The sequence below is a fragment of the Haloferax litoreum genome (assembly GCF_009674605.1).
In the GTDB taxonomy this organism is placed as follows: domain Archaea; phylum Halobacteriota; class Halobacteria; order Halobacteriales; family Haloferacaceae; genus Haloferax; species Haloferax litoreum.
In genome coordinates, this window is the sequence record NZ_WKJO01000001.1 from 2224397 (window position 1) to 2279825 (window position 55429).

General features: G+C 61.8%; 57 protein-coding genes, 3 tRNA genes and 3 rRNA genes (1 of these 63 only partly in view). 38 read left to right on the top strand and 25 right to left on the bottom strand.

All coding sequences use genetic code 11. The annotated features are described in order from the left end of the window. From GJR96_RS11490 to gatE, 4 genes are all read left to right on the top strand, one after another. Positions 1-80, top strand: partial view of a BolA family protein gene (locus GJR96_RS11490; RefSeq protein ID WP_058572233.1) — the final stretch only. The gene continues 184 nt to the left of window position 1, outside the view; 80 of the gene's 264 nt are visible here — the last part of the coding sequence; its start codon lies off the left edge, out of view; it ends in the stop codon at positions 78-80. 133 nt (positions 81-213) lie between these two features. Then, entirely contained in the window at positions 214-1623 is a 1410-nt protein-coding gene (locus GJR96_RS11495) for a class II fumarate hydratase (protein WP_151163050.1), read from the top strand. Between the two features lie 236 nt (positions 1624-1859). Then, the gene (locus tag GJR96_RS18145) at positions 1860-2024 is read left to right on the top strand and encodes an HVO_2901 family zinc finger protein (RefSeq protein ID WP_191965854.1); all 165 of its coding nucleotides are present in this window, start codon (positions 1860-1862) and stop codon (positions 2022-2024) included. A 47-nt stretch (positions 2025-2071) separates the two neighbouring features. Then, a complete protein-coding gene (gene gatE, locus GJR96_RS11500; RefSeq protein ID WP_151163051.1) occupies positions 2072-3940 on the top strand; it encodes a Glu-tRNA(Gln) amidotransferase subunit GatE in 1869 nt (622 codons plus the stop codon). Between the two features lie 38 nt (positions 3941-3978). On the opposite strand, the gene GJR96_RS11505 is transcribed toward gatE, so the two are convergent. Both GJR96_RS11505 and GJR96_RS11510 read right to left on the bottom strand, forming a co-directional pair. Beyond that, a complete protein-coding gene (locus tag GJR96_RS11505; protein WP_151163052.1) occupies positions 3979-4506 on the bottom strand; it encodes a hypothetical protein in 528 nt (175 codons plus the stop codon). Between the two features lies 1 nt (position 4507). Further along, on the bottom strand, positions 4508-5428 hold the full coding sequence (locus tag GJR96_RS11510; RefSeq protein ID WP_151164017.1) for a M48 family metallopeptidase: 921 nt from the start codon (positions 5426-5428) through the stop codon (positions 4508-4510). A gap of 131 nt (positions 5429-5559) precedes the next feature. On the opposite strand from GJR96_RS11510, the gene GJR96_RS11515 reads away from it, so the two are divergent. Further along, positions 5560-6015, top strand: a complete 456-nt coding sequence (locus GJR96_RS11515; protein WP_151163053.1) for a MaoC family dehydratase — start codon at positions 5560-5562, stop codon at positions 6013-6015. Between the two features lie 19 nt (positions 6016-6034). Here the strand turns inward: GJR96_RS11515 and GJR96_RS11520 are convergent, their stop codons facing one another. Together GJR96_RS11520 and GJR96_RS11525 are read right to left on the bottom strand one after the other, a co-directional pair. Further along, positions 6035-6835, bottom strand: coding sequence for an RNA methyltransferase (locus GJR96_RS11520; RefSeq protein ID WP_151163054.1), 801 nt, complete (start codon positions 6833-6835; stop codon positions 6035-6037). Continuing rightward, entirely contained in the window at positions 6832-7407 is a 576-nt protein-coding gene (locus tag GJR96_RS11525) for a hypothetical protein (RefSeq protein WP_151163055.1), read from the bottom strand. The genes GJR96_RS11520 and GJR96_RS11525 overlap by 4 nt, the downstream gene beginning before the upstream one ends. A gap of 257 nt (positions 7408-7664) precedes the next feature. On the opposite strand from GJR96_RS11525, the gene folP reads away from it, so the two are divergent. Continuing rightward, the gene (folP, locus tag GJR96_RS11530; protein ID WP_151163056.1) at positions 7665-8804 is read left to right on the top strand and encodes a dihydropteroate synthase; all 1140 of its coding nucleotides are present in this window, start codon (positions 7665-7667) and stop codon (positions 8802-8804) included. Positions 8805-9047: 243 nt separating this feature from the next. Next, entirely contained in the window at positions 9048-9725 is a 678-nt protein-coding gene (locus GJR96_RS11535) for a 6-hydroxymethylpterin diphosphokinase MptE-like protein (RefSeq protein ID WP_151163057.1), read from the top strand. 156 nt (positions 9726-9881) lie between these two features. On the opposite strand, the gene GJR96_RS11540 is transcribed toward GJR96_RS11535, so the two are convergent. Then, complete coding sequence (locus GJR96_RS11540; protein WP_191965898.1) at positions 9882-10694, bottom strand: hypothetical protein; 813 nt, start codon at positions 10692-10694, stop codon at positions 9882-9884. A gap of 315 nt (positions 10695-11009) precedes the next feature. Here GJR96_RS11540 and GJR96_RS11545 point away from each other — a divergent pair, with 315 nt between their 5' ends. The 3 genes from GJR96_RS11545 (at position 11010) to sod (ending at position 13835) form a co-directional block, all read left to right on the top strand. Continuing rightward, positions 11010-12446, top strand: coding sequence for a cryptochrome/photolyase family protein (locus GJR96_RS11545; RefSeq protein ID WP_151163059.1), 1437 nt, complete (start codon positions 11010-11012; stop codon positions 12444-12446). A 47-nt stretch (positions 12447-12493) separates the two neighbouring features. Beyond that, positions 12494-13099 (top strand): DJ-1/PfpI family protein, encoded by a 606-nt coding sequence (locus tag GJR96_RS11550; protein WP_151163060.1) that lies wholly within the window; start codon positions 12494-12496, stop codon positions 13097-13099. Between the two features lie 136 nt (positions 13100-13235). Next, positions 13236-13835 (top strand): superoxide dismutase, encoded by a 600-nt coding sequence (gene sod, locus GJR96_RS11555; RefSeq protein ID WP_151163061.1) that lies wholly within the window; start codon positions 13236-13238, stop codon positions 13833-13835. Positions 13836-13926: 91 nt separating this feature from the next. Here the strand turns inward: sod and GJR96_RS11560 are convergent, their stop codons facing one another. After that, positions 13927-14343 carry a DUF7522 family protein gene (locus tag GJR96_RS11560; RefSeq protein ID WP_151163062.1) on the bottom strand — a complete coding sequence of 139 codons (417 nt, stop codon included), beginning with the start codon at positions 14341-14343 and terminating at the stop codon, positions 13927-13929. Between the two features lie 103 nt (positions 14344-14446). On the opposite strand from GJR96_RS11560, the gene GJR96_RS11565 reads away from it, so the two are divergent. After that, positions 14447-14737 carry a DUF5827 family protein gene (locus GJR96_RS11565; RefSeq protein WP_151163063.1) on the top strand — a complete coding sequence of 97 codons (291 nt, stop codon included), beginning with the start codon at positions 14447-14449 and terminating at the stop codon, positions 14735-14737. A 21-nt stretch (positions 14738-14758) separates the two neighbouring features. Here GJR96_RS11565 and GJR96_RS11570 read toward each other — a convergent pair whose 3' ends face one another. Next, the gene (locus GJR96_RS11570) at positions 14759-15340 is read right to left on the bottom strand and encodes an MBL fold metallo-hydrolase (protein ID WP_151163064.1); all 582 of its coding nucleotides are present in this window, start codon (positions 15338-15340) and stop codon (positions 14759-14761) included. Between the two features lie 151 nt (positions 15341-15491). Here GJR96_RS11570 and thyA point away from each other — a divergent pair, with 151 nt between their 5' ends. Genes thyA through GJR96_RS11585 form a run of 3 tightly spaced genes read left to right on the top strand, consistent with a single transcriptional unit; the run spans position 15492 to position 17223 of the window. Then, positions 15492-16490 (top strand): thymidylate synthase, encoded by a 999-nt coding sequence (thyA, locus tag GJR96_RS11575; protein WP_151163065.1) that lies wholly within the window; start codon positions 15492-15494, stop codon positions 16488-16490. Continuing rightward, positions 16487-17026: a dihydrofolate reductase gene (locus tag GJR96_RS11580; RefSeq protein ID WP_151163066.1), complete on the top strand. Its 540-nt coding sequence runs from the start codon at positions 16487-16489 to the stop codon at positions 17024-17026. Before thyA ends, GJR96_RS11580 begins: the two co-directional genes overlap by 4 nt. Then, the gene (locus tag GJR96_RS11585; protein WP_151163067.1) at positions 17023-17223 is read left to right on the top strand and encodes a DUF4177 domain-containing protein; all 201 of its coding nucleotides are present in this window, start codon (positions 17023-17025) and stop codon (positions 17221-17223) included. The genes GJR96_RS11580 and GJR96_RS11585 overlap by 4 nt, the downstream gene beginning before the upstream one ends. 36 nt (positions 17224-17259) lie before the next feature. On the opposite strand, the gene GJR96_RS11590 is transcribed toward GJR96_RS11585, so the two are convergent. Both GJR96_RS11590 and sufB read right to left on the bottom strand, forming a co-directional pair. Continuing rightward, positions 17260-17742 carry a hypothetical protein gene (locus GJR96_RS11590; RefSeq protein WP_151163068.1) on the bottom strand — a complete coding sequence of 161 codons (483 nt, stop codon included), beginning with the start codon at positions 17740-17742 and terminating at the stop codon, positions 17260-17262. Positions 17743-17799: 57 nt separating this feature from the next. Continuing rightward, positions 17800-19233 carry a Fe-S cluster assembly protein SufB gene (gene sufB / locus GJR96_RS11595; RefSeq protein WP_151163069.1) on the bottom strand — a complete coding sequence of 478 codons (1434 nt, stop codon included), beginning with the start codon at positions 19231-19233 and terminating at the stop codon, positions 17800-17802. A gap of 183 nt (positions 19234-19416) precedes the next feature. On the opposite strand from sufB, the gene GJR96_RS11600 reads away from it, so the two are divergent. The 4 genes from GJR96_RS11600 (at position 19417) to GJR96_RS11615 (ending at position 22217) form a co-directional block, all read left to right on the top strand. After that, complete coding sequence (locus GJR96_RS11600) at positions 19417-20268, top strand: hypothetical protein (protein ID WP_151163070.1); 852 nt, start codon at positions 19417-19419, stop codon at positions 20266-20268. Between the two features lie 48 nt (positions 20269-20316). Next, the gene (locus tag GJR96_RS11605) at positions 20317-20499 is read left to right on the top strand and encodes an HVO_2922 family protein (protein WP_151163071.1); all 183 of its coding nucleotides are present in this window, start codon (positions 20317-20319) and stop codon (positions 20497-20499) included. Positions 20500-20645: 146 nt separating this feature from the next. Beyond that, entirely contained in the window at positions 20646-21374 is a 729-nt protein-coding gene (locus GJR96_RS11610) for an archaeal proteasome endopeptidase complex subunit alpha (RefSeq protein ID WP_151163072.1), read from the top strand. Beyond that, a complete protein-coding gene (locus GJR96_RS11615; protein WP_151163073.1) occupies positions 21375-22217 on the top strand; it encodes an MOSC domain-containing protein in 843 nt (280 codons plus the stop codon). 12 nt (positions 22218-22229) lie between these two features. On the opposite strand, the gene GJR96_RS11620 is transcribed toward GJR96_RS11615, so the two are convergent. Both GJR96_RS11620 and GJR96_RS11625 read right to left on the bottom strand, forming a co-directional pair. Next, a complete protein-coding gene (locus GJR96_RS11620) occupies positions 22230-22967 on the bottom strand; it encodes an SDR family oxidoreductase (protein WP_151163074.1) in 738 nt (245 codons plus the stop codon). A gap of 47 nt (positions 22968-23014) precedes the next feature. Then, a complete protein-coding gene (locus tag GJR96_RS11625) occupies positions 23015-23155 on the bottom strand; it encodes a hypothetical protein (RefSeq protein WP_154326226.1) in 141 nt (46 codons plus the stop codon). A 154-nt stretch (positions 23156-23309) separates the two neighbouring features. On the opposite strand from GJR96_RS11625, the gene GJR96_RS11630 reads away from it, so the two are divergent. Continuing rightward, positions 23310-24467: a metal-dependent hydrolase family protein gene (locus tag GJR96_RS11630; protein ID WP_151163075.1), complete on the top strand. Its 1158-nt coding sequence runs from the start codon at positions 23310-23312 to the stop codon at positions 24465-24467. An 84-nt stretch (positions 24468-24551) separates the two neighbouring features. Next, positions 24552-24626: transfer RNA gene (locus GJR96_RS11635), tRNA-Glu, on the top strand. A gap of 154 nt (positions 24627-24780) precedes the next feature. On the opposite strand, the gene GJR96_RS11640 is transcribed toward GJR96_RS11635, so the two are convergent. The 3 genes from GJR96_RS11640 to GJR96_RS11650 form a co-directional block, all read right to left on the bottom strand. Then, positions 24781-25281, bottom strand: a complete 501-nt coding sequence (locus GJR96_RS11640) for a hypothetical protein (RefSeq protein ID WP_151163076.1) — start codon at positions 25279-25281, stop codon at positions 24781-24783. 69 nt (positions 25282-25350) lie between these two features. Beyond that, the gene (locus GJR96_RS11645; RefSeq protein WP_151163077.1) at positions 25351-25752 is read right to left on the bottom strand and encodes a universal stress protein; all 402 of its coding nucleotides are present in this window, start codon (positions 25750-25752) and stop codon (positions 25351-25353) included. 89 nt (positions 25753-25841) lie between these two features. After that, entirely contained in the window at positions 25842-26093 is a 252-nt protein-coding gene (locus GJR96_RS11650) for a hypothetical protein (RefSeq protein WP_151163078.1), read from the bottom strand. Positions 26094-26242: 149 nt separating this feature from the next. On the opposite strand from GJR96_RS11650, the gene GJR96_RS11655 reads away from it, so the two are divergent. Both GJR96_RS11655 and GJR96_RS11660 read left to right on the top strand, forming a co-directional pair. Further along, positions 26243-27556, top strand: a complete 1314-nt coding sequence (locus GJR96_RS11655; RefSeq protein WP_151163079.1) for a 5'-deoxyadenosine deaminase — start codon at positions 26243-26245, stop codon at positions 27554-27556. 89 nt (positions 27557-27645) lie between these two features. Further along, the gene (locus GJR96_RS11660) at positions 27646-28251 is read left to right on the top strand and encodes a GNAT family N-acetyltransferase (RefSeq protein ID WP_151163080.1); all 606 of its coding nucleotides are present in this window, start codon (positions 27646-27648) and stop codon (positions 28249-28251) included. A gap of 27 nt (positions 28252-28278) precedes the next feature. Here the strand turns inward: GJR96_RS11660 and GJR96_RS11665 are convergent, their stop codons facing one another. Both GJR96_RS11665 and GJR96_RS11670 read right to left on the bottom strand, forming a co-directional pair. Further along, the gene (locus GJR96_RS11665) at positions 28279-28644 is read right to left on the bottom strand and encodes a hypothetical protein (RefSeq protein WP_151163081.1); all 366 of its coding nucleotides are present in this window, start codon (positions 28642-28644) and stop codon (positions 28279-28281) included. Between the two features lie 54 nt (positions 28645-28698). Next, positions 28699-29889 (bottom strand): redox-regulated ATPase YchF, encoded by a 1191-nt coding sequence (locus tag GJR96_RS11670; protein WP_151163082.1) that lies wholly within the window; start codon positions 29887-29889, stop codon positions 28699-28701. A gap of 204 nt (positions 29890-30093) precedes the next feature. On the opposite strand from GJR96_RS11670, the gene GJR96_RS11675 reads away from it, so the two are divergent. Both GJR96_RS11675 and GJR96_RS11680 read left to right on the top strand, forming a co-directional pair. Next, positions 30094-30432 carry a hypothetical protein gene (locus GJR96_RS11675; protein WP_151163083.1) on the top strand — a complete coding sequence of 113 codons (339 nt, stop codon included), beginning with the start codon at positions 30094-30096 and terminating at the stop codon, positions 30430-30432. Positions 30433-30465: 33 nt separating this feature from the next. Continuing rightward, on the top strand, positions 30466-30879 hold the full coding sequence (locus GJR96_RS11680; RefSeq protein WP_151163084.1) for a hypothetical protein: 414 nt from the start codon (positions 30466-30468) through the stop codon (positions 30877-30879). 84 nt (positions 30880-30963) lie between these two features. Here GJR96_RS11680 and GJR96_RS11685 read toward each other — a convergent pair whose 3' ends face one another. From GJR96_RS11685 to GJR96_RS11705, 5 genes are all read right to left on the bottom strand, one after another. Beyond that, positions 30964-32199 carry a hypothetical protein gene (locus GJR96_RS11685; RefSeq protein WP_151163085.1) on the bottom strand — a complete coding sequence of 412 codons (1236 nt, stop codon included), beginning with the start codon at positions 32197-32199 and terminating at the stop codon, positions 30964-30966. Positions 32200-32550: 351 nt separating this feature from the next. Next, positions 32551-32672 (bottom strand): 5S ribosomal RNA (gene rrf, locus GJR96_RS11690). Positions 32673-32780: 108 nt separating this feature from the next. Beyond that, positions 32781-35692: ribosomal RNA gene (locus GJR96_RS11695) — 23S ribosomal RNA — on the bottom strand. 213 nt (positions 35693-35905) lie between these two features. Then, positions 35906-35977, bottom strand: a tRNA-Ala gene (locus GJR96_RS11700). A gap of 96 nt (positions 35978-36073) precedes the next feature. Further along, positions 36074-37546 (bottom strand): 16S ribosomal RNA (locus GJR96_RS11705). Together the 16S, 23S and 5S rRNA genes with 1 tRNA gene alongside form the textbook arrangement of a ribosomal RNA operon. A 674-nt stretch (positions 37547-38220) precedes the next feature. On the opposite strand from GJR96_RS11705, the gene GJR96_RS11710 reads away from it, so the two are divergent. Together GJR96_RS11710 and GJR96_RS11715 are read left to right on the top strand one after the other, a co-directional pair. Further along, positions 38221-38781, top strand: a complete 561-nt coding sequence (locus GJR96_RS11710) for a TATA-box-binding protein (protein ID WP_151163086.1) — start codon at positions 38221-38223, stop codon at positions 38779-38781. 87 nt (positions 38782-38868) lie between these two features. Next, positions 38869-39657: a helix-turn-helix transcriptional regulator gene (locus GJR96_RS11715; protein WP_191965855.1), complete on the top strand. Its 789-nt coding sequence runs from the start codon at positions 38869-38871 to the stop codon at positions 39655-39657. A 203-nt stretch (positions 39658-39860) separates the two neighbouring features. Here GJR96_RS11715 and GJR96_RS11720 read toward each other — a convergent pair whose 3' ends face one another. Beyond that, entirely contained in the window at positions 39861-41060 is a 1200-nt protein-coding gene (locus GJR96_RS11720) for a Cdc6/Cdc18 family protein (protein ID WP_058572294.1), read from the bottom strand. 1292 nt (positions 41061-42352) lie between these two features. On the opposite strand from GJR96_RS11720, the gene GJR96_RS11725 reads away from it, so the two are divergent. From GJR96_RS11725 to GJR96_RS11735, 3 genes are all read left to right on the top strand, one after another. Then, positions 42353-42835 carry a hypothetical protein gene (locus GJR96_RS11725; RefSeq protein ID WP_151163087.1) on the top strand — a complete coding sequence of 161 codons (483 nt, stop codon included), beginning with the start codon at positions 42353-42355 and terminating at the stop codon, positions 42833-42835. A gap of 139 nt (positions 42836-42974) precedes the next feature. Continuing rightward, positions 42975-45008, top strand: a complete 2034-nt coding sequence (locus GJR96_RS11730; protein WP_151164021.1) for a DEAD/DEAH box helicase — start codon at positions 42975-42977, stop codon at positions 45006-45008. A gap of 97 nt (positions 45009-45105) precedes the next feature. Continuing rightward, positions 45106-45179: transfer RNA gene (locus GJR96_RS11735), tRNA-Tyr, on the top strand. A 185-nt stretch (positions 45180-45364) separates the two neighbouring features. Here GJR96_RS11735 and GJR96_RS11740 read toward each other — a convergent pair. Continuing rightward, complete coding sequence (locus GJR96_RS11740) at positions 45365-45787, bottom strand: 2Fe-2S iron-sulfur cluster-binding protein (RefSeq protein ID WP_151164023.1); 423 nt, start codon at positions 45785-45787, stop codon at positions 45365-45367. Positions 45788-45964: 177 nt separating this feature from the next. Between GJR96_RS11740 and GJR96_RS11745 the strand changes: the two genes are divergently transcribed. The 7 genes from GJR96_RS11745 (at position 45965) to GJR96_RS11775 (ending at position 50443) form a co-directional block, all read left to right on the top strand. Then, a complete protein-coding gene (locus GJR96_RS11745) occupies positions 45965-46243 on the top strand; it encodes a hypothetical protein (RefSeq protein WP_151163088.1) in 279 nt (92 codons plus the stop codon). Between the two features lie 140 nt (positions 46244-46383). Beyond that, a complete protein-coding gene (locus GJR96_RS11750; protein ID WP_058570764.1) occupies positions 46384-46770 on the top strand; it encodes an acyl-CoA thioesterase in 387 nt (128 codons plus the stop codon). 138 nt (positions 46771-46908) lie between these two features. Then, positions 46909-47385: a 6-pyruvoyl trahydropterin synthase family protein gene (locus GJR96_RS11755; protein WP_151163089.1), complete on the top strand. Its 477-nt coding sequence runs from the start codon at positions 46909-46911 to the stop codon at positions 47383-47385. Further along, on the top strand, positions 47385-48158 hold the full coding sequence (locus tag GJR96_RS11760; protein ID WP_151163090.1) for a 7-carboxy-7-deazaguanine synthase QueE: 774 nt from the start codon (positions 47385-47387) through the stop codon (positions 48156-48158). The genes GJR96_RS11755 and GJR96_RS11760 overlap by 1 nt, the downstream gene beginning before the upstream one ends. A gap of 32 nt (positions 48159-48190) precedes the next feature. Beyond that, positions 48191-48937 carry a 7-cyano-7-deazaguanine synthase QueC gene (queC, locus tag GJR96_RS11765; protein WP_151163091.1) on the top strand — a complete coding sequence of 249 codons (747 nt, stop codon included), beginning with the start codon at positions 48191-48193 and terminating at the stop codon, positions 48935-48937. Positions 48938-49016: 79 nt separating this feature from the next. Further along, positions 49017-49805: a class I SAM-dependent methyltransferase gene (locus GJR96_RS11770; RefSeq protein ID WP_151163092.1), complete on the top strand. Its 789-nt coding sequence runs from the start codon at positions 49017-49019 to the stop codon at positions 49803-49805. 83 nt (positions 49806-49888) lie between these two features. Next, positions 49889-50443, top strand: coding sequence for an FAD-dependent oxidoreductase (locus tag GJR96_RS11775; protein WP_151163093.1), 555 nt, complete (start codon positions 49889-49891; stop codon positions 50441-50443). A gap of 52 nt (positions 50444-50495) precedes the next feature. On the opposite strand, the gene GJR96_RS11780 is transcribed toward GJR96_RS11775, so the two are convergent. Then, positions 50496-51386: a DMT family transporter gene (locus GJR96_RS11780; RefSeq protein ID WP_151163094.1), complete on the bottom strand. Its 891-nt coding sequence runs from the start codon at positions 51384-51386 to the stop codon at positions 50496-50498. Between the two features lie 72 nt (positions 51387-51458). Between GJR96_RS11780 and GJR96_RS11785 the strand changes: the two genes are divergently transcribed. Together GJR96_RS11785 and GJR96_RS11790 are read left to right on the top strand one after the other, a co-directional pair. Then, positions 51459-52340 (top strand): DMT family transporter, encoded by an 882-nt coding sequence (locus tag GJR96_RS11785; RefSeq protein WP_151163095.1) that lies wholly within the window; start codon positions 51459-51461, stop codon positions 52338-52340. 203 nt (positions 52341-52543) lie between these two features. Then, entirely contained in the window at positions 52544-54664 is a 2121-nt protein-coding gene (locus GJR96_RS11790) for a response regulator (protein WP_151163096.1), read from the top strand. Positions 54665-54670: 6 nt separating this feature from the next. Here the strand turns inward: GJR96_RS11790 and GJR96_RS11795 are convergent, their stop codons facing one another. Beyond that, complete coding sequence (locus GJR96_RS11795; RefSeq protein ID WP_151163097.1) at positions 54671-55150, bottom strand: SRPBCC family protein; 480 nt, start codon at positions 55148-55150, stop codon at positions 54671-54673. Positions 55151-55429 lie beyond the last annotated feature (279 nt).

A 55429-nucleotide genomic window follows, 5' to 3' on the forward strand; every position in this document is an offset into this window, starting at 1 on the left:
GCGACCACATGACGACGGACATCCACGCGATGGAACTCAAGACCTACACCCCCGAGGAGTACGCGGCGCTGGACGAGTAACCGCCACCACCGCAGTTCCGTTACCGAAGCACGCGAAGAGAACTATCCGTCTCCGAGTGAATTCCACTGAGTCGGTGCCAAAATCAGGCATGTACCAATGGATTTTACCTCATACCACGACGACGCCCAGATTATGGGAGACGATGATTACCGAATCGAGCAGGACAGTCTCGGAGAGATGGAGGTACCGGTCGACGCGTACTGGGGTGCACAGACCCAGCGAGCGGTCGAAAACTTCCCCATCTCTGGCATCACGTTTGGGCGGCGCTTCGTCCGCGCTCTCGGCGTAGTCAAGAAGGCGGCGGCACAGGCCAACCGTGACCTCGGCATGATAGACGACGACGTGGCCGAGGCCATCGTCGAGGCCGCCGACGAGGTCATCGCCGGCGAACTCGACGACCAGTTCCCCGTCGACGTCTTCCAGACCGGGTCCGGTACCTCGTCGAACATGAACGCGAACGAGGTCATCGCCAACCGCGCCGCCGAACTCATGGGTGAGGGCATCGGTGACCGCGTCGTCCACCCGAACGACCACGTCAACTTCGGGCAGTCTTCGAACGACGTCATCCCGACCGCGATGCACGTCTCCGCGCTCGAAGCAGTCGAGAAAGACCTCCTCCCCGCGCTGGAGACACTCGCTGAAGCGCTCGGTGACAAGGAAGACGAGTTCGACAGCGTCGTCAAGACCGGCCGCACGCACCTGCAGGACGCCACGCCCGTCCGTCTCGGCCAGGAGTTCGGTGGCTACCGGACGCAGGTCGAAAAGGGCATCCGCCGCGTCGAGAACGTCCGCGAGCACCTCGGCGAACTCGCCCTTGGCGGCACCGCTGTCGGGACGGGCCTCAACACGCACCCCGAGTTCCCCGCGAAGGCAGCCGAGTACATGAGCGAAGAGACTGGTGTCGACTTCCGCGAGGCCGACGACCACTTCGAAGCGCAGGCAGCCCACGACGCGATGGCCGAGGCACACGGCGCACTCCGCACCGTCGCCGGGTCGCTCAACAAGATTGCGAACGACCTTCGCCTGCTCGCCTCCGGTCCGCGCAACGGTCTCGGCGAACTCGAACAACCCGAGAACCAGCCCGGGTCGTCCATCATGCCCGGCAAAATCAACCCCGTCGTCGCCGAGGCGGTCAATCAGGTCCACAAGCAAGTCGTCGGCAACGACGCCGCCGTCGCCGCGGGTGCCGCCGAGGGGCAAATCGACCTCAACCTCTACAAGCCCGTCCTCGCGCACAACTTCCTCGAATCGGCGAAACTCCTCTCGAACTCGTCTGAAGTGTTCGCCGAGCGCTTCGTCGCCAAACTCGAAGCCAACGAGGACCACTGCGCCGAACAGGTCGAACAGTCGATGGCGCTGGCGACGGCGCTCAACCCGGCAATCGGCTACGACAAGGCGTCGAAGGTCGCGAAGAAGGCGCTCGCAGACGGCAAGACGGTCCGTCAGGTCGCCGTCGACGAAGGCTACCTCACCGAAGCAGAAGCAGACGAGGTCCTCGACCCCGAGAAGATGACCCACCGCGGTATCCTCGGCGACGACTGAACAGATAACGTCGATAGTATCTTCTTTTGATAGTTCTACACCGCGAGCGGTGCGGCTGTGCAGTGTCGGTTCCGAGACTGGTTTCTGCTTGTTTAGGCCGGCGAATCGTTGTATTTACTCGGTGTGCGGTAGCAATCACCACCCCGCGTCGCTATGGCACAACTGACCAGGGTATGAACTCTCACGAAATCTCGAAAATCGGTATTTTGAAGCCTGATTTTGACGATTATACGGATATGGCCGGACTGCAAGAGCAGCGGGCCCGCGGGCGAGACATGTTGGAATGTCGAGGTTGTGGGGCCGTATTCCCGGAGGGACGAGCGACGAACGATGGGTGGACGTACGTCTGTCCCGAGTGTGAACAGGTCGAAGGCATCGGCGAAGGTCTCCGCAGACTCTGACGGCAGACTGAATCCTTTTTTACTCCCCCCGAACGGAAGGGGTACCAATGAGCGAGTACGACTACGAGGACCTCGGTCTCGTCGCGGGACTCGAGATTCACCAGCAACTCGACACCGCGACGAAACTGTTCTGTGGGTGTCCCACGGAACTCCGGGAACCTGACGACGCCGCGCGGACGTTCACGCGCTTCCTGCACCCGACGAAGAGCGAACTGGGCGAACTCGACGACGCCGCCCTCGAAGAGAGCCGCGTCGAACGCGAGTTCGAGTACCTCGCCTACGACACGACCTGTCTGGTCGAAGAGGACGACGAACCGCCGCACGGCCTCGACGAAGAGGCGCGGACCGTCGTGATGCAAATCGCGTCGCTCCTCGACATGAACGTCGTCGACCAGGCGCACGTGATGCGCAAACTCGTCATCGACGGGTCGAACACCTCTGGCTTCCAGCGAACCACGCTCATCGCACAGGAAGGAGAGATTCAGACGAGCGACGGACCCGTCTCTATCGTCGACCTCATGCTCGAAGAGGAGTCCGCACAGCGTGTCGAAGAACGCGGTGACGACGTGCTCTTCAGCCTCGACCGCCTCGGCATCCCGCTGGTCGAAATTGGAACTGGACCGGACATCTCCTCGCCCGAGCAGGCGCGCGAGGCGGCCCAGACTATCGGCATGCTCCTGCGCTCCACCGGGAAGGTCAAGCGCGGCCTCGGTACCATCCGACAGGACGTGAACGTCTCCATCGCGGACGGTGCGCGCGTCGAAATCAAGGGCGTGCAGGCGCTCGACCAAATCGACGAAATCGTCCGTTTCGAGGTCGGTCGGCAGGCCGAACTCGTCGAGATTCGCGACGAACTCCAGTCGCGCGGCGCGTCCGTCGGCGACGTGACCGACGTGACCGACGTGTTCGCCGACTCCGACTCGGGCGTCATCCGCGGCGCACTCGACGACGGTGGAAAGGTCATGGGTGTCCGCCTCGCCGGATTCGATGGTCTCGTCGGCCGCGAACTCCAACCCGACCGCCGCCTCGGAACCGAATTCTCCGACCACGCCAAGCGCCACGGCGCGGGCGGCATCTTCCACACCGACGAACTCCCGGCTTACGGCGTCACCGAAGACGAAGTCGACGCACTCCGAGAGGCAGTCGATGCCGGTCCAGAGGACGCCGTCGCCATCGTCGCCGACGACCCCGAGACTGCTGACCTCGCTATCGACGCCGTCGCAGAGCGCGCGGAAGTCGCCATCGAGGAAGTCCCCGAAGAGACGCGCGGCGCCAACGACGACGGCACGACGCGCTACCTCCGTCCGCTTCCCGGCGCGGCACGGATGTACCCTGAGACGGACGTGCTTCCCGTCGACCTCGACCCGAGCGACGTGGAGACGCCCGAACTCCTCACCGAGAAGGAAGACCGCTATCAGGACGAGTTCGGCCTCGACGCCGGCCTCGCCGAACAGGTCGCCTACGGCCGCAAGATGCCCCTGTTCGAACAGGCTGTCGACGAGGGCATCGACGCGACGTTCGCCGCGGGCCTCCTCGAATCGACGTTGACCGAACTCCGCCGCGACGACGTTGCCGTCGAGAGTCTCTCCGACGACCACCTCCTCGCCGTCATGCACCTCGTCGAAGACGGTGACCTCGCCAAAGAGGGCGTCAACGACGTACTCTCGACTATCGCCGAGAACCCCGACCTCACGGCCGAGGAAGCGGTCGAAGAAGCGGGCCTCTCCGGCGTCTCCGACGACGAAGTCCGCGAGGCCATCGCGGAAGTCGTCGAGCGAAACGCCGAACAGGTCGAAGAACAGGGCATGGGCGCGTTCTCCGCGCTCATGGGCGAAGCGATGGGCGCACTCCGCGGCAAGGCTGACGGTGGCGTCGTGAGCGACGTACTCCGCGAAGAGATTCAAAAGCGGGCCTGAAGCGGAACCGCGATTTCCTGCTGCCTCTCGTTATTTTCTCACGACACTGAGCGACCGCCACCCCGGGTGAGTCGCTTCCATACCTGTCGTCCGACGTACTCGATACCGCCGGCGAGGAGAACGAGAACCATCAGCGCCGGCCCGAAGAAAATGAACATCCCCAGCGCGTCCGTCTCACCGCGGACGTGGAGAAAGGCCCACCAGACGAGTTCGGTGACGCCGAAGAGACCGACGAGTGGGACGACAAGACCACGGCAGGCGTACAATCGCGCGGTGACGACGACGAACCCGGCGAGGACGAGGAACGAGAAGGCGAGGAATCCAGTCGCCGCAAGCGGGTCTTCGACGAATCCCGACGGAAATGCGTCGGTCACGACTCTAGCGGCGACCCAGACGGCGAGTGTCGCGGTAGCGAAGACGACGCCGATTGTGGCTGAAGCCAGTCGGTTGCGAGCGATTCGTGTTCGGGCCGCGTACACGACGGCAACGAGGACGAGGCCGACAGCAGAGGCGACTGCGTGTGTTAGAACTCCACTGCCGAGAACCGGGTCGGGCGTTCCGGGCATCTCACCGCACCTCGACTCGCGTCGCCGACTGCTCGGCAATCTCGGTCAGTCGTTCCACACGCTCGTCCGTCGATGGGTGCGTCGAGAGCAACTCCGAGACCGGGTCGTCCATCTCGACTTCGCCGTAGACCCACAACGGTGTCAGTCCCCAACGGGGTTGGGCCGCCCGTTCTAACTTCCGGAGCGCGGACGCGAGGGCAAGCGGATTGCCCGTTACTGCCGCGGCGCGCGCGTCGGCGGCAAACTCCCGCTTGCGCGACTGCGAACGGATGAAGACCGTGAGTCCGAATCCGAAGACGCCGACGAACGTATCGAGTCCGAGACGAATTCGCCCCGGAATCGTCTCGTGCCACTCTCTCGGCCGTCCCTGTATCCACGCCGTGCCGAGTGCGACGCCCGTCGCCAGAAACGTCACCGGCGAGACGAAGAGGTACCCGATACCGACGAACGTCTGGCCGATGCTGGCGACGAGTGACTGCGTCAGGCCGTCTTTTCGTTCGAGGTGTGCGAGTTCGTGCGCGAGCAGGGCTTCGAACTCGTCCACGTCGAGCAGTCGAAAAAGTGCGCTGTCGAGGACGATTACGTCGCGGCCGAGTGGGTCGAGGGCCATCGCGTTCGGGGCCGAAAAGCGGGCCAGTTTCAGTTCCGGCGGGTCGATATCCATCTCGCCGGACAGTCGGTTGAGGAGGCGATGGATGGCGGGTGACTCCGTGGGTGACAGGTCGCGCGCGTCGAGTTGACTGAGCAGTTGGACCGTCCCGAACCGGAAACTTACGTAGCCGAGGGCGACAGCGACGCTCACGCCGACGACGGCAGTCGTCACTGGGTCCGGGCGCAGTCGCCAGAGCGTCACCACCGCGAACGCGCTGAGGGCACTGAGGAGGAGGTAAAACGCGAGGACGACGAACCCGATGAGTATCATCGGCAATCGCGAGCGATGCGGGGACTGAGCCATTCGGGTACAGATAGGGTGTCGAGTTGCAAACAGTTGTCGGGCGTGTCAGGTCGACCCACACCGCTACTTTCTCGATACCCCCGGACGAAGCGAGTGGCATGCGATTCTTCGAAGACCTCTCGGTCGGCGACATCTACGAGTATGGAGACTACACGGTCACCGAATCTGAGATTCTGGAGTTCGCCGAGCAGTACGACCCGCAGTGGTTCCACACAGACCCCGAGCGAGCGAAGGCTGAGTCGATGTACGGCGGCGTCATCGCGAGCGGATGGCACACGACGGCGATGACGATGCGCATGAACGTCGATGGATTCCTCGGCGACGCGGCGGCACTCGGCGCGAAGGGTGTGGACGAACTTCGCTGGTGGAAACCGGTCTACCCCGGCGACACGCTCCGTATCGATAACGAGGTGGTGGACAAAACGGTCGAAAGCGAGGACCGCGGACTCGCCGAGATTAAGACGACGACCTACGCGGAACGCGAGTCTGGCGAGGTAGAGGAGGTCTGTTCGTTCGTCGGTCTCGTGATGTTCGCGCGGCGAAGTGGCGAGTGAGCGGCGAAATGCGCGTTCGTTAGTCGTCGTCGCGGAACCGTTCGGGGTTCCGTGCGCGCTCTGCTGCACGTCGAAGGACGCCCGTGAGCGTCGCCGCCTCTCGCTCTGTCGGGTGCGCCCGGCCGATGAGGCGACGCATCATCTGCGACGTTTTCGCGCGCTTGTGTTCTCGGTAGTCGATGGCGTCGAGCAAGTCGTCGAAGAAGCGGTAGACGACATCTATCTCAGCCTCGGAGGCGCGTTCGCGTTCCACGTCGGGGAGTTGTGTCTCTTCGACGGTGAACCGACGCAGTTCGTACATGAGGATGGTCGCCGCCTGCCCGAGGTTGAGGACGGGATAGCGACCGTCTGCGGGGATACAGCACACCTCGTCCAGCATGGCAATCTCCTCGTTGTCGAGACCGGTCCCCTCGCGCCCGAAGACGAGGGCCGTCTTGGTCTTCACCGTCTCCAGCGAGTCGGCGAGTTCGACGGGCGTCTTGAAGGGATACCGGACGTGTCGGGTGGAGTCTTCGTGTGAGACGGCCGTCGTGCCGACGGTGTAGAACTCCTCGACGACTTCTTCTAGCGTCGTCTCCGTCGCGTTCGGGAGGACGTCTTCGCGGGCGTGGCCGGCGAATCCGTACGCTTCTCCGTCTGGGTCGAGCGGTGGCGGGTTGACGAGGCGGAGGTCGTAGATGCCGAAGTTCTTCATCGCTCGGGCGATGGTTCCGACGTTCCCCGGCGTCTCGGGTTCGACGACGACGACGACGAACTCGTGGTCCGCTCTCCTGGCGGCGGCGTTCCCGTCGTCGAGGAGCGAATCGCTCTCGTCGTTCATTTGGTCGGGTAATCCGTGCCCAGGTCCACGTCGTCTAAGTCTTCTTCGGTGAGCGGTGTGGAACCGTCGTCCGGTCCGTAGTCTCGAAGGTTGATACGCTCTCCTTCGAAGCCCTCGACCAGTCGTGCCTGAATCTCTGCGGCGTCTGGTGGCGACGGCAGGTCGTCGGGGTCGGTGTCGACGTACTCCAACCCGGCGTATCCGTCGGGTGCGTGGCCACCGTCCGCGAACCACTCGTGGAACGCGTCGGCGAAGACGGCGTCGCCGACGAGGTCACGGCCGTCCTCCTCGCGGAACCAGTAGAGGAAGTCCGGTTCGTGCTGGTCGCACAGGAGTACCTCTTCACCGGGTTCCCCGTAGACGATTCTCGCCTGTCGGCACTGCTCGACGTTCTCGTCGCCGTGTGTGAGGTAACACGCGTCGCACGGTTCTTCGACGAGTGTGACGAGGCGGACGAGGCGTTCGCGGGCGTCCTCGGGGATGTCGTCGAGTGGTTTGAATTCGCCCTCCTCGGTGAATATCTCGGACTCCTCGAATCGCCACCCTCGGAGTCCAACGCTGACCTTCGCCATGGTCTGAGGTAACCGAGCGGCGGATAAAAATGACGTGATGCCGGTCAGGCGTTCGAGACGGACTGCGGTCAGACGTTCGAAACGTGGCGTGCGAGTGGTCACTATTCGAGCAGCAGGGAATCGGGAGCAGTCACATCGTGCTCCTCGATAGGGTGCTGTGTACCTCTCGCCGTAGACTCGCGACGAGTCTCGCGAGAGATACCCCTAGCCAGTTCCGCGACCGGTCTGCATATGTTCGTGTGGTCCAACCGACGGGTATGCGAACCGTCGATGCGGCAGGACTCGAAATCGGCGACGACCACCCACCGCGAATCATGGGTGTGCTGAACGTCTCCAAGGAGTCGCCGTACAAGCCGAGCGTGTTCAACGACCCGAGTGAGGCCGCCGAATACGTCGACCGCGAACTCATCGACGAAGGGGCCGATATCGTCGACATCGGGCTCGAATCGGCCAACAAACGCCTCGACGTGCTCTCGGCCGAGGACGAACTCGACCGTCTCGACACCGCGCTGTCTGTCCTCGACCACGTCTCTGGCGACGCCGTCTTCTCTATCGAGACGCGCTACCACGAAGTCGCCGAGGCAGCCCTCGCCAACGGATTCGACATGGTAAACGACATCTGTGGGTTCGCCGACCCGAAGATGCCCGCGGTGTGCGAGGAGTTCGACGCCGCCGTCGCGAAGATGGCGAGTCCACCGGACCTCACTCGACCCGGTGCCATTGAGGAGGTAGACGACATCTACGACGCCCTCGAACTGAACGGCTTTACCGACAAGACCATCGTCGACCCGGCGTTCGGTGGGTGGTCCGAAGCGAAGACGCTCGAACACGACCGAGAGACGTTCCACCGCCTCCGCGAGTTCCGCGGATACGGCTATCCCATCCTCGTCTCCATCAACCGGAAGAACTTCCTCCGCGACGTCGCCGGACGGTCGACAGAAGACGCACTCCCCGTGAGTCTGGCCGCCACGTCGATGGCCGTCGAACGCGGCGCACACGTCATCCGAACCCACGACGTGCGAGAGACACGCGATGCGGCGCTCATCGGCCACGAGTTCAAACGCCGTCGCGTTCGGGAACCAGGTGACGTATCGGTCGAAGAACTCGACGTGACGACGCCGGGCGACGCAGCGCGACACCTCGACCGAATGGGTGCGCCGAGAGACGTCGCCGCCGAGAGCGTCACCCGCGTCTTCGAACTCGAAGGCCTCGCCGAATCCGACCGAGAGACGCTCGCTGCTGCTGCTGCCGACGCTGGTGCCGTCTTCGCGGGCGGCGAAACTGGTGGCCTCCTCGTCGGGACGCCTACCGCACTGCGCCGGGTTCCTGACGTCGTGAGAGGCAGTTCCGACGCACTCGAAGCGGCAGTCGAGACTATCGCACGGGGAGTTCAGTAAACACGGGGGAAATCGAGCGAGAGAGCGCCGCTTCGGCCGACTCGAACCATCGATGCCGGGTAGTCTGACCCGTCCAGTCGTCTGACGTTCGGCAGACACTGACCGTTCGACTAAGAGAAAACTTATACCATCCGACTCTAAAACGGTCCTGTGGACGCCGGAAGGGCACGCGGGTAGGGGTACACGAGTGCCATTCCGGCCCATACAGTTACACCCTGAGCAGCAGCACTCTGAGTATCAACAATGCGATTTACCGAGTGGGAACCCGTCTACGTACAGATTCTCGACAGTTTCGGGTTCGACCGGGTCGGTGACGAACTCGCTCGCGACACCCTCACTTCGCTCGTCACTCCCTTCGACCGCTCGCGTCTCGCGTGGGAGAGCAAGACTGTCGCAATCTGTGGCGCGGCCCCGTCGCTCGGCGACGAACTCGCTCGCGTGGACGACGCCGACGTTATCGTCGCCGCTTCGACTGCCGCAGACGTCGTCCTCGACGCTGGGTACGCCCTCGACTTGATGGTCACCGACCTCGACAAGAACCCGGAGACGGCAGTCTCGTTGACCGAGTCGGGGACACCCGTCGCCGCGGCAGCACACGGTGACAACATCCCTGCAATCCGTGAGTGGGTTCCCCAGTTCGAAGACGACCACGTCCTCGGGACCACGCAAGCGGCACCCGCCGGGCCCGTCGTCAACTGGGGCGGGTTCACCGACGGTGATAGAGCGGCGTTCCTCGCGGACGAACTCGGCGCGGGGCGACTCGTCTTCGCGGGGTGGGATTTCGACGACCCCACAGTCGACGAGACGAAAGCACAGAAACTGGCGTGGGCTGAGCGCCTGTTAGCGTGGCTCGAACGTCGTCGGAACGAGGAATTCTCGATTCTCGATGGCCGGCGAGACGATATCGAGCCACTTCCGTGACAGACCTGTCGTCTCGGAGGGTCACACCGCACGAATAGGTCCGAACTAACGCGGAAGAATACTGCTAACGAATCAGTAGGTGTAGCTTCGTGGACACGAGAGCGACGCGAGAGGAGCCGAGATGTCGGGCACCGTCTCGTGGTCTCTCGCCACCCCTCAGCGGGTACTTCGGGGGGGCGTCCCTGCCTCCGTGTCGGTACTGGACACGTCGGCCCGTTCTTCCTCGACGACGGCGTCGAAGAGTTCGGCGTTGCACCCACGGCAGGCGGCCGTGACGTGGCGCTTTCGTCCGTCCTCGTCCTCGTCGACCCGTTCGGTGTCTATCTCGACTGCACCATCGCAGGTCGGGCACGTGTGGAGGCTCAATCGAAGCGCACCGAGGACGCGGTTTCGGTCCGCAGTCGTGAGTTGCCACCAGTCCGGGTAGTGGCGACGAAACGTCACGACTGCGGTCAGGTCGGCGACGAAGGCGGCCCGCGACATCCAGTGCCCGATTGCGTTACTGTCGAGTCGGGCGAACAGGCCGTCTTCGTCCCACCCCATCTCGACACGGGAGTCGTCGACGCCGAGGAGTTCAGCGAGCGCAGTCTGGTCGTGGTCCCGACCGTCCATCGCAATCATTCGGCGACGCCAGTCGCTGGCGAACTCCTTGGAGACCGCGAGTCTGTCGGATTCGTCGTCCGTGAGGACACCCGCTTCGTACAGGTCGGAGACGAGGTCGACTCGCCCGCCGAGGGCGAGCGGCGGGGATGGTGATGCGACTGTCGAGACTGCTGATTTCGCCGGTGGGAGTTTCGGGAGGGTCGTCCCTCTGAGTTCGAACGCGGCGAACCCGAACACGACTGCTGGAGGGAGCACTCCGAGGACCAGACCGTACGGTGACCACACGAGCCACCCGAGTGTCCCACACATAACTGTCAGAAACACGAGTGGAATCCCGATTGGACTCCGCAGTAGCGGCTGTTTCATCTCGGGGTCGAGAGAGATTCGGCGCCCAGACATAGAGCATACAAGGTCCTCAGGTCGTATAGGTATGGACAGGGTACATCAGATAGCAAGAATGTAAACGTGTGGACTTATCTGAACTCGGTTAATAACATCACATTACCACGGACTATCAGTGGCCCATGCGTATCGTTATCACACCGAGAAGACTGAGATTTTCGAGACGAACGTGACCGTTCGAGCGTGTTTCAGGAGTAGGCAGACGTTTTTCGGGGTTTTCCACTAACTAAGCGTGTTTCTGCCGCTACATTAACGTCCACCGCGTCCTGAGGCGCGGGTATGGACGTGTTCTGGCATCGGCGTGACCTCCGCGTGGCCGACAACCGTGGACTGACGACGGCCACCGAGGACGCTCCCGCCATCCCTGTCTTCGTGTTCGACGACGAGGTTCTCGAACACGCGGGGCCTCCCCGTGTTCGGTACATGCTCGATGCTCTCGAGCGACTCCGGGCGTCGTACCAGACGCTCGAAAGCGACCTCCTCGTCGGACAAGGAGACCCGAGGACGCTCATCCCTTCGATTGCGGCGGAAGTCGGTGCCGACCGGGTCGTCTGGAACGAGGACTACTCGGGACTGGCCCGAGAACGCGACGCCGAGGTACGGTTGGCACTCGACGAGTCAGGTGTCGCCAGGGAGTCGGTCCACGACGCCATCTTCCACCAACCGGGGTCGATTACGACGAACGCAGGCGACCCGTACTCGGTGTACACCTACTTCTGGAAGAAGTGGCGGGACCGCGAAAAGCCAGCCCCGTACCCGACCCCCGATGCCGATTCGCTCGCGGACGCAGCGACGCTCGAATCAGTCGCCGAGGCGATACCGGAAGTCACCGTCGGCGAACTGCCGTCGCTCTCGGCCCTCGGGTTCGAGGACCCGGCGGCAGACGTCGTCTCGGCAGGACCCGAGGCGGCGCGAGAGCGACTCACCACCTTCTGTGAGGACGCCATCTACCGGTACGACGAGGACCGCGACTACCCGGTCCGGAGCGCCACGTCGAGACTCTCGACGGACTTGAAGTTCGGAACCATCGGAATCAGGGAGGTGTACGCGGCGACTGCCGAGGCCCGTGAGGGCGTGGGTGGCGAGCGAGACGAGTCTGTCGAGTCGTTTCAGTCACAACTGGCGTGGCGCGAGTTCTACACCCACGTCCTCCGGTTCAACCCCCACGTCGTCACGGAGAACTACAAGGAGTACGAACACGACATCGAGTGGCGCGACGACCCCGACGAACTCGCGGCGTGGAAGGAGGGCCGAACCGGCTATCCAATCGTCGACGCTGGGATGCGCCAACTGAAACAGGAAGCGTACATGCACAACCGCGTCCGCATGATTGTCGCCTCGTTCCTGACGAAGGACCTGTTGTGCGACTGGCGACACGGCTACGCCCACTTCCGCGAGTACCTCTCGGACCACGACACGGCGAACGACAACGGCGGGTGGCAGTGGGCCGCCTCGACGGGGACTGACGCCCAACCGTACTTCCGTATCTTCAATCCGATGACGCAGGGTGAGCGCTACGACCCGGACGCCGAGTACATCACGCAGTACGTCCCCGAGTTGGAGGGCGTGACGGCGAACACCATCCACGACTGGCACGAGATGAGCGAGATGGAACGGGAACGTGTTGCGCCCGACTACCCAGCACCAATCGTCGACCACTCGGAACGTCGGGAGATGGCGCTGGCGATGTTCGAGGCCGCCCGCGGTGACGACTAACTGATACAGAGCGAAACGCTATTTCTCCGGCCTGCGAGAGGCCAGCCATGCACGTCGCCATCCTCCTGTACGACGGATTCGACGAACTCGACGCCGTCGCACCCTTCGAAGTGTTCCAGAACGCCGGCGCATTCGGCGCAGACTGCCGCGCCGAACTCGTCACGCTCGACGACCGTGATTTCGTGACTGCGAGTCACGGGATGCGCGTCGGCGTCGATGGCGTCCTCGACCCGGAGGTGGACCGCCCTGACCTCCTCGTCGTCCCCGGCGGCGGGTGGAACTCTCGCGCCGAGCAGAGTGCGTGGGCAGAAGCAGAGAAGGGCGACGTTCCGGACGCGATAGCGACACTTCACGAGGCCGGAACGACTGTTGCTGGTGTCTGTACGGGCGGGATGCTCCTCTCGCGAGCAGGAATCCTCGACGGCAGACCCGCCGTCACTCACGGGAGTGCACTGGACGACTTACGTGAGACTGACGCCGAGATTGTCTCTGCTCGCGTCGTCGACGATGGTGACGTACTCACTGCCGGTGGCGTCACCTCGGGTCTCGACCTCTCGTTGCACGTCGTCGAGCGCGAGTTCGGAACCGACGTCGCAGACCGCGTGGCCACAGAAATCGAATACGAACGACGAGAGACCCCGTTCGAAGGCTGACACGTCGAGATTTTTGCGGCAAGCTACGTCACCGAAATCGCCCGACTCCGGCCCGAACGCGAGTGTTCTATGCTACCATACCTCTCCTCAACTTTTAACAGGATTCCGCCCGACCCTCAATACGGAGGTTTACATAATGAGCTACGAACTCGACCCGCTTCCGTACGATTACGACGCGCTCGAACCGCACATCTCCGAACAAGTCCTGACGTGGCATCACGACACCCACCATCAGGGCTACGTCAACGGATGGAACGCGGCCGAAGAGACGCTGGCCGAAAACCGCGAAGCCGGCGAGTTCGGTTCGTCCGCCGGTGCGCTCCGCAACGTCACGCACAACGGCTCCGGTCACATCCTGCACGACCTCTTCTGGCAGAACATGTCGCCGGAAGGCGGTGACGAGCCCGAGGGTGCGCTCGCGGACCGCATCGCGGAGGACTTCGGCTCCTACGAAGCCTGGAAGGGCGAGTTCGAGGCTGCTGCCGGCGCTGCCGGTGGCTGGGCGCTCCTCGTCTACGACTCGTTCTCGAACCAACTCCGCAACGTCGTGGTCGACAAGCACGACCAGGGCGCACTCTGGGGCAGTCACCCTATCCTCGCCCTCGACGTCTGGGAACACTCCTACTACCACGACTACGGCCCGGCCCGCGGTGACTTCGTCAGCGCGTTCTTCGAAGTCGTCGACTGGGAAGAGCCATCGGCCCGCTACGAGCAGGCCGTCGAACTCTTCGAGTAGACCCGCACATCCCGACATTTCTTTTGGCGACTGCTCCCGTGAGCGGCGGTATCGAAGAGAACAGCGTCCAAGACCGTAACGTCACTCCGAATCAGTCGAGGGGAGTCTCGACGGTGACGAGCGACGAGACGTCGAATTCTGCATCGATTTCCTGTAGACGGTCGTTCAGCGTGGCGAAATCTCGGCCACCAGATTCGCGGTCGAATCCCGCGAACACGCCGACAGGCTTGCCACCGACGAACGTCCGGAACTGCTCGAACGTGTCGAACCCGCGGACGGTGTAGCCGTAGTCGGCGTAGTAGAGTGCCTCGTAGGTGTCTCGCGTCACGTAGCCGAACCGCTCGTTGTCCACTAATCGAGACACGTCGACCGAGTCTATCGCGTCGGCGACGTCGTCTCTGAGGTAGAGATGCTCGTATCCTCCTCGGTCGAAGACCCAGAGGTCCCGTAGTGCGTCCCCGCCGAACGACTGGAAGATTTCGACGAGGCGTGAAGTAGCATCGCTCATCGCTCTCGTGTCCCACTCACTAGTGATAAGTATTGGCATGACAAAGGGCGGCCGTCGCCGCAGGGTCGTCGGGGTTTTGCCAGTCGGCGGAGAAACGGTGTGTATGCCCAAACCGAAAGACGAGTTCGATACCCTCTACGGGTACCTCCTGTACGAACCAGCCGACGTTCTCCACGCCGACTACATGTACACCGTCCCCGAGATTGCCCGGATGCTGCAAGGCCTCGACCCGACGACGGAACTCAGCGAGGACACCGAAGACCGCCTCATCGAGTGGACGATTCCGTGGATTATCGTCAATCAGGAAGACTTCGTCATCAACGACCCCCGAAGCGACGAACCGGGGTACTACGGACTCCACCCGGACGCCGTCCCGGACGAAGACGAAGAGTAATCGTTCCGAACTGCGCCAGACTCAGCGATTCACTCGTGCGGCACGGGCCGCCAATTCGAGGTCATCCTGTGGTCGCGTGACGATGCTCGGGCCGTGACCCGTGTATATCTCGGTTACGTCGTCGCCGGTGGCTTCGCGGAGACGGTCGATGCTCTCGATGAGTACCTCGCGGTCACCTTCCGGGAGGTCGGTCCGGCCGAACCCACCGTTGGCGAAGACTAGGTCGCCGGCGAAGCAGACCCCAGAACCACGAGAGAAGAAACAGAGGTGGTCGTCTTTGTGCCCCGGCGTGTGGATAGCCTCGTACACGTCGTCGCCGATTTGGATGCGTTCGCCGTCTTCGATGCGGTTGTCGACGGCGAGATTGCCGGCGTCGTAGCCCCACGTTTGTACGTCGAACGCGTCCCGTAACGCATCGACGTTGCCGACGTGGTCAGGGTGCGTGTGTGTGAGGTAGACGGCGTCTACCTCGTCTGTGAACTCCTGAATCTTCGGGACGATGTCGAAGTTCGCCCCGGCGTCGACGAGTGCGGTGGTGTCCCCATCGACGAGAAAGACGTTGCTGGTGAACGTCCGAATCCCCTGCGCGAGATTGCGAATCATGGCGCATCATACGGCGAGCGGGGTCTTTCGTGTTGTGGGACCTGCAACCGAGACGAGTCTCCCGACTCGGCCGCGTTCCGAGATTTCATATACTGTGAGGCAACCACATCACTAACGAACACTGCTCGCTTCGGGCACCCCCTCACCACCAATGCGCCAATACCTCGACCTCGTCACGGACGTTCTCGGCACCGGCACGTACAAGCCTAATCGAACGGGTGTAGACACCATCTCGGGCTTTTCGAAGCACTACGAAGTCGACCTGCAGGAGGGCTTCCCACTGCTCACGACCAAGGACCTCTCGGGATTCCGCTGGAACTCGCTCATCCACGAACTCCTGTGGTACCTCTCCGGCGAGGAACACATCAAGAACCTCCGCGAGGAGACGGGCATCTGGAACGCGTGGGCCGACGAGGAAGGACACCTCGACACGGCGTACGGCCGCTTCTGGCGACGCTACCCCGTCCCCGAGGAGGGACTTCCGGGCGAGGCGTGGCCCGACGACGACCAGCGCTGGATGAACGACGAAGGCACGTTCGACCAACTCGCGTACGTCCTCGACACGCTCGAAGAGAACCCCAACTCCCGGCGAATGGTCATCAACGCGTGGCACCCCGCGAACGCCGCCGTCTCGACGCTTCCGCCGTGTCACTACACCTTCGTCTTCAACGTGCAGGGCGGCACACTCAACCTCCACTTGACGCAGCGCTCCGGCGACATCGCACTCGGCGTCCCGTTCAATCTCGCCGCGTACGCCATCCTCGCGCAGGTCGTCGCCCAGCAGGCGGGGTTCGAACTCGGGAAGTTCGCCCACACCATCGTCGACGCCCACGTGTACTGCGGAACCGGCGAACGCGGGGCGTGGTACGATGAGAACCTCGACGAACTCCAGTCTCGTCTCGCGGACGCACAGTCCGGCGAAGACTACCTCGACGTACGCGAATGGCTTCTCGAAACGGCCCCCGAAGAGGCCGACGGCGAGGAAGATTACGACCACGTTCCCGGCTTGCTCTTGCAGGCCTCCCGCGAACCGCGTGAACGCCCGACGCTCGACGTAGCAGACGTGCCTCTCTCGGACCTCACCTTCGACGATATCGTCCTCCGCGACTACGACCCCGCCGACGGGATTCGCTTCGCGGTGGCCGAATGAGCGGAGAGACGCCCGTCCGGTTCGTCCTCGTCGCCGCCGTCGCCGACAACCGTGTCATCGGCCGTGACGGCGAGATGCCGTGGCACCTCCCGGAAGACCTCGCGCACTTCAAGGAGACGACGATGGGTCACCCCGTCGTCATGGGTCGAAAGACGTACGAGAGCATCGCGCGGCACCTCGACGGTCCGCTTCCGGGTCGACACAGCGTCGTCCTCACGAGTCGTGATATCGACCTTCCCGACGGCGCAGAGACAGTCGCGTCGATAGACGAAGCGGTCACCGCCAGCCACGTTGCCGCCGACGACATGGGTGTCGAAACGGTGTACGTCGTCGGTGGGGCGACGGTCTACGAGCAGTTCGTAGACCGGGCGTCGGGGATGGTCCTCACCGAACTCGACGAGGCGTACGAGGGTGACACTCGGTTCCCCGAGTGGGACCCGGAGGTGTGGGTCGAGACGGACCGCGACGAGAGAGATGGGTTCGCGTTCGTCGTCTACGTGCGTCGTGACGAGTCGACCTCGGGTGACGAGCGATGACCGACACTCGCTGGGAGTACAAAATCGTCAGAACGAGCGACGGTGGCCTCTTCAGCGGCGACACCGGCCCGATGGAAGACGCGCTCAACTCACTCGGCGGTGATGGCTGGGAACTCGTCGATACGATTTCGGACTCACGCGGTGCCGGCGCAGGAAGCGGACAGACGGCGCTGGTATTCAAACGACCCCGAAGATAATCGGGACTCCGGTTACCCCTCGAATGGAGGTGTGAGTCACCCTTCGAGCGTCCGGAACAACGGTGCCGAATGCTCGTTCTCCAGCGTGACCATTTCCTCCCCGTTGAACGTCACCGTGAACGACTCGTGGTCGCTCGGAATCGACACGACTGCGTCCATCGTCGTCCGTGGCGTGCAGTCGTCGGACGGCGGTTTGTCGTCCTCTTCGGGTGTCGCAGTCACTCGGTAGATGTACACGCCGTCTTCCGGGTTCTCGATGGTCCCGTCGATGCGCACACTCGGCGTCTCGTGTGTGAAGGTGCGATTGAAGACGAACGTCGTCTGTTCGCCGGCGGGGGTTCGTCCCACCCACGACGCGGGTGAACTTTCGTCTGCCGCGAGACAGCCGGTTCCGGACGAAATCGACGACGTGGGGGACGCGGCCATCTCGGTCGGTGTGACGAACGCGACGGTGGCACCGCCGAGGACGACGCCGACGACGAAGACAGCGACGAGAGCAGGTGCTGAATACGAGGACATACCAGAACGAACGCTTCACGAGAGAATAAGAGGGTAGTGGAGTGTGTTACCGAACGACTATCCGAGGCTCCCCTCCATCTCGAGTTCGACCAGTCTGTTGAGTTCGACTGCGTACTCGATGGGCAGTTCCTTCGTGATTGGTTCGATGAACCCCGAGACGATGAGTTGCTTGGCCTCGTCGTCGCCGAGGCCACGTGACTGGAGGTAGAACACGTCTTCGTCGCCAATCTTTCCGACCGTCGCCTCGTGCGCCACGTCGACTTTGTTCTCGTGAATCTCGATGTGAGGCATCGTGTCCGAGGTGGACACATTGTCGAACATCAGTGCGTCGCACTCCACGGAACACGAGGAGTCCGTCGCGCCGTGTGCGATACGGACGAGGCCGCGGTAGTTGGTGCGGCCACCGCCGCGTGAGATAGACTTCGAGACGATAGTCGACTTCGTCTCGGGGGCGTTGTGGTAGACTTTCGCGCCGGTGTCGATGTTCTGTCCTTCGCTGGCGAAGGCGATGGTGATGTGGTTGTCAGAGGCTCCACGGCCGTTGAGAATCGTCGCCGGGTAGAGCATGGTGGCCTTCGACCCCATCGAGCCCGAAATCCACTCCATGCGCCCGTTTTTGCCGACGATGGCACGCTTCGTGTTGAGGTTGTACGTGTTCTTCGACCAGTTCTGGACGGTCGAATACTGCACGTGCGCTCCCTCCTTTACGAACACCTCGACACACCCCGAGTGGAGGTTGAACGCGGAGTATTTGGGTGCCGAACAGCCCTCGATATAGTGGACCTCGGAGTTCTTCTCCGCGACGATGAGCGTGTGTTCGAACTGGCCCATGCCGGCCGAGTTCATGCGGAAGTACGCTTGCACAGGCATGTCGACGGTGACACCCTCCGGAACGTAGACGAACGACCCGCCGGACCAGATTGCGCCGTGGAGTGCGGCGAACTTGTTGTCGCTCGGCGGGACGCACTTCGTCATGAAGTACTCCTCGACGAGGTCGGGGTGTTCGCGGACGGCCTTGTCCATGTCCATGAAGACGACCCCTTCTTTCTCCCACTCCTCACGCATGTTCTGGTAGACGATTTCCGACTCGTACTGGGCACCGACGCCGGAGAGGGCGTTCTTCTCGGCTTCCGGGATACCCAGTTTGTCGAACGTGTCGCGGATGTCCTCCGGCAGGTCACGCCAGTCGCGGACGCCACCGCGTACCTCCACGTCGGGACGGATGTACGGCACGATGACGTCCACGTCGACTTCCGAGAGGTCGGGTTGGCCGGGCCACCCACTCGGCATCGGCATCTGCTGGAACATCCGAAGCGCGCGGAGGCGACGCTCCAGCATCCACTCCGGTTCACCCTTGTCCTCGGAGATGACCCGGACGGTCTCTTCGGTGAGGCCTTTCTCGGCCACGAACGCGGCCTTCTGCTCCTTCTTGAAGTCGAATCGGTTCTGGACGTCTGCCTCCTCGAAGTGTTTCTCCTGACGGGTGCTCATAACACCTAGAGAGGGGTTCTCAGAGGATATGAGGGTGCCTACGGAGTCTCAGACGACAGAGAGTCGTCTCGAAGAGAACGACGACGGCCTGAGACGACTGTGAGGGAACTCGTCGATGGGTGTCGCACGCAGTTTTATTGAGTAAACCGTCGTTCTAGAACGAGACGCGGACAATTTGGTACCATGACACGTTCAACGCTTCTCGACCGGGTTCGCCAACCCGAATACACCGGCGAAAACCGGTGTGTTCCCTGTACCGTCGTGAACGTCCTTATCGCGGCCGCGACGAGTCTCGTCCTCGGCATCGTATGGGTCCCGCTTGGTCTCGTTTCGTTCGTCGTCTTCGCGGGCGTCATCTACACTCGTGGCTATCTCGTTCCGGGGACGCCGACGCTGACGAAACGATACCTCCCCGACCGCGTCCTCCGCTGGTTCGACAAAGAACCGACGCCGAGGGACGAAGTCGGTGTGGGTGGTGACGCGATGTTCGACACGGGAGACGAGACCATCGAACTCGACGTGGAGGCAGTGTTACAGGGCGCTCGGGCCCTCGAACAGTGCGAAGACGTGGACGACCTCTGCCTGACAGACGACTTCGAAACCGCGTGGACGCGTGAGATTCAGCGAACCGACGATGCTGTCGTTCGACGGCGACTCGCGGCCATGCTCGGCATCGACGCCGACAGAATCTCGTTGGCGGACCGTGGCCGATGGTTCGTCGCCAACGTCGGCGGCACGTACGTCGGCCGGTGGGAGTCACACGGTGCGCTGGTCGCCGACGTGGCGGCCGATACCGTCCTCGAAGACCGAATCGACGACTGGGACGCACTCGCCAACGACCACCGAAGTGCACTGGCGAGAGGCATCCGTGTGTACCTCGACCAGTGTCCGGACTGCGGCGGGGCGGTTCAGTTCAACCAAGAGACGGCGGAGTCGTGTTGTCGCTCGTGGGACGTCCTCGTCACTCGGTGCGACGACTGCGGGAGTCGGTTGTTCGAAGTCGACCTGTCTACGGTCGAAGAAGCGCCGGCATGACCGCGAGACGGGGAGACATTTTTCGTCGTTGACAGCATTGCGTCACGTATGAGCAAAGCGCACTTCGAGGTGTACGTCGACGCCGAGGGACAGTATCGGTGGCGTCTCGTCCACGACAACGGAAACATCCTCGCGGACTCGGGCGAGGGGTACGCGTCGAAACAGAAGGCTAAACAGGGTATTCAGAGCGTCAAACAGAACGCTTCGGAGGCCGAAGTCGTCGAGAAGTGACCCGTCGGCGAGTGTCTCCGCGCCGCGATAACGGGACCCCACGACGTGAACCCCACACCACTGCCGGGTGTGGAGGCTTTTTCCGCCTCCGGAACCGACCACGGGGTAATGACGAACGTCGCCCTCGCGACTGAGGTGGTTGCCCGATGAACCGAAACGACAAACAAGCGTACGACCGCGGAACCTCCCTGTTCTCACCGGATGGCCGTATCTATCAGGTCGAATACGCGCGTGAGGCCGTCAAACGCGGTGCGCCGGTCGTCGGCGTCAGAACGACGGACGGTGTCGTCCTCGCGGCCCAGCGCTCTTCGCCCTCGTCGCTCATGGAGACGAAGAGCATCGAGAAGATTCACAAACTCGACGACTCCCTCGGTGCTGCCAGTGCGGGCCACGTCGCCGACGCGCGCAAACTCGTGGACTTCGCTCGAACGACCGCGCAGCGTGAGCGACTCCGCTACGGCGAACCGATTGGCGTCGAAGCGCTCACGAAGGCCATCACCGACAACATCCAAGAGAGCACGCAGTCCGGCGGCACCCGACCATACGGCGCGTCGCTCCTCATCGGCGGCGTCGAAGACGGGCGAGGACGCCTCTTTGCGACCGACCCCTCGGGCACCCCACAAGAGTGGAAGGCCGTCGCTATCGGTGGCCGCCGCAACGACATTCAGGCCGCCCTCGAAGCGCAGTACACGGACGACCTGTCGCTCGACGACGGTCTCTCCCTCGCGCTGGGTGCACTGCGTGAGGCGGACCCCGAACTCACCGCCAGCGACGTGAGCGCCGTCACGTTGTCCGAAGACGGGTTCGTGACGCTCGACGAAGCGACGATTTCCGAAGCGTTCGCCGACGTCGAACCCGACGCGGACGAGGAGTAGATGACGGACGGGGCAGAGGCGGACGACCAGCAGACAGCAGACGCCGCAGCGACGCTGGACCGTATCGCGGTCTATCCAGTGAAATCGCTGGACCCAGAATACGTCGAGCGAACCCAACTCGTCGAAAACGGTGGCCTCTCCGGCGACCGCGAGTACGCCATCTTCGACGCGGACGGAAACTACGTCAACGGGAAGCGAGAACGCGCGATTCACCGAATCAGAAGTTCGGTCTCACTCGACGACGACACGATTCGACTCTCTGCGCCCGACTGTGACGACTACGACGGTCCAATCGCCGACGCCGACGACTGGCTTTCGACGTACTTCGGGTACGACGTCGAACTCCGGCGCGATTCTTCGGGGGGGTTCCCCGACGACACCACCGCCAGCGGTCCGACTGTCATCTCGACGGCGACGCTCGAACGGGTCGCGTCGTGGTTCGACGGCATCGACACCGACGAGATGCGTCGCCGACTCCGGCCGAACCTCGAACTCGACGCTCCCGACCCGTTCTGGGAGGACCACCTGTTCGACCGCCGAGAGACGGGCGTCGAGTTCAGTATCGGGCTCGCCTCGTTCGTGGGAATCAACCCGTGTCAACGCTGTGTGGTCCCGACACGCGACCCCGACACCGGCGAAGCGACGCCAGCGTTCCGCGAAACCTTCGTGACGAAGCGCCGCGAGACGCTTCCCCCGTGGTCCGGCGGCGACTGGTTCGACCACGACTTCCGACTCATGGTCAACACCGTCGTCCCCGAGTCCTCGTGGGGTGAGACGCTCACCGTCGCTGACGATGTTACCGTCGGTGACGTGGTGTCGGCCGACAGTCTCGGTCTGGCGTGAGGAGGTTCCGATTTACCACCCGGTGAACTTGTCGCGCCGGTAGAGGTCGAGTTCGCTGACGGTCGAATCGTCCTGTAGCGCAGCGAACCGAATCGCGTTGGCTATCTCTTCTGGTTCGGTGACTTCACCGGACTCGAATCGGACTTCGAACGCTTCCCCGTCTTCCGACCCGAACTCCGTTCTGACCTCACTCGGGTTGACGACCGTGATACCGACGTCGGCGTCGCCGACCTGCCCTTCGAGGCTGTGGGCGAACCCGCGAACCCACCACTTGGAGGCGGCGTACACCGGGTTGAACGGCCGGGGATACTGCCCGGCGAAACTGCCGACGAAGATGAGGTTCCCCGCCGTCTCGCGGAGGTGTGGGAGGGCGGCACGAGAGACGAAGAAGACGCCGTCGACGTTCGTGTCCATCATCTGCCGATACTCGGTGGTCGACATCGACTCGACGTCCGACCCGCGGGCGAGGCCTGCGTTGTTCACGACGACGTCGAGGCGGCCGAACTCGTCTCTCGTCTGGTCGAACGCCGCTTCGACGGCGTCTTCGTCGCGGACGTCAGTCGGGACGACGAGCGTCTCGACGCCGTACTCGGATTCGAGGTCCGCGGCGATACCGAGCAGTCGGTCCTCGCGTCGAGCGAGGAGGACGACGTTCGCGCCCGCGTCTGCGAGGGCGTGTGCGGTTGCTTCGCCGATACCTGCGCTCGCCCCGGTGACGAGTGCGACACGGTCTGCCAGATTGTCACGCATAGTAGTCGGTGTGACGGGGAGGACAATCAACGATTCCCCTGACGGCGTCACCCTAACCCGCGGCCCGGGGGGTCACCGAGCGTCCCGTGATATCGAAGCCAGATGTAGGCGCCGACCGGGAGGAACACGAACAGGAGGAACATCGCGAGTTTGACGAAGGTGTCGAGAAGCGCGAATGGTGGGGACATACGCACCTCCAAAATGTACGTCCAAGTCAAAATGCGTTGGTGCCGGCCGTCGGTTGTCGTCGTTCGGTCGGAGAGTACAGATAGTGGGGTCAGTCACCCGTGCCACCTCGCCGCCACCCACGTCTTTACATCGTCGTACCGGGTTGAGAGAGGCATGTTCACACTCACCGGTGCACGGGTCGTCGATGCCGACGGAACCCGCGACGCCAACGTCGTCATCGACGAAACGACGGGACGAATCGAATCGGTCGGTGACGACATCGACGGTGAGGCGCGCGACGTGTCGGGCCTCGTCGTCGCGCCCGGGCTCATCGACTCCCACGTCCACCTGATGATGGACAGTCGTCCCGACGTGGCGTCGTACAGAAGTGACCCAGTCGAGCGTGCCTGTTACCGGGCGACCGCCAGTCTCCGCGAGACACTCGAAGCAGGCGTCACGACGGTCCGTGACCTCGGGTCGCCGGGGGACCTCGCGACGAGTGCAAAAGCCGCCGTCGCCGACGGTGACGTCCCCGGCCCGCGTGTCCTCGCCGCCGGTGAGAACGTCGTCATGACTGGTGGTCACGGCCACTGGTTCGGCCGCGAAGCGGACGGCCCCAACGAAGTCCGAAAAGCCGCCCGTGAACAACTCAAGCGTGGCGCTGACGTGGTCAAGTGCATGGCGACCGGTGGAGTCCTTACGGAGGGTGCGGTCACGGGTGCCCCTGAACTCACCGAAGACGAGATTCGCGCCCTCGTGGACGCCGCGAGTGCCAAAGGCGTCCCAACCGCGGCCCACGCCCACGGCGAAGAAGGAATCAAAAACGCTGCCCGCGCCGGCATCACCAGCATCGAACACGGGATGTTCATGGACGAGGAAGCGGCCCAATTGCTCGCCGAAAACGGGACGTACTGGGTCCCGACAGCCTCGGCAGTCCTCGAAATCGTCGAACACGGAATCGACGCCGGCATCCCCGAAGAGGCAGTCGCCAAGGCAGAAGACGCCGCCGAACGCTTCGAAGTCGCGTGGGAACACGCCCTCGACGCCGGTGTGAAGATTGCGATGGGAACCGACGCGGGGACGCCGTTCAACGAACACGGCCAGAACGCGCTCCGCGAGATGGAACTGATGGTCGACTACGGCCTCTCACCCGCCGAAGCCCTCGACGCGGCAACCGTCAGCGCGGCAGACTTACTCGGACTGGACGACGTCGGCAAAGTCGCCGAGGGGTACGTCGCTGACCTCGTCGTCCTCGCCGACGACCCGAGCGACGATGCGAGTGCGTGGCGGACGACTGAGCAGGTGTATCGCGCCGGGTCACAGGTCGTCTAATCGCAACACGGCAGTGGGTGTCATACCCCTTCAGAAACGACAACCTTTTACGAAACCGCGCGATAACTGTGAATGTACCAACGTGCTCTGTTGGTGTAGTCCGGCCAATCATATCACCCTCTCACGGTGATGACCAGGGTTCGAATCCCTGACGGAGCACTTCTCTGACGAACTACCTTCCAAGCGACTGCTGTGCGTGTCGCGCGGACTGTGAGCCTGTGTGAGCGACTCGAAGGGATTCGAATCAGAGAGCGTCGCGAACGAAGTGGGCAGAGCGACCGTGTTCGAGTCCCTGCCAGAGTGCCCGCACTCCTCACCCAGAACGCATCCGCACCCACAGTTCACTCCCCGGATACCGTGTCCGAACCGACGGCGAGGCGAGTACAGCGAGCATGAAGAGTCCGAGCAGTGCGTACAGCGGTTGCAGAACGTCGATGTAGCCGACGATGGCGACTTCGACGGCAATCCACACGAGCAGGGCACCGCCGACGACCACGCCGAGAGCCCACGCCCACGCGCGCCGCGCGAACAACCCGTACAGTGCGACGAGCGGGAGGAGACCGAGGACCACGAAGAGAATCACACCGGGAATGGTGTAGTCCGAAAACGGTGACCCAGCGAGAAGCGTCGGGTCGATGTCGATGACTGCATCGACGCGACTCCCATCCGGCGCGGCGACGAGTGCGGCACCGCCGAAGAGCGCCGTCGCCGACAGGAGAACCACGCTCGCGACGAACGCCCAGAGGGTAACCGGCCACGATTCGGCCGTGGCTCTCGTCGACGCACTCCCGTCGGTCGTTGAGTCGGTGCGCATACCCGAGAAACGTGAGCCGAGAAGAAAAAGCGCGGTGTCAGGATGCCGGTGAACCGAGATGCGGGTGGGCTATCCGGTGACCGTCACCGGAACGTCGGATTTGAGGATGACCGTCTGGGTGACGCTCCCGAAGACGGCCTTGCCGGCGGGCGAGCGTTTTCGCCCACCCATGACGACGTGGTCGGCGTCGACTTCGTCGACCAGTTCGATGATGCCGTCTTCCGGTGGGGCGCTGGCCTCGACGGTGGTTACCTCGACGCCGTGGTCTTCGAGGTACTCTCTGGCTCGCTTCACACTCGCGACGCGTCCCGGGTGCTGCATCGATTTTGGAGCGTCTTTCTCTCGCCCGTGCATCACGTGCGTCAACACGGCCTCTGCTTCGGACAGGTCGTACGGTTGGTCGGTGACGAACCTCGCTTGTCGAAGCGCACGGTCCTCGTCGTCGTCGATGGGGATGAGTAGTCGGTACATACTCTGACGTCGTGCGCGTAGGTTCGTGCCTCGATACCCTCGAAACCAGGGTGGGTTTTTACCCACCGAGACGTCGTCCAATTCTCGGGTCAAAAGTTATCGACGATGGCGGCGATTTGTTCGTCTGTGAGCTCTGCCGCGTAGAGTTCGAACAGGTCGTGCAGACGTTGGGTCGAGAGGCTTCGCGTATTGTTCTCCAGCATCGAGATGTGTGCTTGCATGATGTCGTCGACGACTTTCTCGACGCCACGCTGTTCGTACCCCGCCGCAGTCCGGAGGAGACGCCACGCTCGTGGCGAGATGTCGTTTACGTCCACATCGTCGTGCTCCGGGCTCGGCATCTATCGTACAGTTGTTCGGATATGAGCCGATAATAATTCTTGGTACCTGTTTCGACCGGACCACGCCCTCGGCGCAGGTCACCGCCCGTCCAGTCGCCCGTCGTTGGTACCCCCACCTATTTCAGCGCGGGTCGACTACCCGAACGAGGATGTTACTCGCGGGAACGGTGGTTGCGGACGCGACCACTATCATCGAAGACGGGGCCGTCGTCGTCGACGGCGACCACGTGGTCGCCGTCGGCGAGCGAGCGTCGCTCGAAGAGACGTACCCCAACCACCACCGACGCGAGTTCGACATCGTCGCGCCGGGACTCGTCGGCGGGCACGTCCACTCGGTCCAGTCGCTCGGGCGAGGTATCGCCGACGACACGTCACTCCTCGACTGGTTGTTCGACCACGTCCTCCCGATGGAAGCCAGTCTCGACGCCGACGGGATGCGCACCGCCGCGGAACTCGGCTACCTCGAATGTATCGAGTCCGGGACGACGACTGTCGTCGACCACCTCTCCGTCCGACACGCCGACGAGGCCTTCGAGGCGGCGGGTGAGATGGGAATCCGTGGGCGCATCGGGAAGGTGCTGATGGACACGAACTCGCCCGACGACTTGCAGGAAGACACCGACGCGGCGTTGGCCGAGTCGGAACGACTCATCCAACAGTACCACGACTCGTTCGGCGGGCGCATCCAGTACGCGCTCACACCGCGGTTCGCAGTCACGTGTTCCGAGGCGTGTCTCCGCGGCGTCCGCGAACTCGCAGACGCCTACGACGGGGTCCGAATCCACACGCACGCGAGCGAGAACCGAGAGGAAATCGCGACGGTCGAAGCAGAGACGGGGATGCGCAACATCCACTGGTTGGACGAAGTCGGTCTCACCGGTGACGACGTCGTCCTCGCCCACTGTGTCCACACCGAAGCGTCCGAGCGCGAGGTACTCGCGGAGACTGGCACGCACGTCACCTACTGCCCGTCGTCGAACATGAAACTCGCGTCGGGTGTCGCACCAATCACCGACTACCTCGAACGCGGAATCAACGTCGCCCTCGGGAACGACGGCCCGCCGTGTAACAACACACTCGACCCCTTTACAGAGATGCGGCAGGCCAGTCTGCTCCAGAAGGTCGATTCACTCGACCCGAGGACCACGCCCGCCGCGACTATCTTCGAGATGGCCACCAGAAACGGCGCGAAAGCGGCCGGATTCGACGGCGTCGGACGTCTCCGTGAGGGCTGGAAAGCCGATATCGTCGGCCTGACCACCGACGTGACGCGCGCGACGCCACTCCACGACGTGCTGTCGCACCTCGTCTTCTCGGCACACGGCGACGACGTGGTCTTCACCATGGTGGACGGGGAAGTGCTCTACGATGGCGGCGAACACGTCCGGGCCGACGCGGACGACATCCGCCGTCGTGCCCGTGCGTACGCAGAGACTATCGGCACCACGTCCGCTGACACCTGAGGGGTCAGCCCCGGGCATCAGATTCCCTGCTACTCGCGAGACCGGCCGCCATCGCCGCATCTATCTCTCCCCACGACCCCACCAGAGATATGACCGTTCGCCTCCGCCCCGTGACGGAGTCTGACCTCCCCGCCATCCGAGACATCTACGAACCCTTCGTCGAAGAGACGGCCATCACGTTCGCGTACGACCCTCCGAGCGTCACCGACCTCGAGACGAAACTGCGGAAGAAGACCCACCACCCGTGGTTGGTCTGCGAACTCGACGGCGACGTGGTTGGATACGCCTACGCCGGGCCTATCCGCGAACGTGACGCCTACCAATGGGCGGTCGAAACGTCGATATACGTCGACCCGGACTTCCAGCGCCGCGGTGTCGCCCGTGGGTTGTACACGGCACTCCTCGACATACTCGAACAGATGGGCTACGTGACTGCCTACGCCGTCGTCACGACGCCGAACCCGGCGAGCATCGCGTTCCACGAGTCCTTCGGGTTCGAACGTGTGGGTCGATTCGAGCGCATGGGTTACAAACACGACGAGTGGCACGACGTAGAGTGGTGGGCACTGGACCTCCAATCCCACCCGGACGACCCGGACGACCCACTCTCGGTTGCGACAGCACAGACTCGAGAGTGGTGTGACGACGCGGTTGCGCGCGGTGCTGCGTCTGTCCGCGACACCGCACAGAACTAAACAGAATTCGTCGCAGTCGTCACGCCTTCAGGCATTCGCCTCGGCGGACTCTTCTCTGGCCGACTCGCGTTCGGCGCTCGACGCGTCGTCGACGCCGGTGGTTCCCGCCCGTTCGAGGACGTAGCGTTCGACGGCGGCCGACAGCATCGACTGCCAGTCGTCGAACTCGGAGTGTGCATTGACGTATCGGTCCCACTTGTGGGTCGGAATGGACTCGAACGACTCCTGGTCGGAGACGTCGAATCCGCTGTTATCGACGAAGTCACCGATAGATGTCGCATCACTGTGTGATTCGACCCACGTCGGTGGGAAGAGGTCTGCGAGCGTTACTTCGCCGCCGAGTCCCCCGATCTCGACGTCGAGTGTCGCCGCAGACGTTTCGGCCTCACCCATACACGGCCCCTACCGCCGAGTGTATAACCGTGTTACGGTTGCGGCCGATGAAGGTCAGTTCGTCGAGATTATCTCGACAACGTCGCGGTGTTCGAGTTCGTGGTCCGACCCGATTTGGCGCTTCGAGTGACAGTCGATGCCGTGGAGGAGGCCATCGCCGATGTCGGAGTGGAGGTGGTACGCGAAGTCTTCGGTCGTCGACTCTTCGGGGAGGATGAAGCAGTCGCGAAAGACGCCCTGTGAGTCGGACTTCCCGTTGGCGCTGCCGGGGAAGATTGCGATTGCGCCCATCACGTCGAACAGCGCCATCTCCAGAGACTGCTGGACGCCCGTGCCGCCGTACTCGCCGATGAACTCACGAATCTGTTCGAGACCGGCCTCCTGTTCTTCGCTCACGTCGCCGACGATGTCGAAGTCGTCCGCGCCGGGTTGATAGTCGACGACACCGCCTTCGTCGGCGTTCTTTAGCGCCTTCTCCGCGTGTGCGCTCGTGGGCGTGAACGTGAGGTGGTCGTAGTCGGGGTCCGAGGTAATCTCCTCGTAGTTCTCCTGTGAAACCGGCTTGTCCATCTTGTTCGCCGCGATGATGATTGGCTTGGTTCGCTTGCGAATCTCGCGGGCGAGTGCCTCTTTGTCGTCGTCGTCCCACTCGTCGGGGTCGAGGCCGATGTCCAGAGACAAGATGACCTGCTTGATTTCGTCTTTGTTCGTCTTGAACGCCGACATCTGCTCTGCGAGGTCGACTTCGATGTCCTTCTCCTCACCGTGGTAGCCCGACCGGTAGCGGTCGATACCCTTCTCGAGGATGCCGAGATACCACATGTCGAGTTCGTTTTCGAGGAAGTCGATGTCCTCGCGGGGGTCGTGGCCTTCGGTCGCCTCGCCTTCGATGTCCGTCTCGCCAGAGAAGTCGACGACGTGGACCAGCACGTCCGCCTCGTTGAGGTCGGTCAAGAACTGGTTGCCGAGACCCTTGCCCTCGTGGGCACCGGGGATGAGACCGGCAACGTCGACGAGTTTGACCGGGACGAACCGCATGCCGTCGTCACAGTACCCGACCGAGGGTGTACACGTTTCGTCGAACTCCGGGGCCGCACACTCGACGCGGACGTACGCTTCACCGATGGAGGGGTCGATAGTCGTAAACGGGTACGCACCCTCCGGTACGTCGTTCATCGTCGCCGCATTGAAGAAACTGGATTTCCCGACGGACGGTTTTCCGACGAGACCGATCTTGTAACTCATTCGTTGGTCGGACTGCCGGGTCCAACGCTAATAACGGTTCGACGTTCGTCCGCCGTGTGCGTGGAATTCACACGCTACCGAGGCCGTTCGGAGTGATTTCAGCGACGACACCCCGAGGGGAAGACACCTGAAGCCACCTCTCTACAGCGACGCGATTGGACGGTGTCCGGTGCATCTTTGTCTCCACGTCACTCACACCCGCTGATGACCGACTCGGACGAGACGGCGACGGACGACACGGCGATAGTCGACGAGAAGACAGATGCTGACACGTTCGGCGTCGGTATCCAGGTCACGGAGACGGAACTGCGGTTCGTCGTCAACGTTCCGTCCGATATCGACTCGGGGTGGACCGACCCCGAGGCGTTCCAGCGACTCGTCGAACGCATCACGTGGGAGACCCTCGACCAAGAGCGTGTCCTCCGGACCATCGCCACCGAGGCAACCGAGGGCGAGACGGTACTCCTCGGGACGGTCACACTCCGGCCGGACGAGACGCTCGTAGACCACACGCTCCGCCCTCCGTCGTTCGACGCGGCGTAACACCCTGCAGAAACCTTCCCCTACATTCTCTCCATGGACACCGAACCGACGACCGAGACGGCGATTCGAGAGATGCAAGACGCCGCGCTCTCGCGTGCGCTCTCGGACGAGACGGAGGCGCGGCAGTCACTCGCGCTCGCAGGAGCGCTCGAAACGGCACGCCGAGAGTCGACGGCGACGACGTTCGACAGCGGCGGTGTCACGCTCGCAGCGTCACTCGCGTTCGTCTCGACGCTCTTTGCACACCGTCGCCTCCGCGACTCGCTCCGGTCGGCGGTGCAGGTCACCGACGACTCGGCGTGGTATCCAAGCGGTTCCTCCGCCCGCGTCGACGACGAACTCGTGGCGACTGGTGCGAGCCTCGCCGTCGAACGGTTCGACGTGTCGGCGTCGAGAGTCGGTGCACTCGGCGGCGTCGACGTCGAACTGATAGACGTCCGAGAGTGAGCGGCCGACCCACACGGTTCCAGTTTGTAGTGCTGCCGCTCCGGGTACGGTGTTCGTTCGAAAAGAGAAAGCCGCAGTTGCGACTTACTTGCCCTTCTTCGCGTGTTCCGGCGGGCCGTTGGAGTCGGAGTCGTCCTCAGAGTCGGACTCCTCCGTAGAACTGCTACTCTCTTCTTCCTCGTCGTCGTCCTTCTTGTCGTCCTTCTTGTCGTCGTTACCTGCGTGTTCCGGTGGGCCCTGCTTGTCGTCGTTTCCGCCCTTCTCGGCGGCCTGCCCGTTCTTGCCGTTGTCTTTGTCCTTCGGGCCGGCGTGTTCAGGACGTTTCTCGTCCGCCTTCCCGGGGTTGTTCTCGGTCACGAAGTCGGAGACTGCCTGTCCCATCGGGCCGTCACCCGCGGTACTCTTGAGACGCTCCACGAACGTGCTGACGAGCACTCCGAACGGGTCGTCTTCGGCGACTTCGCCTTGGAGGGTCGCAGTCGTCTCGGCGGTCTGGTCACCGTACTCGGCGGTCACGGTGACCGTGACGTTTTCGAGTGGGTCCGCGAGGTGGACGGTTCCGTTCTCGTCGGTCACGTAGTCACCCGCGTCGGTGTAGTTGCCGCTGACCGTGACGTTCGCGCCTTCGACGACGTCACCGTCTTCGGTCACGGTGACGACGACGCTCGCATTTTCGTCTTGTTCGACAGCGACCGAGAGGTCGTCACCCTCGAAACTGACGGTGGACTCGGCCGTCGCGTCGTTCGCGCTCGCGACGAAGGTCAGGTTCGTCGTGTTCACCGGTTCCGTGAATTCGACGGTACCGTTCGCGTCCGTCTCTTTCGTTGTGTTGTCGTAGTCGGTCCCGTTGACCTGCACCGACGCGTTCTCGACTGCGTCACCGTACTGCGTGACAGTCGCGGTTACCGTGTCGTTCTCGTCGTCGGTTTCGACGGTCACGTCGAGCGACTCGCTGTGCGGGACGAGTTCGGTCTCGACGGACGTAGTCGTCGTGTTGTTCCCGTCACCTGCGGTGACGTCGAGCGTGACGTTCACGCGTTCGTCAGGGTTCGGGAGTTCGACGGTGCCGTTCGCGCCCGTCGTGTACGTGGTGTTGTTCGCACTGTAGTTGACGCTCGATTCGACCACGGAGACCGTCGCGTTCTCGACGGTCGTCTCGTTCTGTGTCACGGTCACTGTCGCGTTGCCCGTCTCGACGTCCTGTTCGACGTCGACCTGGAGGGACGTGTCGGTGGTCGCCGCACCGACGGTCCCGGGGACCATCGCGACGGTCAGCATCGCAATGACCATGACTGCTGTGGTGAGTTTGCTGCCGCGCATGCAACCACCCATTCTAACCCTACTACAGTAAAGTAAGGTAACCGTGACTTCGGTTTTCGCCGAATTTCACGCCATTCAACGGGTTCGAAATCGGGCTTTCGTCTGTCGATTTCGCCGTTTTTCGACGTGAATCGGTTCGGCGGCGGTCAGCGACAACAGGATAGCTTGACTGCGTGGGTACTGACGGTTCACTCTCGTCGAGGCGGTGTCCGTGAGTCTGAATAGAAGGGTGAGGACCCGCGAGTGCTGCGGCTCACGGGCACCGAACCGCACGCGAGTGGCGAATCCACTCGCCGTAAATGAAGAAAGCCCACCGGACGCGTGTCCGGTGGGCTTTCGGTGAAGTATGAGTAGGGGCGGCGAACTGGATTTCCCAGAGGATCGCTCACTCCAGTACTGACCAGAACGCAGGTGAGCTTAACTTCCGTGTTCGGGATGGGTACGGGTGGAACCTCACCGCTCTGGCCGCCTTAATTCCGATCAATGGAATCGAACCATTGTGATACCAATATCGGTGGCGTCTGACTAACGTACGTGCAATCCAGTTTGCGCCTGGACCCGTTCTCGGGTCTCAGTGCGTATGAATGTGGCTTGGTCTGTTAGTGCTCGCGGGCTGAACAACTCGTTGCCTCGTTGCGTACACCCCGAGTCTATCGAACTCGTCTTCTACGAGTGACCTCAGTGGAACTTCTTTTCCGTGTAGGTTTCGAGCTTAGATGCTTTCAGCTCTTACCCTGCGGTGCGTAGCTGCCCGGCAACTGCCCTCTCGGACAACCGGTACACCAGTGGCACCCATTCGTAGTTCCTCTCGTACTATACGAACGTTCACGTCATGTTCCTAAACACCCCCAATAGATAGCAGCCGACCTGTCTCACGACGGTCTAAACCCAGCTCACGACCTCCTTTAATAGGCGAACAACCTCACCCTTGCCCGCTTCTGCACGGGCAGGATGGAGGGAACCGACATCGAGGTAGCAAGCCACCGGGTCGATATGTGCTCTTGCCGGTGACGACTCTGTTATCCCTAAGGTAGCTTTTCTGTCATCTACGGGTCCCATGAATGAACCTCGTAGGTTCGCTAGACCACGCTTTCGCGTCAGCGACACTCGTTGGGAATGTCACTGTCAGACTTCCGTTTGCTCTTGCGCTCTTCCACGAGTTTCCGACTCGCGTGAGGAAATCTTTGGGCGCGCTCGATATCTTTTCGAGCGCGTACCGCCCCAGTCAAACTGCCCGGCTACCGGTGTCCTCCGCCAGGAGTGAGAGTCGCAGTCACTAACGGGTAGTATTTCAATGTTGCCTCGGTGGCCCGCTGGCGCGGGTACCTGTGTAACGGCTCCTACCTATGCTGCACATTAGCGACCACGTCTCAGCGACAGCCTGCAGTAAAGCTCTATAGGGTCTTCGCTTCCCCTTGGGGGTCTCCAGACTCCGCACTGGAACGTGCTGTTCACCGGGCCCAACGTTGGGACAGTGACGCTCTCGTTGATCCATTCATGCAAGCCGCTACTGAAGCGGCAAGGTACTACGCTACCTTAAGAGGGTCATAGTTACCCCCGCCGTTGACGGGTCCTTCGTCCCATTGTAATGGGTGTTCAGATACCCGCACTGGGCAGGATTCAGTGACCGTACGAGTCCTTGCGGATTTGCGGTCACCTATGTTGTTACTAGACAGTCGGAGCGTCCGAGTCACTGCGACCTGCTCGATCAAGAGCAGGTATCCCTTATCGCGAACTTACGGGACTAACTTGCCGAATTCCCTAACGTCGGTTGTTCCCGACAGGCCTTGGCTTGCTCTGCCAGCGCACCTGTGTCGGATCTCGGTACGATCTTCTTGCTCGTCTTTTCACGGGCTCTAGGTACCGCCGAGTTTCCCTATCTCACCATTCTTTCGCTTCGTGCCATTACGGCTTCCACGAAGTTCGGTGATTCGACGGGGCGAAGGCCCCGCTCGGTGTTTCCTAAAGCGTCGACTTTGAGTGCAAGAAGGTACTGGAATATTAACCAGTTTCCCTTTCATCTAATTCGAATTACGGTTAGACTTAGGATCGACTAACCCTCGGCTGATTAGCAGTGCCGAGGAACCCTTGCGCGTAAGGCCGTCGGGGTTCACACCCGACTCTCGCTGCTACTGAGACCATGATTTTCGTTGCTGCTCGGTCCACACGAAGTCTCCCCCGTGCTTCCACCCAAACAGTATGCCAACCTACGGAATCGTACTATGAGTACGCCGCCAGGTCTCGGAGATGGATTTGAGCCCCGATCATTTTCGACGCCTCGAACCTCGGCCGGTAAGCTGTTACGCTATTCTTAGAGGGTAGCTGCTTCTAAGCTCACCTCCCGGCTGTTTAGGGCTCGAGACAATCTTCAATCGCACTTAATCCATACTTTGGGTCCTTAACCTAGCTCTGGGTTGTCTCCCTCACGGTGCACAAGCTTACCCCGCACACCGGACTCCCTGAGTCTACGACGTTCGTAAGTTCGGAGTTTGACAGGGAAGCGAACTCCTCTCGGAGTCCGGATTCCCAATCGGTCGCTCTACCTCACGAACTATCTCATCAGAGGTCATGCTTCGACATGTTTCGGTTGGAACCAGCTGTTGCCAAGTTCGATGGGCCTTTCACCCCTACACCAGAGTCACGAGAGGGTATTGTAGGACACCAACTCTAACGGGCCTCCACGCAGCTTTCGCCACGCTTCACCCTGCTCCGGCGTAGATCACTTGGTTTCGGGTCGCATCCGGTTGGCTCCCCGCCCTTGAAGACGGTGGCCCTGGTCAAAGACTGCGGCCGTATCGGTTTCCCTATGCCTCCGGGGGTTCACCCCTTAGACTCGCCAGTCAGATGCACTCCATGGTTCGTTTTTCAAAACGTACGACGTAACATCGGCTTCGTTCGAGTCTTACTATGGAATCGCTTCCAATTCATTCGTCGAACGACCTTGTATGCTACGTCGCTCTATCGCCAACTGATTTCAAGCCCTATTGCACCGCCCTTTTCGGGGTGCTTTTCAGCGTTCGCTCACGCTACTTGTTCGCTATCGGTCTCGAGGAGTGTTTAGTCTTCGCAGTTGATGCCTGCGTAATTCACGAGGGATATCCAACCCCCGCTATTCTGGAACAACCCCGGGACCTTTTTCTTACACTACGGGGTTTTCACCCTGTATCACGCTCCGTTCCAGGAGACTTCGTGTAAGATCCAGGTCCGTTACGGGTAGTCCGTACACCACATTGCCCGAAGGCTTCGGTTTGGACTGTGTCGCTTTCACTCGCCGTTACTCACGATATCGCGGATTGCTTTCTTTTCCTGCTCCTACTAAGATGTTTCAATTCGGAGCGTTCCCCATTGCGCAAGGCAATTGCGTGGGGATTCCCATTCGGAGATCCTCAGTTCTTTCCCTCCATGCGGGTCCCTGAGGCTTTTCGCAGCTTGGCACGTCCGTCATCGGCTCTCGAGCCGAGCTATCCACCAGCTGGCACAGTAGCCAGTTGATATAGTCACTGTGACCCGGAGAACGGGTCCAGTGGACGCCTGGATTGCACGTACACACGGTTTCATCAAACGCCCAGTAGTCTTCTGGCGCGTTTTCGACCCTTCCCAACCACGCTTGCGCGGGTTGGTGCATCAGTCGTCAATGCTCATTCCTTCGTATCGCCGTCCCACACTTAAGGGGCACGATTCAACGAGGGTTGAACATTGCTTACCATGGACCCACAGGGATTCGAACCCTGGGCATCCTCCTTGCAAAGGAGGCACTCTACCACTGAGCTATGGGCCCCATGTCAGCCCTAGTAGTTCTAAGGTGTCCGAACGGATGGTGTTCGAACTCGGAAGATCGCGTGTGAGCCACCCCGTCGGGGTGGTCTCGGTCGTTAGGAGGTGATCCAGCCGCAGATTCCCCTACGGCTACCTTGTTACGACTTAAGCCCCCTTGCGAAGCCCAGATTCGACTGTCGTGTGACAGCCTCATCCGGACCTCACTCGGGTGCTTTGACGGGCGGTGTGTGCAAGGAGCAGGGACGTATTCACCGCACTCTTGTGAAATGCGATTACTACCGAATCCAGCTTCATGAGGGCGAGTTTCAGCCCTCAATCCGAACTACGATCGAGTTTAGGAGATTAGCGTTCTCTTTCGAGATAGCAACCCATTGTCTCGACCATTGTAGCCCGCGTGTAGCCCAGCTCATTCGGGGCATACTGACCTACCGTTGCCCGTTCCTTCCTCCGCTTTAGCAGCGGCAGTCCTTCTAATGTACCCAGCCAGTCGAAACTGCTGCTGGCAATTAGAAGTGCGGGTCTCGCTCGTTGCCTGACTTAACAGGACGCCTCACGGTACGAGCTGACGGCGGCCATGCACCTCCTCTCTATAGCGTCGTGGTAAGGTCATCAACCTGACCGTCATCACTATAGTCGGAGCTGGTGAGATGTCCGGCGTTGAGTCCAATTAAACCGCAGGCTCCTCCGGTTGTAGTGCTCCCCCGCCAATTCCTTTAAGTTTCATCCTTGCGGACGTACTTCCCAGGCGGCTCGCTTCTCGGCTTCCCTACGGCACAGCACAGGCTCGTAGCCTGTGCCACACCTAGCGAGCATCGTTTACAGCTAGGACTACCCGGGTATCTAATCCGGTTCGAGACCCTAGCTTTCGTCCCTCACCGTCGGATCCGTCTTCTCGAGGTGCTTTCGCCATCGGTGGTCCGTCCAGGATTACGGGATTTCACTCCTACCCCGGACGTACCCCTCGAGCCTTCCGGTCCCAAGCCACGTGGTTTCCACCGGACGCCCGCCAGTTAAGCTGGCGGATTTCCCGATGGACCTTCGTGGCCGGCTACGGACGCTTTAGGCCCAATAATATCGGTCATCACTTGGGCTGCCGGTATTACCGCGGCGGCTGGCACCGGTCTTGCCCAGCCCTTATTCCCCGACCGCCTTACAGTCGGGAAAAGCGAGGACTATATGCCCTCGCACTTGGGGTCCCCTTATCGCACTTGCGTACAGTGTAAAGGTTTCGCGCCTGCTGCGCCCCGTAGGGCCCGGAATCTTGTCTCAGATTCCGTCTCCGGGCTCTTGCTCTCACAACCCGTACCGATTATCGGCACGGTGGGCCGTTACCCCACCGTCTACCTAATCGGCCGCAGACACATCCTACGGCGCCGGAGCGTTTGGGAGAGTCGGCATTCCAGCGCGACTCCCCTATGAACTATTAGCCTCAGTTTCCCGAGGTTATCGTTCTCCGTAGGGTAGTTTGTCCACGTGTTACTGAGCTTTCCGCAACGAGTCTAAGCTCGTACAACTAGCATGGCTAAATCGGACCCCAATAGCAATGACCTCCGGCAGGATCAACCGGAATGGGTCGCGACCATTTAAACCTGGTCGCGGGGTGTTGGCGGGTGAATGGCAGCGTAATGCTGTCAAATCACCGTTCAAAGGTCCGAGTTCGAATGATATCCGTTCGGATATCACCGAACTACTAGGGCTAACATCAGATACCGTCTTGCGGCGTACCGCAGGGGCGGAATCCTCATTTCCTTCGGATTTGAATCGAGGTGGTTCGTGGGTATAAACCCGTCGAACCTCGCTCGACCAAACCCGGTGAGGCAGGACGCGTTGAAACGCCCTGCAATCGCGGTGTGTCGTTCGCATTCTTCCGAAATGCCTTGGACCACTTAAGGCCGTCGTATCGTCGGCACCCCGGGAGAGTGTGTCATCCCGGTGAGCGCCAGACGGCCTTGGGTCGGTGGGCGTTCGGACGAAGCCTTCGGGGGGAGTGCCCCCGTGCGCTTCTTCACATTACTTCGAATGGCACGGTTACATTTAACGCCGTTGATTTAGTGGCTCTGTGAGAAAAATAGACACGAGGCGTGTCATAACTTCACGCGCGTCCACTCCTGACCTCAGTCGAGTGGCGAGTGAAACAAAGTATTAGTTTCGCGCGCGTGCGAGGCGACGACGGAATCGACTCAGTTGAACTCGGTTTATAACGGGTCGCTTTATAAGGAAGGAGGTATGATTAAAAAGCGAGCAATGAGTGGGCCGGCAGACTCCATCGAGATTCAGAACGTAGTCGCATCGACCGGGATCGGTCAAGAGCTCGACCTCGAAGCACTTGCCGACGACCTTCCCGGTGCTGATTTCAACCCAGACAACTTCCCTGGCCTCGTCTATCGGACACAAGAGCCGAAAGCCGCGGCACTCATCTTCCGGTCTGGGAAAATCGTGTGTACCGGTGCAAAGAGCATCGACGACGTACACGAAGCACTCGGAATCATCTTCGACAAGCTCCGAGAACTGAGCATCCCTGTCGACGACGAACCCGAAATCACCGTTCAGAACATCGTCTCCAGTGCAGACCTGGGTCACAACCTGAACCTGAACGCCCTCGCTATCGGTCTTGGTCTCGAGGACGTTGAGTACGAACCCGAACAGTTCCCCGGCCTCGTCTACCGGATGGACGAACCGAAGGTCGTCATCCTCCTGTTCGGTTCCGGGAAAATCGTCATCACCGGTGGCAAGCGGACTGACGACGCAGAGACGGCCGTCGAGGAAATCGTCGAGCGTATCGACGCACTCGGTCTTCTCGGCTAAGTTCTCACACCGTACTTTCTTCAGCAGTACACTCCGCTGAGCGACGCACCGACAAGTGTAAAATGTCGAATACACTAACGAAACGACATGAATGCGCGGGAGGACGTCGCGTTCCTCGTCGGGTCGCGGAGCAGGGAGTCGATACTGCAAGCACTCGCGCGAGAGCCACGGCGGCCAACTGACCTCGCACGGGTCTGCGGATGCGCCCGCGAAACGGCACAGCGGACGCTCGCAGGGTTCTGTGACCGAGGATGGGTGGAGAAATCCGACGGGTTGTACCGACTCACCCCCGGAGGGAAGATGGTCTACGAACAGTACACAGACCTCGTCGACACCGTCGAATGCACGGCACGGATGCGCGAGTTCCTGACGAACGCTGGGGGCATCTGTGACGACGTTCCGGCCGATGTCCTCGAGCAGTTGACCGTCACGACTGCCGCAGACAACGACCCACACGCACCCATCAACCGGTACCTCACCGTGCTCGGAAACGACACGGTAGACGAATTCCGCGGCGTCTCTCCTATCGTCAGTCGGGTCTTCAACGAAGCAGCAGAACAAGTCCTCGGTCCGCAGACGGAGATGGAACTCGTCGTCGACAGAGACGTGCTCGAACGGTCCATGTCGGAGTACGCCGAATCGTTCGAACTCGGACAGGAACTCGACCAGTTCTCGCTCCGTGTCGTAGAGGACACTCTCGAGTTCGGCCTCCTCCTCGTGGATGGTCACGGCTTGGTCGCAGCCTACGACGACCACGGAAACATGGTCTCACTCGTCGACGGTGACGCACCCGCAGTCGTGGACTGGGTCAAAGACCTCTACGAGTCGATTCGAAGCGAGTCAAAACCACTCGAACACGGCGACTCGGCGGTGTAAGCCGAGGATCAAAGCGGACGACGGCGTGTCGACAGTACTGGTTCCGGCAGGTCTGTGACCGAACCAGTCACACGTGATTATTCCAATCACACACGTGTGCAATAAAATATAAGACTGTCCTCTTCAGAGGTGTAAGTGCAGCGGCAAATAGTCCCCGCTGACGATTCGACACGTCCACCGACTCGGGCGTCGGTCCGCCCCCCTTAGACGTCTTCTGTCAGGACGTCTTTAACCACGTCCGGGTCTTCGAGCAACTGGTGTTTCGTGTAACTCCCTTCAGCACTACCGCCGCTGTGTTTGGACTGCTCGATGATGTCGAGGAACGCGTGTTCTTTGAGGAGGTCACGAACCCGCCGGAGAGAGAGGCTATCCGAACCCTGCTGTCGGCAGATGTTCTCGTAGACTTCGTACACACGACTCGTCCGGAAGCCATCCTGCTGTTGGTTAGACAGCGAGAGAATCGCCAGTGCTTGGAGAACGTAGCGTGAGTGCGGTGTCGAACCACGGATGAGTTCGCGGAATCGGTCTGTCTCTGCACGCTGGCGCGCCTGCGTGACGAAGTTCTCTTTCACCGTGCTCGCACCCATCGACTGTGCAATTTCGCCAGCGTACCGAAGGATGTCGATTGCCTTGCGGGCGTCCCCGTGTTCACGGGCGGCGAGTGCCGCGGCGCGGGGAATCGTCGAGGGGTCCAAGACCCCGTCGCGGAACGCGTCACTCCGGGCATCCATGATATCCCGCAGTTGGTTGGCGTCGTACGGGGGAAAGACGAACTCGCGTTCACAGAGACTGGATTTGACGCGTTCGTCCATTCGGTCTTTGTACTGAATCTTGTTGCTGATACCGATGACACCGAGTTTGCACCCGGAAATCTTCCCCGCCTCACCCGCCCGCGAAAGTTGCATGAGAATATCGTCGTCGCTCAGTTTGTCGATTTCGTCGAGGATGATGAGAACGACGTCGTAGAGGGCGTCGAGGATACGCCAGAGACGCTTGTAGTACGTCGACGTAGAGAGTCCTTTGTCGGGGACTTTGATGCCCGTGACCGCGGGGTCGTTGACGCTATCCGCGATTGTCTGGACGGCCTGCGTCTCTGTGGTGTCCTGTGCGCAGTCGACGTAGGCGAACATCGCCTTCACGCCTTCTTCTTCGGCAGTATCGACGAGTCGTTGTGAGACGTACTTCGCACAGAGTGACTTCCCCGTCCCCGTCTTCCCGTATATCAACACGTTGCTCGGACTCTGTCCGAAGATTGCAGGATTCACCGCCGTCGCGAGGTTCGAAATCTCGTCGTCGCGACCGACGATGCGACCCTCACCAGGGAGGTGATTGATCTCTAACAACTCCTTGTTAGCGAAGATGGGGTCCTCCCTGGTGAAGAGGTCGTCGCTGGCGTTAGGCATGTTCGCAACACACCACGTTTCCGGTGAAAGGACTTACCATTCGACGCAGGACACACACACCGGATTTCCGGTGAACGGGTACGAACCTCCGTTTCCCGTCCACACGAAACAGAGGTGTGGGTTCACCGGAAACTCGGTGTGGGACAGACCGACCCCAACAATCTCGCCGGCGTTCGAACTTCGCAGTCGGCTGTCGGTCCGTCGTCCCCCGAATTCTCGGCTCAGGTCTCAGCGGAGTCAACAGACGATACGACGACAGGTCTTCCAGAACGTAGCCGAACCGGTTCGGTGGAGTGGTGACTCGGAAGAGGCGGAGAAAGACGAGGGAAGGTCAAATCTCCCGAAAACAGACGATTTAGTACCTGAAATTCGCTTCGAACATTTCTCGAGTAACGAGAAATACTTTGTTTGCGAGTGTATCAATGGTCGGTAACACAAATAAACTATTTAATAGTTGCTATAGGTTGGAGAAACAGATAGAACACAGGTACGAGGTAACGACAGCAAGTAGAGGGTGACGGCACAGTCGAATCGACATCGTACACCGGAAATGAGGTGTCCCTCACCGGCCGTTCGTGACCGCTGGGGACAGTCTTGAGGACCGCTGAAACCGGGATTTTCACCGGAAACCCGGTGTGTAGGTAATAAGTGGACCGATTCGAATCGGTCGTCGTGTGCACCCGACTGTACGTCGACCTGTCGAGACCTCGAATCCAGTCGGTTCGAGTCCTACAACCGCCGTGGACACTTCACCGGAAACACGGTGTGTCCGCTTCTATCGAGACAGCACATACTTCGTCGACTTCGCGCCCCCCACGTGCTGTGATTTCACCGGAAACGTGGTGTCTGTCAGCGCTGTAACGTTCCCGGACGGGTACTCGCCAGTCGCACGAACCTGATACGGCAAAACCGACACTAGGCGACGGGACCGTTCACCGGAAACGTGGTGTCTCTGCCCTCTTTCGTCTCTCTCGGGTTTCACCGGAAGCGAGGTGTGGAAAGACACGCCACAATCCTCTGCGAGACACGCCACATTCTTCCGGGAGATACGTCACAATCCTCTGGTGATACCTGCGGAAAAGAGGGATGACCGTGGATACGACGGAGAGGAGAGACGACCATCGATAGGGTGGAACCGACCACACATCTCCACGGCGGAAACGTATCCCAGCGCGATTCACCGGAAACGCGGTGTGGGACCAACTGACGTGAACTCGCGACTGTCGGCGACACCTGACTGTGTCGTTCTCGTGGCGTCAATGCAATTACCCCAGAGTACGAACCGACTACGTATGCATGCACTCGGCCGTGCGTGGGTGCGTCTTCGCGAGGCCATCGGTAACGCTGAAAGCGGCGAGAAGTGGGCACTCGAGTGGTCACGCCGAGTCGAGACCCGATGGTCGTACGGTGACGAACTCATCGACTGCTTCCGATTCGACGACGGTTACGTGACGACTGTCCAGTACGAACGACAGGGCGTCAGGTGGCAACTCACACCTGGACAGGTCCCACTCGCGAGTGCCCTCGCGATGGCGAGACTCTACCTCGAGCACCGACTGACACCACAGACCGACCGAGAGGGGCGTCCGTTTATCGGACTCGCCGACCACGGGCCGGTCCAGGTGTTCGAAGAGATTCCACCGGAACCTGTCGAGTACGTCTATCTCGACGGTATCCGGACACTCGAAGAGTTCCCCGATTTCATCACCATCGACGAGAATCTCCGGTCTGTTTTCGAACGCATGGCACCTGCGCAGTCGAGAACGTCCCGATAGGACGTGTCCCACTCCACCAGCACTCTCCTCTCCGATAGCACGTCTTACGTTTCGATAGCCTCCGTGTCGGATGCCTCTCTCGTTCGGGTACAGTCCGCGTGTCGCAAGCCGTTTCCCCCTCGCGTCCGTATCCGGGATGATGACTGCCGAGGACGGAGAGCAGACTGCCGAAGATGAAATGCGGACTGCTGAAAACGGGACGCAGACTGCCGCGGACGGAGAGCAGACTGCTCCTGCGGACGAGTCCGACACCGTCGTACTCGACCGACTCAGCGACGTAACCGATGCCACCGTCCCGAACGACGACGAACGACCGACCGATGGTGTCCCGACAGATGCTTCGGGTGTCTCCCTCGCTTCGTTCTACGACGCTCTGGAAGCGGAGGGTCGTCCGGTCGTGACGGCACAGCAAGTTGCTCGCCGACTCGACGTGACGCAGGCAGACGCGTTGGACGGACTCGACGCACTCGTCGACGCGGGCCGCGTCGAGAAGGTGAACGTCGAGACTGACCCCATCGTATGGTATCCGACGGAGTGGGGGAAACTCGCCGCACGCGAACGCGTCGTCCTGTTCCCGAAGCGTCGTGAACTCGTCGTCGACAACCCGACGCAGTACACACGCGCGCGCCTCTCACAGTTCGCCCACCTCGTAGACACGACAGGTGACCGCGAAGGCCGTGGCCGTGGGTACCTGTACCGAATTCGGCAGGAAGACGTGTGGCAGGCACCGTTTGACGACGTTCGAGACCTCATCGCAATGCTTCGGTCGGTCGTGCCGGAGCGCTCACCCCACCTCGAGACGTGGGTCGAAGACCAGTGGAAACGCGCCCACCAGTTCCGCCTGTACTCTCACGAAGAGGGATACACCGTCCTCGAAGCCGCGACGGAGAGCCTCATGGGCAACGTCGCCCTCCAAAAACTCGACGACGACCAGATTTACGCACCGATTTCCGACACCGAAGCGTGGGTCAGAGACGAGTCAGTCGCAGCAATCAAACGAATCCTCTACGACGCCGGGTACCCCGTCGAAGACGACCGCGACCTCGAAGAAGGTGAAGCACTCGACGTCTCGCTCCACGTCGAGTTACGCGACTACCAGCAAGACTGGGTGGACCGTTTCTTGGACCAGCGCGCTGGCGTCCTCGTCGGTCCGCCGGGTGCGGGAAAGACCATCGCTGGCATCGGAGCACTCGCAGCAGTCGGCGGCGAGACGCTAATTCTGGTTCCGAGTCGAGAACTCGCGCGACAGTGGCGCGAAGAACTGCGCTCGACGACCGACCTCGACGACGACCAAATCGGGGAGTACCACGGCGGACAAAAAGAGATTCAACCGGTCACCATCGCGACGTACCAGACGGCGGGGATGGACCGACACCGTTCCCTGTTCGACTCACGTCGCTGGGGTCTCATCGTCTACGACGAGGCGCACCACATCCCCAGTCGTGTCTTCCAGCGGAGTGCCGACCTTCAGTCCAAACACCGCCTCGGACTGTCGGCGACGCCCATCCGTGAAGACGACAAAGAGGCCGAGATATTCACCCTCATCGGCCCGCCAATCGGGACCGACTGGGGCAAACTCTTCGACGCGGGCTACGTCCAGGAACCAGAAGTCGAGATTCGGTACGTCGGGTGGGAAGACGACATGGCACGCAACGAGTGGGCGTCCAGCGACGGCCGAGAGCGCCACATGCTCGCCGCGATGAACCCCGCCAAAGTCTTCGAGATACGTCGACTCCGCGCCCGTCACCCCGACTCGAAGACGCTCGTCTTCGTCGACTATCTCGACCAGGGTAAAGAGATAGCCTCGGCGCTCGACGTGCCGTTCGTCAGCGGCGAGACGCGACACCACCGCCGCGAGGCGTACTTCGAGGCCTTCCGCGACGGCGACGTAGAGACACTCGTCATCTCCCGCATCGGCGACGAGGGAATCGACCTCCCGAACGCAGAACTCGCTATCGTCGCCTCCGGCCTCGGTGGGTCGCGTCGGCAAGGGTCCCAGCGCGCCGGACGTACCATGCGCCCGGCCGGAAGCGCACTCGTCTACGTCCTCGCGACCCGCGGAACCAGCGAAGAAGACTTCGCCCAGCGACAGATGCAACACCTCGCAGGGAAGGGGATTCAGGTCCGCGAGGTCAACTCGTCCGAACCCACAGACGGTGGGTCAGCCGAGTAGGAAGTTCTGTCACGACATCGGTATCGACCCGCAGTCGGCCAGTTAGCCACCTGAAATGAGAATTCTTAAGTCCAATCGTAGGTTGAGATTCTCTTGACCGCTCTTAGCTCAGCCTGGCAGAGCAGCCGACTGTAGATCGGCTTGTCCCCCGTTCAAATCGGGGAGAGCGGACTTCTTCAGCGACCAACGTTTCGCAGTGGAACGTCCACACCGAGCCGGTTTGAGCAGCGAGCGAACGCAGTTAGCGAGTGAGTTCAAATCACCGTGGCTCGCCATGCTCACCACGAGCACTCGCTCGTTTCACTCACGAGTACGGGGAGAGCGGATTTCTCCACGACGTCGTCTCACGAGAGTATTCACTCGCGTCCGCCCCAGATGCGTTTGTCTTCGACGAGGTCCACTTCCATCGCCCCCTCGACGAGAATCTGACACGAGAGCCGAGGGTACCCGAACCGCGATGCCAACCGGTCGTGCCAGTGCGTCGGAGAGGTCTCTCCCTCGACGACCCGCACACCACAGGTCGCACAGAGGCCACGACCGCCGCAGTTCGCCCGTTCGGTCAGGCTGGTGTACGGTGAGAGGTCGGCATCGAGAAGAACGTCTCGCAGAACACGACCGCGTTCGACGTCGAGGTCGACGACACTATCGTCGGTTCGAACCCTGACGACGACTATCTCGGCCCCGCTGTCTGTCGTGTCGCTCTCGGGTTCGGTGGTGGTCGACGTGGGTCTACTCTCGACGTCGTCGCGCTCGTCTCCCGACGCATCGGGATTCTTCATGTCTCGTAGGACGTTCGGGTGCCACGGACATGTACGCTCGCCAGTTCGCTCGTTTCGGGGGCGGACGCTCGTCATCGTCCGGAACACGTCTGCCACGCAGGAATTGGTATGTAGACTCAATATCTGAAAATATCAGTAATACAACTGCTTATGCCGGATGACTACGTACGCTGAACCATGACTGCCCTCTCTGCGACACCCGTGCTGGTGAACGTACGCACCGAAATGAACGACCACGGAACGATGACCGTCGAACTCCACGAGACGCACGAGACACGCCACCTCGTCGAGTACGAGTCCGACCGAATTCGCGATACGCTCGCGTCACTCCCGGTTGGTGCCCGCGTCCCCATCGAGATGGTCCGCGTCGGGTCGCGCTCGAACGTCTGGCGGGTCGTCGCACTTCACGGACGCCGCCTGCCAACGCCTGACCTGTCCGTCTCGACGGCTAACTAACGGACGAGAGCGGCCACGGGGCAGCACCTGCCGGTGGGCTTCACTGTTCTTCGTTCGCTGGCGCTGTCTGACGGCGTGGTCTTCGATTGTCCCACGACGAACCGCCGGGGCTATATCCTTCGCCCGTGTCCCGCAGTCCAATGACTGTCGTCGCCGAAATTGCCGTTCGATTCCGTGACCACGACTCCTTCGGACACGTGAACAACGCCGTCTACGCGACTTACTGTGAGCAAGCGCGTGTCGAATACTTCGAGTCGGTACTCGACGTCCCCCTCCCCGAACTCGACATCGTCGTCGCACACCTCGAACTCGACTACCGAGCACCTATCGAGGGTATCGGAACCGTCGAAGTCGAAGTCGAGGCGGGCGAACCCGGTGGGAAGAGTTTCCCACTCTTCTACGAACTCTCCTACGAGGGCGACGTCGTCGCAACCGGGAAGACGATTCAAGTCGCGATGGACGAGTCCGGAACGCCGACTCGCGTCCCGGATTCGTGGCGCGAAGCGATAGCGAACCAGTCCGAGTAGGGAACGTTCCGAGGCCATCACTCCCGCCGTCTTCATCGTGAGTGAGCGACGGGTTCGGACACTCTCCCCGACGCGAACCAGATTCGAGTGACGACGCCGAGACAGCGAAATTAAGTAGTCTGCGAATAATCTCTGGGTATGCCCCAGGGAACACTCAAACAGACACGACAGTCTGCTGACGAGGCAGCGGACTCGCTCGCGCGTGCGGGCGAACGTGTCCTGCACATCGGTCGTGACCGGCCAATCCGCATCAGCGCCGGCCATCGCCTCCTCCACCACGACGGCAAATGTAGTCGGCCACACGGCCACAACTACGAAATCGCGGTCCGCGTCGTCGGCGAACTCACCGACGAGGGGTGGGTCGTGGACAAAGGTGTCGTGACCGACGTCATCGACGAGTGGGACCACCGATTCCTCGTCGAAGACGGCGACCCACTCGTCGACGCGTTCGAGTTGTCGGGCGACGCCGACGGGATGGTCGTCCTCGACGCGCCTCCGACGGCCGAGGTGATGGCCGTCGTCCTCGAAGAGAAACTCGAAGCTACGCTCCCCGACACCGTCTCCGATATCTCGGTCGAGGTTAGCGAGACGGCGGAACTCTGCGCAGGATTCTGATGCCAGTCTCCGATTCGGTTTCGCGACCCGACACCGACGCCGACGGGGACCGACTCCCTATCAACGAACTGTTCGCGTCGCTGCAAGGCGAGGGAAAACTTGCTGGCGTCCCGAGCACGTTCGTCAGGACGAGTGGGTGCAACCTCCGATGTTGGTTCTGCGACTCGTACCACACCTCGTGGGAACCGACGCACGCGTGGATGGGTGTCGAGGAAGTCGTCGCCGAAGTCGACGCACTCGCACCCGAACACGTCGTCGTCACCGGCGGCGAACCCCTCGTCCACGACGAGACGGCGACGCTCCTGTCTGAACTCGCCGACGACTACCATCTCACCGTCGAGACGAACGGGACACTCGAAACCGACGCGCCAGTCGACTTGGCGAGCATCAGTCCAAAACTCGCCTCGTCGACGCCGACACCCGAAAATGCGCCGACGGACACCGACCCCGGTGTCTGGACGGACAAACACGAGTCGGCGCGTATCGACCTCGATTCGCTCGCCTCGCTGGTCGACCACGCCGACGACTTCCAGTTGAAGTTCGTCGTCACCGGCCGTGACGACCTGCCCGAAATCGAATCACTGGTGGACGACGTGCGCGGTGTGACGACTCGTGAGGTCCGCGACAGCGACGTGTTGCTCATGCCCGAAGGGCAGACCCGCGACGCCCTCGCTCGAACCCGAACCGACGTTGCCGACCTCGCCGCTGAGTTCGGATATCGCTACACGCCTCGCCTGCACGTCGACCTCTGGAACGACGCACCCGAAACCTGAGTATCCCTGACTGAACGCTCTCACCTATCACGATGACTGACGATACATCCACAGACGACGCATCTACAGACGACTCGCCCAGCGACGAGAAACGCGCCGTCGTCCTCCTCTCCGGCGGCATGGACAGTGCGACGACTGCCTTCGAAGCGAAGGAACGTGGCTACGAGATATACGCACTCCACACCTCTTACGGCCAGAAGACCGAGTCCACGGAGTACGAGTGTGCCCGTGCCCTCGCCGACGAACTCGACGCCCGTGACTTCCTCCACATCGAGACGAGTCACCTGAAGCAAATCGGCGCGTCGTCGCTCACGGACGACTCGATGGCCGTCGAAGACGCCGACATGGACGCAGACGAGATTCCCACGTCGTACGTCCCCTTCCGGAACGCGAACCTCCTGTCGATGGCCGTCTCGTACGCCGAAGCCAACGACTGTGAGACCGTCTTCGTCGGCGCACACTCGGAAGACTACTCGGGCTATCCCGACTGTCGCCCCGAGTTCTTCGAGGCGTTCGAGGCGATGGTCGAAGTCGGAACCAAACCCGACACCCACATCTCGCTCGACGTGCCGTTCGTCCACGACTCGAAGACCGATATCGCCCGACGCGGCCTCGAACTCGGCGTCCCGTTCGAACACACGTGGTCGTGCTACCGTGCCGAGGAACCCGCCTGCGGAACCTGTGACTCGTGCGCGTTCCGGTTGCAGGCGTTCCAGAACCTCGGCGAACGTGACCCGATTCCGTACGCGGAGCGACCCGACTACGTCGACGCCGCGTAGGATGACTCGGACGGGACGTTGACTCACCGCGACGCGGTGCCGTCCTGTTTTATCCCACTTCTGACCGAACCGTCGTCCCATGAGCGACGACAAGCGCCGGACCGCCGCCCACTTCGGTGACGCCGCCGAGTCGTACTTCGAGAGCGAGGTTCACCGTCTCGGTGACGACCGGCAGACACTCGCCGCGTGGTGTCGCGACGCGACCCGCGCACTGGACATCGCGACGGGTGCTGGCCACACAGCAGGCGCAATCGCGAAAGCGGGTGTCTCGAACGTCGTCGCCACCGACGCGGCACCGCAGATGGTCGCGACAGCAGTCCGCGAGTACCCCGTCACCGGCGTCGTCGCCGACGCGGAGCGTCTCCCGTTCGCCGACGAGTCGTTCGACGCCGTAGCGTGCCGAATCGCCGCCCACCACTTCCCCGACCCGGAGGCGTTCGTCGCGGAGGTGGCCCGCGTCCTCGAACCCGGTGGCGTCTTCGCCTTCGAAGACAACGTTGCACCCGAAGACGACGAACTCGCCGCGTTCCTCGACGGCGTCGAACGCCTCCGCGACCCGACGCACGTCGAACTGTACCCTGTTTCGCAATGGCGTACGTGGTTCGAAGACGCCGGTCTCTCGGTCGAAGCGGTCGAAACCGCGAAACTCACGCTCGAATTCGACCCATGGACCGAGCGAACTGGCGTCTCTTCCACCGACCGGGCGGAACTCGAACGTCGCTTCCGTGAGGCATCACCCGCGGCGAAAGCGACGTTCGAAGTCGAGTTCGACGGTGAGTCAGACGGTGAGTACGACGACGAACCTGACGACGAGTCTGTCGTCTCGTTCGCCAACCCGAAAGCACTGATTCGAGCGCGGAAACGGTAGTCGAGTCCTCGTCTCCGACCGGTTGTGCGACTCGTCACAGATGGCCCAAATCCTCATCTATCTCCGCACCGTCATGTATTGGCATGGCACGAGTACTCGTGGTCGGTGGTGGTGCCGCAGGACTCTCCGCTGCACTGTTCGCGTCGAAAAACGGCCTCGACGTGGACGTATTCGACACGGACAAGACGTGGTTGCACAAGGCCCACCTGTTCAACTACCTCGGCATCGACTCGAAAGACGGAACCGAGTTCCTCGAAGACGCCCGCGAGCAAGTCGACGGGTTCGGCGCGACACGCCACGAAGCCGAAGTGACTACTGTCACACAATCGGGCGGCGGGTTCGTGGTCACGGCCGACGACGAGGAGTACGAGGCGGACTACGTCGTCCTCGCGACGGGGACGAAACGTGGCCTCGCCGAGGACCTGGGATGTGCGTTCACCGACGAGGACGTCGTCGACGTCGACGTGACGATGGAGACGAGCGTCGAGAACGTGTACGCGACCGGTGCGATGGTCCGCGCCGAAGAGTGGCAGGCCATCATCTCCGCCGGTGACGGCGCCGCCGCCGCCCTCAACGTCCTGACGAAGGAGAAGGGCGAACACTTCCACGACTTCGACACGCCGGCAGACGCCGAGTAGTATCGTCACCCGAGGGTCAGGTTCCTGACTCGGGCGCTTTTCGAACTCTGCTTTACGACTCTACGAGTACGACGCCAGTCACGACGAGTGTCCCACCGAGCACAGTCACGAGCGTCACGGGTTCGCCGAGGACGAGTGCACCCAAGGTGAGCGTGCCCGCTGGTTCGAAGGTGCTGACGATACTCGCTCTGCTGGCACCGATGCGGGCCATGCCAGCGAAGAACGCGAATATCGGAATCGCGGTGGCGAAGACGGCGATTGCACCCACGATGAGCCACGACGCCGTCTCGGTCGGAACCGAGAGTTGCCCCGTCACAGTGCCGACGAGAAGGAACGACACGGCGGCCGCCGGAAGGACGTGGGCCGTGAGCGTCTGGGAATCGACCGTGTCCAGTGCCCGGCGACCCACCACGATGTACGTCGCGTAGACGACGGCCGCGACGAGGACGATGAGAACGCCTCGCGGGTCGACGCCGGTGGGGTCTGCTCCTGTGATGAGTGCGACACCAGTGAGTGCGACGACGAGTGCGCTCACAGTTCGTCTCGTGACCGGTTCGTCGAGTGCGACGACTGCGAGGCCCACGACGAAGACTGGGTACGTGTAGAGGACGATAGACGTGAGTCCTGCCGTCAGGTACTCCAACCCGAGAAAGTAGAGGAAACTCATCGTGGCGTAGCCGAGACCACCGAGTCCGAGGCCGACGGCCAAGTCGCGTCCCGAGAGCAAACGCACGTCACCGCGGAGGGCTAACCACACCCAGACGACTATCGTCGCGATGAAGAACCGAAAGAAGAGGACGGTCGGAATCGAGAGGCCCGCCGCCGCGGCGAATTTACCGAAGATGGCGAGCGTGCCGAATCCGAGTCCCGAGAGGGCGACGAGTCCAATCCCGAGTCGGTCACCCGTCCCGAACCTGTCTCTCGTCTCCAACCAGTCGCTCATTATCGACCCACGGACGACCGGAGGCTAAAGAGATTCGCAAGCGGTAAGCCCTCACTCTTCATCGTGCGGGGTGTGACCACGGCTTCGCACGATGGCCCAATCTCCCCGCTCACCGGTCTCGGCGTCGCGATACTGGCCGTCAGCACGAGTGCGATTCTCGTGCGCTGGAGTAACGCGCCGAGTCTGGTCAAGGCGTTCTACCGCGTCGTATTCACCGTCGCCCTGCTCGCCCCGGTTGCGCTCGTCCGCCATCGCGACGCGGTGGCCAGTATCTCACGACGTGACCTCTGGGCGGCGAGCGGTGCGGGTGTCGCCCTCGCGGCGCACTTCGCGTCGTGGTTCGAGAGTCTGAACCACACGACGGTTGCGGCCAGCGTCACACTCGTCCAGGCGCAACCGCTCTTCGTCGCCGTCGGCGCGTGGGCGTTCCTCGACGAACGCGTGAGTCGCCGGACGACACTCGGCATCGGTGTCGCACTCGCCGGCATGGTGTTGATGTCGCTGTCTGACCTGCTCACCGCGAGCGGTGCCCCTCGTCCACTCTTCGGGAACGCACTCGCAATCGTCGGCGCAGTGACTGCCGCCGCGTACGTCCTCACCGGGCGGAGCGTCCGCAGTCGCGTCGCACTCGTCCCCTACGTCGTCGTCGTGTACAGCGTCTGCGCGCTGGCGCTCCTCTCGGTCGCAGTCGCTCGCGGCGACCCACTCTCTGGCTACCCACCACGCGAATGGCTCTTGTTCTTCGGGATGGCTGTCGGTCCCGGTATCTTCGGTCACACGGTCATCAACTGGGCACTCGCGCACCTCGAATCGAGCGTCGTCTCGGTGTCACTTCTCGGTGAACCTGTCGGTAGCACCATCCTTGCCCTCTTTCTCCTCGGTGAGATTCCCACGCTTCCGACGGTTCTCGGCGGGGCCATCGTCCTCGGTGGCATCTACATCACTGCCTCGTAACTCACAGCACCGCCTCGGAACTTCCAGCACCGCCTCGTAACCCGTGAGAGCGTCACTCACCGCCGATGGTGACGTGTCGTTTCGATGCTCTTTCGTCGTGTGAGCACGTCTCGCACCGAAATATGTCGGGGGATGCTACAGTGGGTTATCGCTGGTGATAACCGCGACATAACGCTCATATTACTGAGCGAGTGCAACACAGTATGGACGACGGCTCGGGTGCTGACGTACGCGTTCTTCACGTCGACGACGAGCCGAGCCTCACTGACCTCGTCTCTATCTATCTCGAACGCGAGGCGGGCGACGTCGACCTCTCGGTGACGACGTCGAACTCGGGGACTGACGCGCTGGAACGACTCCGGCAAGAGCGAATCGACTGTATCGTTTCGGACTACGACATGCCGGACATCGACGGATTGGAGTTCCTCAGAGCGGTTCGGTCAGAACATCCCGACCTCCCGTTCATTCTCTTCACCGGGAAAGGCTCCGAAGAAGTCGCGCGGGACGCGTTCCGCGTCGGTGCGACCGACTACATGCAGAAGGACACGGGTACCGACCAGTACACGGTCCTCGCGAACCGCGTGGTCAACGCTGTCTCGCAGTATCGCGCGAAAGCCGCCTCAGAACGCTACGGAACCGCAATCGAAGTCCTCGACAGCGGCGTCTACTCGCTCGACAGCGACGCGCGCTTTTCGTCCGTCGACGAAGTCTTCTGTGACCTCACGGGGTACGACCGGTCGGATATCCTCGGCACACGATTTACCGACATCATCGAGAACACCCCCGACGAACTCGAAGCGGTGTTCGAGACGGTCACTAGTTCGACCGGCCCGGAGACAGAGCGATTCGAAGCGGTGCTTGCCCCCGGCCCGAACTATCCGCACGACGACCTCCTGTGCGAAGGCCACCTCGCGGCCCGACCGACGGAAGATGGTGAATCGGGCGTCATCGGAACGCTGCAAGACGTGACCGAGCGTCGGCGGCATCGGGACCGAATTCACTACGAAACACGGCTGAAAGACGCCGTCTTGGACACGTCGACGTCGCTGATGAGCGCCGAAGCGGACGAAATCGGGACGAAGATAGAGTGGACCCTCCAGACGGTCGGTGAAGTCGCTGGCCTCGACCGGTGTTCCGTGTACCTCTACGACGACGAGACGAACGTCGCCGCCCGAATGCACGATTGGCAGAGCGGCAACCACACCAACCACCCGAATCGTATCTCGCTCCGAGACGCTCGCTGGTTGGTCGAACGCTTACACCGCTTCGAGAACGCGTGTCTCCACAGCGTGTCTGACCTCCCACCGGAGGCATCGAAGACGAAACGCGTCCTCGCAGACGCAGAGACCGGTGGATTCGTCTCCGTCCCGATGGTTTCGAAGTGGTCGCTCGTCGGATTCGTCGTCTTCGACGTGGTCGACGACGGCCGGTCGTGGACCGACACGGAAGTCGACCTGCTTCGGTCTGTCGGCAACAACATCACACACACGCTGGCGAGACAGCGGAGAGAGCGCGAACTCCGGCGGCAGAACGACCGCCTCGAAGAGTTTGCGTCGGTCGTCTCACACGACCTCCGGAACCCACTCAACGTCGCGAAGGGGTTCGTCGAACTCGCCCGTGAGGAAGACGACGTGACGCACCTCGACCGGGCACTCGACGGCGTCAGCCGAATGGACACGCTGCTCAACGACGTGCTCACGCTGGCCAGACAGGGGCGGAAAGTCGGCGAAACCAGCTCTGTCGCCATCGAGAACGTGGTCGAACGAGCGTGGAAAGCCGTCGACACCGGCGGCGATGCCGTTCTCATCGTCGAGGATGGCCTCGGGACCACGCCGGCCGACGAGGGACGACTCCAGCAGGCCTTCGAGAACTTGTTCCGAAACGCTGTCGAGCATGGTTCGACAGGCCGTCGGAATCCTTCCGACGACACTGTAGAACACGGTTCCACAGGCACCCAGACCGTGTCTGGTGACGACGCTGTCGAGTCTGGTGCTGCGGAGGGTGCAGACTCTCACGGTGACGGTGTGGACCGGAATCCGGATATCTTGGTCCGCGTCGGGCCGACGCAGTCCGGGTTCTACATCGCCGACGACGGGTCTGGCATCCCCGAGGACAAACGCGATACAGTGTTCGAACACGGACACACCACGTCCGAGTCTGGAAGTGGGTTCGGTCTTTCTATCGTCGAGAGCATCGTCGAGGCCCACGGCTGGGAGATAACGGTCACCGAACCAGAACCCGACCTCGGTGGGGCGCGGTTCGAGTTCGACGTCGGCGGTGTCCGCTCAGAGGTCGAACCCCGGTTTTCCCTCAGCGACGACTGAGAAACTCTATTCTACCGCCGCCTTCGTCCGTCGATGCCGCTCACGGAACATGGGCTCGAACCCGACATCACCAAAGACGCCGGCGAGTTCGCCCAACGGACCGAACGGGAGTTCGTACGCGACCCTGTCGTCGATAATCGTCTCGTCGCCGTCGGCGACGAAGCGATGCGTGTGTACCCAGCGCTCGAACGGCCCGCCGGCCATGTCGTCGCGGAACCACGCCGTCGTCTCGTCTTTCTCGCGTCCGAGGATGCGCGAGACCCACCGCTGGCGTGGCCCGACACCGAACGGGCGCATCGACATCTCGATTTCCGTTCCAGCGACGAGTTCGTCTGGGTCGCTGTCGCCGTCGGGCCCGCGAACGGCGACGATTTCGAGGTTCATCCACGCCGGTGTGAGGGCCTCTAATCCCGAGATATCGGAGTGGAACTCCCAGACGCGTTCGAGGGGCGCAGCGACGCGGGTCCGACGCTGGTACACTGGCATACGTGCTCGTTAGGCCCGAGGCTGGAAAGCAGTGATGGCACCGAGCGACGGCGGCGAGAGGACGGGTGCCGTCGCTGACGATGCAGAAGACGCCTACGCGGCAACTCTTGTGGCACGAACCGCGTAGGCGGGCAAGGGCAACGCTCGGCCGTCGTGGAATTCGGGTTGGCTGTCGGTAGACGGCCGGGTGTCGTTGTATCACCACGACACGTGTCGTGGCGGGGATAGCTATTCCAGGAAACACCTTAATAATTTTGCATGTTTCGGTGAACGTCTCCG

Bases quoted from the DNA above. Each gene is read 5' to 3' on its own strand.
- GJR96_RS11495 (WP_151163050.1), top strand. From the start codon at position 214: ATGGGAGACGATGATTACCGAATCGAGCAGGACAGTCTCGGAGAGATG.
- GJR96_RS18145 (WP_191965854.1), top strand. From the start codon at position 1,860: ATGGCCGGACTGCAAGAGCAGCGGGCCCGCGGGCGAGACATGTTGGAA.
- gatE (WP_151163051.1), top strand. From the start codon at position 2,072: ATGAGCGAGTACGACTACGAGGACCTCGGTCTCGTCGCGGGACTCGAG.
- GJR96_RS11505 (WP_151163052.1), bottom strand. From the start codon at position 4,506: ATGCCCGGAACGCCCGACCCGGTTCTCGGCAGTGGAGTTCTAACACAC.
- GJR96_RS11510 (WP_151164017.1), bottom strand. From the start codon at position 5,428: ATGATACTCATCGGGTTCGTCGTCCTCGCGTTTTACCTCCTCCTCAGT.
- GJR96_RS11515 (WP_151163053.1), top strand. From the start codon at position 5,560: ATGCGATTCTTCGAAGACCTCTCGGTCGGCGACATCTACGAGTATGGA.
- GJR96_RS11520 (WP_151163054.1), bottom strand. From the start codon at position 6,835: ATGAACGACGAGAGCGATTCGCTCCTCGACGACGGGAACGCCGCCGCC.
- GJR96_RS11525 (WP_151163055.1), bottom strand. From the start codon at position 7,407: ATGGCGAAGGTCAGCGTTGGACTCCGAGGGTGGCGATTCGAGGAGTCC.
- folP (WP_151163056.1), top strand. From the start codon at position 7,665: ATGCGAACCGTCGATGCGGCAGGACTCGAAATCGGCGACGACCACCCA.
- GJR96_RS11535 (WP_151163057.1), top strand. From the start codon at position 9,048: ATGCGATTTACCGAGTGGGAACCCGTCTACGTACAGATTCTCGACAGT.
- GJR96_RS11540 (WP_191965898.1), bottom strand. From the start codon at position 10,694: ATGAAACAGCCGCTACTGCGGAGTCCAATCGGGATTCCACTCGTGTTT.
- GJR96_RS11545 (WP_151163059.1), top strand. From the start codon at position 11,010: ATGGACGTGTTCTGGCATCGGCGTGACCTCCGCGTGGCCGACAACCGT.
- GJR96_RS11550 (WP_151163060.1), top strand. From the start codon at position 12,494: ATGCACGTCGCCATCCTCCTGTACGACGGATTCGACGAACTCGACGCC.
- sod (WP_151163061.1), top strand. From the start codon at position 13,236: ATGAGCTACGAACTCGACCCGCTTCCGTACGATTACGACGCGCTCGAA.
- GJR96_RS11560 (WP_151163062.1), bottom strand. From the start codon at position 14,343: ATGAGCGATGCTACTTCACGCCTCGTCGAAATCTTCCAGTCGTTCGGC.
- GJR96_RS11565 (WP_151163063.1), top strand. From the start codon at position 14,447: ATGCCCAAACCGAAAGACGAGTTCGATACCCTCTACGGGTACCTCCTG.
- GJR96_RS11570 (WP_151163064.1), bottom strand. From the start codon at position 15,340: ATGATTCGCAATCTCGCGCAGGGGATTCGGACGTTCACCAGCAACGTC.
- thyA (WP_151163065.1), top strand. From the start codon at position 15,492: ATGCGCCAATACCTCGACCTCGTCACGGACGTTCTCGGCACCGGCACG.
- GJR96_RS11580 (WP_151163066.1), top strand. From the start codon at position 16,487: ATGAGCGGAGAGACGCCCGTCCGGTTCGTCCTCGTCGCCGCCGTCGCC.
- GJR96_RS11585 (WP_151163067.1), top strand. From the start codon at position 17,023: ATGACCGACACTCGCTGGGAGTACAAAATCGTCAGAACGAGCGACGGT.
- GJR96_RS11590 (WP_151163068.1), bottom strand. From the start codon at position 17,742: ATGTCCTCGTATTCAGCACCTGCTCTCGTCGCTGTCTTCGTCGTCGGC.
- sufB (WP_151163069.1), bottom strand. From the start codon at position 19,233: ATGAGCACCCGTCAGGAGAAACACTTCGAGGAGGCAGACGTCCAGAAC.
- GJR96_RS11600 (WP_151163070.1), top strand. From the start codon at position 19,417: ATGACACGTTCAACGCTTCTCGACCGGGTTCGCCAACCCGAATACACC.
- GJR96_RS11605 (WP_151163071.1), top strand. From the start codon at position 20,317: ATGAGCAAAGCGCACTTCGAGGTGTACGTCGACGCCGAGGGACAGTAT.
- GJR96_RS11610 (WP_151163072.1), top strand. From the start codon at position 20,646: ATGAACCGAAACGACAAACAAGCGTACGACCGCGGAACCTCCCTGTTC.
- GJR96_RS11615 (WP_151163073.1), top strand. From the start codon at position 21,375: ATGACGGACGGGGCAGAGGCGGACGACCAGCAGACAGCAGACGCCGCA.
- GJR96_RS11620 (WP_151163074.1), bottom strand. From the start codon at position 22,967: ATGCGTGACAATCTGGCAGACCGTGTCGCACTCGTCACCGGGGCGAGC.
- GJR96_RS11625 (WP_154326226.1), bottom strand. From the start codon at position 23,155: ATGTCCCCACCATTCGCGCTTCTCGACACCTTCGTCAAACTCGCGATG.
- GJR96_RS11630 (WP_151163075.1), top strand. From the start codon at position 23,310: ATGTTCACACTCACCGGTGCACGGGTCGTCGATGCCGACGGAACCCGC.
- GJR96_RS11640 (WP_151163076.1), bottom strand. From the start codon at position 25,281: ATGCGCACCGACTCAACGACCGACGGGAGTGCGTCGACGAGAGCCACG.
- GJR96_RS11645 (WP_151163077.1), bottom strand. From the start codon at position 25,752: ATGTACCGACTACTCATCCCCATCGACGACGACGAGGACCGTGCGCTT.
- GJR96_RS11650 (WP_151163078.1), bottom strand. From the start codon at position 26,093: ATGCCGAGCCCGGAGCACGACGATGTGGACGTAAACGACATCTCGCCA.
- GJR96_RS11655 (WP_151163079.1), top strand. From the start codon at position 26,243: ATGTTACTCGCGGGAACGGTGGTTGCGGACGCGACCACTATCATCGAA.
- GJR96_RS11660 (WP_151163080.1), top strand. From the start codon at position 27,646: ATGACCGTTCGCCTCCGCCCCGTGACGGAGTCTGACCTCCCCGCCATC.
- GJR96_RS11665 (WP_151163081.1), bottom strand. From the start codon at position 28,644: ATGGGTGAGGCCGAAACGTCTGCGGCGACACTCGACGTCGAGATCGGG.
- GJR96_RS11670 (WP_151163082.1), bottom strand. From the start codon at position 29,889: ATGAGTTACAAGATCGGTCTCGTCGGAAAACCGTCCGTCGGGAAATCC.
- GJR96_RS11675 (WP_151163083.1), top strand. From the start codon at position 30,094: ATGACCGACTCGGACGAGACGGCGACGGACGACACGGCGATAGTCGAC.
- GJR96_RS11680 (WP_151163084.1), top strand. From the start codon at position 30,466: ATGGACACCGAACCGACGACCGAGACGGCGATTCGAGAGATGCAAGAC.
- GJR96_RS11685 (WP_151163085.1), bottom strand. From the start codon at position 32,199: ATGCGCGGCAGCAAACTCACCACAGCAGTCATGGTCATTGCGATGCTG.
- GJR96_RS11710 (WP_151163086.1), top strand. From the start codon at position 38,221: ATGAGTGGGCCGGCAGACTCCATCGAGATTCAGAACGTAGTCGCATCG.
- GJR96_RS11715 (WP_191965855.1), top strand. From the start codon at position 38,869: ATGAATGCGCGGGAGGACGTCGCGTTCCTCGTCGGGTCGCGGAGCAGG.
- GJR96_RS11720 (WP_058572294.1), bottom strand. From the start codon at position 41,060: ATGCCTAACGCCAGCGACGACCTCTTCACCAGGGAGGACCCCATCTTC.
- GJR96_RS11725 (WP_151163087.1), top strand. From the start codon at position 42,353: ATGCATGCACTCGGCCGTGCGTGGGTGCGTCTTCGCGAGGCCATCGGT.
- GJR96_RS11730 (WP_151164021.1), top strand. From the start codon at position 42,975: ATGACTGCCGAGGACGGAGAGCAGACTGCCGAAGATGAAATGCGGACT.
- GJR96_RS11740 (WP_151164023.1), bottom strand. From the start codon at position 45,787: ATGAAGAATCCCGATGCGTCGGGAGACGAGCGCGACGACGTCGAGAGT.
- GJR96_RS11745 (WP_151163088.1), top strand. From the start codon at position 45,965: ATGACTGCCCTCTCTGCGACACCCGTGCTGGTGAACGTACGCACCGAA.
- GJR96_RS11750 (WP_058570764.1), top strand. From the start codon at position 46,384: ATGACTGTCGTCGCCGAAATTGCCGTTCGATTCCGTGACCACGACTCC.
- GJR96_RS11755 (WP_151163089.1), top strand. From the start codon at position 46,909: ATGCCCCAGGGAACACTCAAACAGACACGACAGTCTGCTGACGAGGCA.
- GJR96_RS11760 (WP_151163090.1), top strand. From the start codon at position 47,385: ATGCCAGTCTCCGATTCGGTTTCGCGACCCGACACCGACGCCGACGGG.
- queC (WP_151163091.1), top strand. From the start codon at position 48,191: ATGACTGACGATACATCCACAGACGACGCATCTACAGACGACTCGCCC.
- GJR96_RS11770 (WP_151163092.1), top strand. From the start codon at position 49,017: ATGAGCGACGACAAGCGCCGGACCGCCGCCCACTTCGGTGACGCCGCC.
- GJR96_RS11775 (WP_151163093.1), top strand. From the start codon at position 49,889: ATGGCACGAGTACTCGTGGTCGGTGGTGGTGCCGCAGGACTCTCCGCT.
- GJR96_RS11780 (WP_151163094.1), bottom strand. From the start codon at position 51,386: ATGAGCGACTGGTTGGAGACGAGAGACAGGTTCGGGACGGGTGACCGA.
- GJR96_RS11790 (WP_151163096.1), top strand. From the start codon at position 52,544: ATGGACGACGGCTCGGGTGCTGACGTACGCGTTCTTCACGTCGACGAC.
- GJR96_RS11795 (WP_151163097.1), bottom strand. From the start codon at position 55,150: ATGCCAGTGTACCAGCGTCGGACCCGCGTCGCTGCGCCCCTCGAACGC.